At 44.3% G+C, this 51,791-nt stretch carries 52 protein-coding genes and 6 tRNA genes (1 of these 58 cut by a window edge); 41 read left to right on the top strand and 17 right to left on the bottom strand.

Features of this window, described 5'->3' with window-relative positions; translation table 11 throughout:
• Positions 1 to 92: 92 nt before the first annotated feature.
• The 15 genes from atpG to WC407_RS03045 all read left to right on the top strand — a co-directional run bounded on the left by atpG (position 93) and on the right by WC407_RS03045 (position 11,799).
• Positions 93 to 980: an ATP synthase F1 subunit gamma gene (atpG, locus tag WC407_RS03115; protein WP_373021085.1), complete on the top strand. Its 888-nt coding sequence runs from the start codon at positions 93 to 95 to the stop codon at positions 978 to 980.
• Between the two features lie 14 nt (positions 981 to 994).
• Entirely contained in the window at positions 995 to 2,395 is a 1,401-nt protein-coding gene (atpD, locus tag WC407_RS03110) for a F0F1 ATP synthase subunit beta (protein WP_373021084.1), read from the top strand.
• A gap of 26 nt (positions 2,396 to 2,421) precedes the next feature.
• Entirely contained in the window at positions 2,422 to 2,814 is a 393-nt protein-coding gene (gene atpC / locus WC407_RS03105) for an ATP synthase F1 subunit epsilon (RefSeq protein WP_373021083.1), read from the top strand.
• Entirely contained in the window at positions 2,814 to 3,380 is a 567-nt protein-coding gene (locus WC407_RS03100) for a MotA/TolQ/ExbB proton channel family protein (RefSeq protein WP_373021082.1), read from the top strand. The genes atpC and WC407_RS03100 overlap by 1 nt, the downstream gene beginning before the upstream one ends.
• 3 nt (positions 3,381 to 3,383) lie before the next feature.
• Positions 3,384 to 3,773, top strand: a complete 390-nt coding sequence (locus WC407_RS03095) for an ExbD/TolR family protein (protein ID WP_373021080.1) — start codon at positions 3,384 to 3,386, stop codon at positions 3,771 to 3,773.
• A gap of 35 nt (positions 3,774 to 3,808) precedes the next feature.
• Positions 3,809 to 4,570, top strand: coding sequence for a TonB C-terminal domain-containing protein (locus WC407_RS03090; protein ID WP_373021079.1), 762 nt, complete (start codon positions 3,809 to 3,811; stop codon positions 4,568 to 4,570).
• Positions 4,571 to 4,573: 3 nt separating this feature from the next.
• The gene (tolB, locus tag WC407_RS03085) at positions 4,574 to 5,821 is read left to right on the top strand and encodes a Tol-Pal system protein TolB (RefSeq protein WP_373021078.1); all 1,248 of its coding nucleotides are present in this window, start codon (positions 4,574 to 4,576) and stop codon (positions 5,819 to 5,821) included.
• A gap of 53 nt (positions 5,822 to 5,874) precedes the next feature.
• Complete coding sequence (locus tag WC407_RS03080; protein WP_373021077.1) at positions 5,875 to 6,414, top strand: OmpA family protein; 540 nt, start codon at positions 5,875 to 5,877, stop codon at positions 6,412 to 6,414.
• Positions 6,415 to 7,296 (top strand): tetratricopeptide repeat protein, encoded by an 882-nt coding sequence (locus WC407_RS03075; protein WP_373021076.1) that lies wholly within the window; start codon positions 6,415 to 6,417, stop codon positions 7,294 to 7,296.
• Between the two features lie 72 nt (positions 7,297 to 7,368).
• Complete coding sequence (locus WC407_RS03070; protein WP_373021075.1) at positions 7,369 to 7,890, top strand: peptidylprolyl isomerase; 522 nt, start codon at positions 7,369 to 7,371, stop codon at positions 7,888 to 7,890.
• Positions 7,859 to 8,647 (top strand): Fis family transcriptional regulator, encoded by a 789-nt coding sequence (locus tag WC407_RS03065; RefSeq protein ID WP_373021074.1) that lies wholly within the window; start codon positions 7,859 to 7,861, stop codon positions 8,645 to 8,647. The genes WC407_RS03070 and WC407_RS03065 overlap by 32 nt, the downstream gene beginning before the upstream one ends.
• Positions 8,647 to 9,582 (top strand): ACP S-malonyltransferase, encoded by a 936-nt coding sequence (gene fabD / locus WC407_RS03060; protein ID WP_373021073.1) that lies wholly within the window; start codon positions 8,647 to 8,649, stop codon positions 9,580 to 9,582. The genes WC407_RS03065 and fabD overlap by 1 nt, the downstream gene beginning before the upstream one ends.
• Positions 9,564 to 10,337 (top strand): nitrilase-related carbon-nitrogen hydrolase, encoded by a 774-nt coding sequence (locus WC407_RS03055; protein WP_373021072.1) that lies wholly within the window; start codon positions 9,564 to 9,566, stop codon positions 10,335 to 10,337. Before fabD ends, WC407_RS03055 begins: the two co-directional genes overlap by 19 nt.
• Positions 10,338 to 10,358: 21 nt before the next feature.
• Positions 10,359 to 11,051 (top strand): 5'-methylthioadenosine/adenosylhomocysteine nucleosidase, encoded by a 693-nt coding sequence (locus WC407_RS03050; protein ID WP_373021071.1) that lies wholly within the window; start codon positions 10,359 to 10,361, stop codon positions 11,049 to 11,051.
• Positions 11,052 to 11,067: 16 nt separating this feature from the next.
• Positions 11,068 to 11,799: an ATP-binding protein gene (locus WC407_RS03045; RefSeq protein ID WP_373021095.1), complete on the top strand. Its 732-nt coding sequence runs from the start codon at positions 11,068 to 11,070 to the stop codon at positions 11,797 to 11,799.
• Here WC407_RS03045 and mutY read toward each other — a convergent pair.
• Positions 11,756 to 12,730: an A/G-specific adenine glycosylase gene (mutY, locus tag WC407_RS03040; RefSeq protein WP_373021070.1), complete on the bottom strand. Its 975-nt coding sequence runs from the start codon at positions 12,728 to 12,730 to the stop codon at positions 11,756 to 11,758. The genes WC407_RS03045 and mutY overlap by 44 nt on opposite strands.
• A 38-nt stretch (positions 12,731 to 12,768) precedes the next feature.
• On the opposite strand from mutY, the gene WC407_RS03035 reads away from it, so the two are divergent.
• A complete protein-coding gene (locus tag WC407_RS03035) occupies positions 12,769 to 13,344 on the top strand; it encodes a YigZ family protein (RefSeq protein WP_373021069.1) in 576 nt (191 codons plus the stop codon).
• On the opposite strand, the gene WC407_RS03030 is transcribed toward WC407_RS03035, so the two are convergent.
• Both WC407_RS03030 and WC407_RS03025 read right to left on the bottom strand, forming a co-directional pair.
• Positions 13,345 to 14,310 carry a DUF3137 domain-containing protein gene (locus WC407_RS03030; protein ID WP_373021068.1) on the bottom strand — a complete coding sequence of 322 codons (966 nt, stop codon included), beginning with the start codon at positions 14,308 to 14,310 and terminating at the stop codon, positions 13,345 to 13,347. It abuts the gene before it with no gap.
• Positions 14,311 to 14,394: 84 nt separating this feature from the next.
• On the bottom strand, positions 14,395 to 14,952 hold the full coding sequence (locus tag WC407_RS03025) for a LemA family protein (RefSeq protein WP_373021067.1): 558 nt from the start codon (positions 14,950 to 14,952) through the stop codon (positions 14,395 to 14,397).
• 85 nt (positions 14,953 to 15,037) lie between these two features.
• On the opposite strand from WC407_RS03025, the gene WC407_RS03020 reads away from it, so the two are divergent.
• On the top strand, positions 15,038 to 15,322 hold the full coding sequence (locus WC407_RS03020; protein WP_373021065.1) for a hypothetical protein: 285 nt from the start codon (positions 15,038 to 15,040) through the stop codon (positions 15,320 to 15,322).
• Here the strand turns inward: WC407_RS03020 and WC407_RS03015 are convergent.
• Genes WC407_RS03015 through WC407_RS03005 form a run of 3 tightly spaced genes read right to left on the bottom strand, consistent with a single transcriptional unit; the run spans position 15,319 to position 20,937 of the window.
• On the bottom strand, positions 15,319 to 18,147 hold the full coding sequence (locus WC407_RS03015; RefSeq protein WP_373021064.1) for an EAL domain-containing protein: 2,829 nt from the start codon (positions 18,145 to 18,147) through the stop codon (positions 15,319 to 15,321). The genes WC407_RS03020 and WC407_RS03015 overlap by 4 nt on opposite strands.
• 10 nt (positions 18,148 to 18,157) lie before the next feature.
• On the bottom strand, positions 18,158 to 20,221 hold the full coding sequence (locus WC407_RS03010; protein ID WP_373021063.1) for an EAL domain-containing protein: 2,064 nt from the start codon (positions 20,219 to 20,221) through the stop codon (positions 18,158 to 18,160).
• A 14-nt stretch (positions 20,222 to 20,235) separates the two neighbouring features.
• Positions 20,236 to 20,937, bottom strand: a complete 702-nt coding sequence (locus WC407_RS03005; protein WP_373021062.1) for a response regulator transcription factor — start codon at positions 20,935 to 20,937, stop codon at positions 20,236 to 20,238.
• 196 nt (positions 20,938 to 21,133) lie between these two features.
• Here WC407_RS03005 and WC407_RS03000 point away from each other — a divergent pair, with 196 nt between their 5' ends.
• From WC407_RS03000 to WC407_RS02940, 13 genes are all read left to right on the top strand, one after another.
• Complete coding sequence (locus WC407_RS03000) at positions 21,134 to 21,499, top strand: response regulator (RefSeq protein WP_373021061.1); 366 nt, start codon at positions 21,134 to 21,136, stop codon at positions 21,497 to 21,499.
• A gap of 9 nt (positions 21,500 to 21,508) precedes the next feature.
• Positions 21,509 to 21,808, top strand: coding sequence for a lipid asymmetry maintenance protein MlaB (locus tag WC407_RS02995; protein WP_373021094.1), 300 nt, complete (start codon positions 21,509 to 21,511; stop codon positions 21,806 to 21,808).
• Positions 21,805 to 23,814, top strand: coding sequence for a chemotaxis protein CheA (locus WC407_RS02990; RefSeq protein WP_373021060.1), 2,010 nt, complete (start codon positions 21,805 to 21,807; stop codon positions 23,812 to 23,814). Before WC407_RS02995 ends, WC407_RS02990 begins: the two co-directional genes overlap by 4 nt.
• 99 nt (positions 23,815 to 23,913) lie before the next feature.
• Positions 23,914 to 26,493, top strand: a complete 2,580-nt coding sequence (locus WC407_RS02985) for a methyl-accepting chemotaxis protein (protein WP_373021058.1) — start codon at positions 23,914 to 23,916, stop codon at positions 26,491 to 26,493.
• Between the two features lie 13 nt (positions 26,494 to 26,506).
• On the top strand, positions 26,507 to 27,001 hold the full coding sequence (locus tag WC407_RS02980) for a chemotaxis protein CheW (protein ID WP_373021057.1): 495 nt from the start codon (positions 26,507 to 26,509) through the stop codon (positions 26,999 to 27,001).
• A 9-nt stretch (positions 27,002 to 27,010) separates the two neighbouring features.
• Positions 27,011 to 27,952, top strand: a complete 942-nt coding sequence (locus WC407_RS02975; protein ID WP_373021056.1) for a chemotaxis protein CheW — start codon at positions 27,011 to 27,013, stop codon at positions 27,950 to 27,952.
• A 15-nt stretch (positions 27,953 to 27,967) separates the two neighbouring features.
• Positions 27,968 to 28,768, top strand: coding sequence for a protein-glutamate O-methyltransferase CheR (locus WC407_RS02970; RefSeq protein WP_373021055.1), 801 nt, complete (start codon positions 27,968 to 27,970; stop codon positions 28,766 to 28,768).
• Positions 28,765 to 29,850, top strand: coding sequence for a chemotaxis response regulator protein-glutamate methylesterase (locus WC407_RS02965; RefSeq protein ID WP_373021054.1), 1,086 nt, complete (start codon positions 28,765 to 28,767; stop codon positions 29,848 to 29,850). The genes WC407_RS02970 and WC407_RS02965 overlap by 4 nt, the downstream gene beginning before the upstream one ends.
• A 3-nt stretch (positions 29,851 to 29,853) precedes the next feature.
• On the top strand, positions 29,854 to 30,924 hold the full coding sequence (locus tag WC407_RS02960) for a response regulator (protein WP_373021053.1): 1,071 nt from the start codon (positions 29,854 to 29,856) through the stop codon (positions 30,922 to 30,924).
• 52 nt (positions 30,925 to 30,976) lie between these two features.
• On the top strand, positions 30,977 to 31,387 hold the full coding sequence (locus WC407_RS02955) for a hypothetical protein (RefSeq protein ID WP_373021052.1): 411 nt from the start codon (positions 30,977 to 30,979) through the stop codon (positions 31,385 to 31,387).
• A gap of 22 nt (positions 31,388 to 31,409) precedes the next feature.
• Positions 31,410 to 31,616, top strand: coding sequence for a hypothetical protein (locus tag WC407_RS02950; protein WP_373021051.1), 207 nt, complete (start codon positions 31,410 to 31,412; stop codon positions 31,614 to 31,616).
• 123 nt (positions 31,617 to 31,739) lie between these two features.
• Complete coding sequence (locus WC407_RS02945) at positions 31,740 to 32,960, top strand: methyl-accepting chemotaxis protein (RefSeq protein WP_373021050.1); 1,221 nt, start codon at positions 31,740 to 31,742, stop codon at positions 32,958 to 32,960.
• Between the two features lie 33 nt (positions 32,961 to 32,993).
• A complete protein-coding gene (locus WC407_RS02940; RefSeq protein ID WP_373021049.1) occupies positions 32,994 to 33,377 on the top strand; it encodes a PAS domain-containing protein in 384 nt (127 codons plus the stop codon).
• Positions 33,378 to 33,456: 79 nt separating this feature from the next.
• On the opposite strand, the gene WC407_RS02935 is transcribed toward WC407_RS02940, so the two are convergent.
• The 7 genes from WC407_RS02935 to WC407_RS02905 form a co-directional block, all read right to left on the bottom strand.
• Positions 33,457 to 33,533: transfer RNA gene (locus WC407_RS02935), tRNA-Asp, on the bottom strand.
• Between the two features lie 12 nt (positions 33,534 to 33,545).
• A tRNA-Val gene (locus WC407_RS02930) sits at positions 33,546 to 33,621 on the bottom strand.
• A gap of 32 nt (positions 33,622 to 33,653) precedes the next feature.
• Positions 33,654 to 33,730 (bottom strand) — tRNA-Asp (locus WC407_RS02925).
• Between the two features lie 12 nt (positions 33,731 to 33,742).
• A tRNA-Val gene (locus tag WC407_RS02920) sits at positions 33,743 to 33,818 on the bottom strand.
• 27 nt (positions 33,819 to 33,845) lie between these two features.
• Positions 33,846 to 33,921: transfer RNA gene (locus WC407_RS02915), tRNA-Glu, on the bottom strand.
• Between the two features lie 16 nt (positions 33,922 to 33,937).
• Positions 33,938 to 34,013, bottom strand: a tRNA-Lys gene (locus tag WC407_RS02910).
• Between the two features lie 78 nt (positions 34,014 to 34,091).
• Complete coding sequence (locus WC407_RS02905; RefSeq protein ID WP_373021048.1) at positions 34,092 to 35,186, bottom strand: CinA family protein; 1,095 nt, start codon at positions 35,184 to 35,186, stop codon at positions 34,092 to 34,094.
• A gap of 110 nt (positions 35,187 to 35,296) precedes the next feature.
• Here WC407_RS02905 and ileS point away from each other — a divergent pair, with 110 nt between their 5' ends.
• The 10 genes from ileS to WC407_RS02855 all read left to right on the top strand — a co-directional run bounded on the left by ileS (position 35,297) and on the right by WC407_RS02855 (position 46,132).
• Positions 35,297 to 38,056 carry an isoleucine--tRNA ligase gene (gene ileS / locus WC407_RS02900; protein ID WP_373021047.1) on the top strand — a complete coding sequence of 920 codons (2,760 nt, stop codon included), beginning with the start codon at positions 35,297 to 35,299 and terminating at the stop codon, positions 38,054 to 38,056.
• Positions 38,053 to 38,178 (top strand): hypothetical protein, encoded by a 126-nt coding sequence (locus WC407_RS02895; protein ID WP_373021046.1) that lies wholly within the window; start codon positions 38,053 to 38,055, stop codon positions 38,176 to 38,178. Before ileS ends, WC407_RS02895 begins: the two co-directional genes overlap by 4 nt.
• Entirely contained in the window at positions 38,175 to 39,521 is a 1,347-nt protein-coding gene (gene gatA / locus WC407_RS02890) for an Asp-tRNA(Asn)/Glu-tRNA(Gln) amidotransferase subunit GatA (protein ID WP_373021045.1), read from the top strand. The genes WC407_RS02895 and gatA overlap by 4 nt, the downstream gene beginning before the upstream one ends.
• 3 nt (positions 39,522 to 39,524) lie before the next feature.
• Positions 39,525 to 40,970 carry an IMP dehydrogenase gene (gene guaB, locus WC407_RS02885; protein WP_373021044.1) on the top strand — a complete coding sequence of 482 codons (1,446 nt, stop codon included), beginning with the start codon at positions 39,525 to 39,527 and terminating at the stop codon, positions 40,968 to 40,970.
• Between the two features lie 103 nt (positions 40,971 to 41,073).
• Positions 41,074 to 42,339, top strand: coding sequence for an O-acetylhomoserine aminocarboxypropyltransferase/cysteine synthase family protein (locus tag WC407_RS02880; RefSeq protein ID WP_373021042.1), 1,266 nt, complete (start codon positions 41,074 to 41,076; stop codon positions 42,337 to 42,339).
• 8 nt (positions 42,340 to 42,347) lie between these two features.
• The gene (locus tag WC407_RS02875; RefSeq protein ID WP_373021041.1) at positions 42,348 to 43,445 is read left to right on the top strand and encodes a homoserine O-acetyltransferase; all 1,098 of its coding nucleotides are present in this window, start codon (positions 42,348 to 42,350) and stop codon (positions 43,443 to 43,445) included.
• Entirely contained in the window at positions 43,442 to 43,636 is a 195-nt protein-coding gene (xseB, locus tag WC407_RS02870; protein WP_373021040.1) for an exodeoxyribonuclease VII small subunit, read from the top strand. Before WC407_RS02875 ends, xseB begins: the two co-directional genes overlap by 4 nt.
• Positions 43,636 to 44,427: a carbon-nitrogen hydrolase family protein gene (locus WC407_RS02865; RefSeq protein WP_373021039.1), complete on the top strand. Its 792-nt coding sequence runs from the start codon at positions 43,636 to 43,638 to the stop codon at positions 44,425 to 44,427. The genes xseB and WC407_RS02865 overlap by 1 nt, the downstream gene beginning before the upstream one ends.
• A 2-nt stretch (positions 44,428 to 44,429) precedes the next feature.
• Positions 44,430 to 45,128, top strand: coding sequence for a ThiF family adenylyltransferase (locus WC407_RS02860; protein WP_373021038.1), 699 nt, complete (start codon positions 44,430 to 44,432; stop codon positions 45,126 to 45,128).
• Complete coding sequence (locus tag WC407_RS02855; protein WP_373021037.1) at positions 45,116 to 46,132, top strand: HD-GYP domain-containing protein; 1,017 nt, start codon at positions 45,116 to 45,118, stop codon at positions 46,130 to 46,132. The genes WC407_RS02860 and WC407_RS02855 overlap by 13 nt, the downstream gene beginning before the upstream one ends.
• Positions 46,133 to 46,160: 28 nt before the next feature.
• Here WC407_RS02855 and WC407_RS02850 read toward each other — a convergent pair whose 3' ends face one another.
• Both WC407_RS02850 and WC407_RS02845 read right to left on the bottom strand, forming a co-directional pair.
• The gene (locus WC407_RS02850; protein ID WP_373021036.1) at positions 46,161 to 46,586 is read right to left on the bottom strand and encodes a cytochrome c; all 426 of its coding nucleotides are present in this window, start codon (positions 46,584 to 46,586) and stop codon (positions 46,161 to 46,163) included.
• Between the two features lie 120 nt (positions 46,587 to 46,706).
• Positions 46,707 to 46,952 (bottom strand): hypothetical protein, encoded by a 246-nt coding sequence (locus WC407_RS02845; RefSeq protein ID WP_373021035.1) that lies wholly within the window; start codon positions 46,950 to 46,952, stop codon positions 46,707 to 46,709.
• A gap of 339 nt (positions 46,953 to 47,291) precedes the next feature.
• Between WC407_RS02845 and WC407_RS02840 the strand changes: the two genes are divergently transcribed.
• Positions 47,292 to 47,882, top strand: coding sequence for a TetR/AcrR family transcriptional regulator (locus WC407_RS02840; RefSeq protein WP_373021034.1), 591 nt, complete (start codon positions 47,292 to 47,294; stop codon positions 47,880 to 47,882).
• 7 nt (positions 47,883 to 47,889) lie between these two features.
• On the opposite strand, the gene WC407_RS02835 is transcribed toward WC407_RS02840, so the two are convergent.
• Both WC407_RS02835 and WC407_RS02830 read right to left on the bottom strand, forming a co-directional pair.
• A complete protein-coding gene (locus WC407_RS02835; protein ID WP_373021033.1) occupies positions 47,890 to 49,332 on the bottom strand; it encodes an efflux transporter outer membrane subunit in 1,443 nt (480 codons plus the stop codon).
• Positions 49,325 to 51,791, bottom strand: the 3' portion of a protein-coding gene (locus tag WC407_RS02830; protein ID WP_373021032.1) for an efflux RND transporter permease subunit. It continues 665 nt past the right edge of the window; 2,467 of the gene's 3,132 nt are visible here — the last part of the coding sequence; its start codon lies beyond the right edge, outside the window; the stop codon is at positions 49,325 to 49,327. The genes WC407_RS02835 and WC407_RS02830 overlap by 8 nt, the downstream gene beginning before the upstream one ends.

Below are 51,791 nucleotides of genomic sequence, written 5' to 3'. Positions count from 1 at the left end.
AAAACATCTAAAATTGATGATGAAACGATGGCAATGATGAAAAAAGCACTCGAAGAGTTTAAATCTACTTTCGTTGCTGAATAAGGATCTTTATGGCTAACTTGAAAGAGATTCAACGACAGATTAAGAGCGTCTCCAACACGCAAAAAACTACACGTGCAATGAAGCTTGTCTCTACGGCAAAGCTTCGCCGTGCGGAAGAGCTTGCAAAGCGCTCACGTCTGTTTGCACAAAAAACGAATCAAGTGATAGCTGAAATCGCAGGACGCATCAAGTGCAATAAAGTCGGCGGGATTGAAAACCGTTGTTTTATTGAGAATGATGCTCCTGAAATGATCGATATTATTTTTGTAACGGCGGATAAAGGTCTATGCGGCGGTTTCAACATGCAAACCATCAAAGCGGTTAAACGCCTTATGACTTCGTACAAAAATAAAAATGTCAAAATCCGTCTTCGCGGTATCGGGAAAAAAGGGATTGAATTTTTTAGCTACAATCAAGTAGAGATGCTTGACGAAGTTAAAAATCTCAGTTCTGCTCCAGACATGCAGCGCTCTAGCGAATTTATGACACGATCGATTGAAGATTTCAAAGAGGGTAAAACGGACGCTGTGTATCTTGTATACAACGGATATAAAAACGTCATTACCCAAGAGTTGCATATTAACCGTGTACTTCCGGTCAATGTAGATGATTATGATTGTGAAAAATCAAAAGAGACTATGCTTGAACTTGAAGCGCAAGATGAAGAGAAAATGCTCGATTCATTGGTTACTAAATACGCCGAGTACAATATGTATTATGCGTTAATCGATTCATTAGCAGCAGAGCACAGTGCGCGTATGCAAGCAATGGATGCGGCAACTAACAATGCGAAAGAGATGGTTAATTCGTTGAAAGTCAAGTTTAACAAAGCGCGACAAGAATCGATTACAACCGAACTTATCGAGATTATCAGCGGCGTCGAGTCGATGAAATAATTATGGAGGAAAGAATGATTGGTAAAATTGCTCAAGTAATTGGTCCGGTTGTTGACGTTGATTTTGAAGGGTACTTACCTGCTATCAACGATGCGATCGAAGTAAATGTAAGTGTTGAAGGGAATACGACTCGTCTTGTTCTTGAAGTAGCATCTCACCTCGGAAACGGTCGTGTACGTACGATCGCTATGGATATGTCTGAAGGGCTTGTTCGTGGAATGGCTGCTCGTGCAACCGGCGCTCCGATCAAAGTTCCTGTCGGGGAAAAAGTACTCGGACGTATTTTCAACGTTATTGGTGAAACTATCGACGGCGGAGATCAAGTCACTGATTGTGATACATGGTCTATCCACCGTGATCCTCCTCCATTGGTTGATCAAAGTACAAAAACGGAAATGTTCGAAACGGGTATCAAAGTTGTTGACCTTTTGGCTCCATACGCTAAAGGTGGTAAGGTTGGTCTTTTCGGTGGTGCCGGTGTCGGTAAAACCGTTATTATCATGGAACTTATCCACAACGTTGCACACGGGCATGACGGTCTTTCTGTTTTCGCCGGTGTCGGTGAGCGTACTCGTGAGGGTAATGACCTTTACCACGAGATGAAAGAATCGAGCGTTTTGGACAAAGTAGCACTGTGCTATGGTCAAATGTCTGAACCACCGGGAGCACGTAACCGTATCGCTCTTACCGGTCTTACCATGGCGGAATATTTCCGTGATGAGAAAGGTCTTGACGTATTGATGTTTATCGACAACATCTTCCGTTTTGCACAATCAGGTTCTGAGATGTCAGCGCTTCTTGGACGTATCCCATCAGCCGTTGGTTACCAACCGACATTGGCACGTGAAATGGGTGCACTTCAAGACCGTATTACCTCAACCAAAAAAGGTTCAATCACTTCAGTTCAAGCGGTATACGTACCTGCGGATGACTTGACTGACCCGGCTCCGGCTTCGGTTTTTGCCCACTTGGATGCGACAACGGTTCTTAACCGTAAAATCGCTGAAAAAGGGATCTATCCTGCGGTTGATCCATTGGATTCAACATCACGCTTGCTTGATCCGCAAATCATCGGTGAAGAGCACTACAATGTAGCTCGCGGTGTTCAAAAAACACTTCAAAAATACAAAGATTTGCAAGATATTATTGCGATTCTTGGTATGGATGAACTCTCAGAAGATGACAAATCTGTTGTTGAACGTGCACGTAAAATTGAGAAATTCCTTTCTCAACCGTTCTTCGTTGCAGAAGTATTTACCGGTTCTCCAGGAAAATACGTTTCTCTTGAAAACACTATCAAAGGATTCAAAGGAATTCTTGAGGGTGATTATGACCACTTGCCTGAAGGTGCCTTCTATATGGTTGGTGATATGAATGAGGCGATTGAGAAAGCTGCTAAAATGAAAAGCAAGTAATTGCTTCTCGCCTTAAAGGAAACAGTATGGAAACACTCCAATTAGAAGTGCTAACACCAAGCGGCCCGATTTTTAACGGGGCTGCAAAAAGTGTCACATTGCCGGGTGAAGAAGGGGAGTTCGGTGTTCTTCCGGAACACGTTGCTCTTACCACTTTACTTCAAGCGGGTGTCGTCGATATCCAAAAAGAGAACGGCACAACCGAATCGATCGTCGTTAACTGGGGCGTTGTCCAAATTACCAATAATAAAGTGGTAGTTTTGGTTGACGGTGCCGTTGCTATTCGCGGAGAGAATGAAGGGGATATTGCTAAAGCACTTGATGAAGCAAAATCACTTATCAACAGCATTGCTGACTCTAACGCTATGATAGCATCGGTCTCTGCACGAATCGAATCAGCTGCACACCATTTAGTATAATGTTAGAATCATTTGCTATTTTTTATGCAAAGAGTCATCCGGTAACACTTGGTGTGTTACTGGTCCTTTCACTCTATTTTATTGCAATCAACTGGATCTTCTTTTACCGTTTTTTCTCTCTTAATCAATGGGTCTCTCAAGAAAATCAATCTTTAGAATCACTTTTACTCGGTAATGCACGTGTCCCTGATTATGCTTATCTAAGTCATTTTACGAAATCTGTAACCGTACTTTCAAAAGAACTGTTTGACTTGGCTCATTATGCCGGAACCAAAGAAGCGACAAAAGGTTTGATGTTTCTTTCGGTTGTCGCATCAACTACGCCATTTATCGGTCTTTTTGGTACCGTTGTGTCGATTTTAGACACCTTTAAGCATATTGGAGGGGCCAATGGCACCATGAGTATTATTGCCGGTGGTGTTTCAGAAGCATTGGTCGCTACCGCGTCTGGTATTTTTGTTGCTATCTTTGCATATACCTATCATCAGGTATTGAAACGAAAAGCATCTGAGCTTTCCGGATTAATTCGGATGCAAAGTGACGCCTTGTTGTCTAAAGGGCTGTAACACGTGTTTGATTGGGATGAAAAACCGGAGTTAAACATCACACCGCTTGTCGATGTGATGTTAGTATTACTGGCTATTTTAATGGTTATTTCACCGAATATTGTTTACGAAGAGTTGATTCATTTGCCTAAAGGCTCAGCGCAAAAAGAACTCTCTAAAATTCCTCCGGTTGATATTAAAATTACCAAAGAAGGGCAAGTAACCGTTAATAAAGAATCTTTTGACCTTAGTACGTTTAGTGATAACTTTGCACTTTATGCGCAAACTTTAAATCAAGATGCCACGGTATTGATCAGCGCAGATCAGTCTTTGGATTATGGTAAAGTTATGGCTGTGCTTGGAGCTGTAAAACGGGCAGGTTTTAAAGAAGTTTCTCTCGCCTCTAATGGTTAAACCTATTTTAGAGTCTCTCAATAAGGTACTGTGAAATGAGTGTTAACGATGAACGTTATTTTTATCTGAGTGGTACCATTGCTTTTGGATTTTTTGCTTTTTTAGTAATGCTGATCGTTTATACGGGTATCTTGCCTTCTAAAATTGAACAGTTTGCCCTCACTAAAAGTGACTATGTATCGGTCTCAATCGATATAAGCACTTCCAAACCGGTCTCTAAGCCTATTGTGAAATCAGAAGTTGAACCTAAGCCGCAAGAAGAGAAGTCGGAGCCAGTGAAAGCGGTAAATCCGCCGAATGAGCAGAAACAATCTGTCCCTGATATATCGGATCTTTTTTCAAAGGTAAAACCTCAAAAAACTCCCCAAAAATCCGATGAGAATAATCAAAAGTTGGAAGCACTGAATGCACTTGAACGGCAATTGAATAATCATTCTAATACTCCTCAGCTTGCTGAAAAAGTAAAAAATACAACACTGGCGAAACCCTCGATACAAATCGTTTCCAAGAGTGGCTCTTCTGGACCGTTAGTTAACGAGTATCACGCTAAAATTCAAGCCTTGATTTATGCTAATTATTATCCACCTACCGGTTCACAGGGACAAAGCGCGCGAGTTCGGATTTATCTGAGTGCAACGGGAAAACTAAGCGGTTATCGTGTTATAGCATACTCGGCTAATCAACCGTTTAACAATGAAGTGGATTGGTTGAAAGATCGGTTAGGAAATATTATGTTTCCTCCTAATCCGGATGGAAAAGATAGTGTAATAGAAATTATTTTGACAGCGAAGGAATGATATATGAGAATATTGGTGCTTTTTGCATTACTGTACGGCTGGCTTTGGTCTGCTGATGCAACATTAGAAGTGGTAAAAGGGGTTCAGACTCTTCCTACTCTTGTAATTGAAGATGGTAGTACCGCCATGGGAGAGGTATCTCAAAAAATGTACGTGATGCTTAATGCGGATATGAATGTTGTATCTTTGTTTAATGTTGATAACAGCTATGCTGCTTCAGCTTATAGCGCATTAACTCCTAGTGCCAACCATGTGAATGCTCAGTATGTATTGCGTTACCGTCTTAGTAATGATGGAGCAGGAGGGCTAAAAGCCGATATCCGGCTACTCCAAAATTCTACAGAACTATTTTCAAAAACATATCTTCTTAAACAGAGTGAAATGATGGTATTTTTGTCCCATACCATTGCTTACGATATTAACAGTAAAATGGGTGGCGGACCGTTGGAATGGATGAAACGTAAAGTGTTGTTGGTACGTCTTACAAGTCCAAGACATTCTGATATTATTGCGGCTGATTATACCCTCTCATACCAAAAAACCATTCTAAGCGGTGGGATGTACGGATTTGCGAAATGGGCGAATAATGAGCAGACGGATTTGTATTACACTTCATTGAGTGATTTCAAACCAACGATTTACAAAATGAATCTGATGTCAGGGCAAAAAGAAAAAATTATCTCTTCAGATGGAATGGCGGTATGTTCGGATGTCAGTCAAGACGCTAAAAAACTTCTTTTGACCCTTGCACCGAGCGGTCAGCCCGATGTTTATCTGTATGATGTTGACACTCAGGCTAAAACGCGTATGACGGAGTTTCCAGGGATTGATGTTAACGGTCAGTTTATGAGTAATGATACTATCGCATTTGTCTCTAACCGTTATGGGTATCCTAATATTTTTTCAAAAAGCATTAACGGTACGGGGATCACACAGTTAGTGTATGAGGGGAAAAATAATTCAACTTTTACTGCATACAAAGATTATGTCGTTTACAAAGCACGAGACAGTTCCGGAAATTACGGCGGAACCGTTTTTAACTTGCACCTTATTTCTCTTCGTTCAAATGGGGTTAGACAACTTACCGCCGGAGGGGAAAACGATTTTCCGAGATTCTCAGCGGATGGGGAAGCGGTGTTGTTTACCAAGCAAGAAGGATCACGCAGTTCAGTGGGTATTATCCGCCTAGTGGTCAATAAAAGTTTTGCATTTCCCCTTAAAATTGGTCGAATTCAATCAATTGATTGGTAGTATTAACTTTTTTTCGGTAATATGACGTTAATTCTAAAATTTGAGGTGACAATATGGTAAGAAATGTAGCTTTTTTAAGCGCAACAGTGGCAATGTTGATGTTAAGCGGATGTAGTTCAAAAGCACCTGCAATTGACGCAACAGCAAATCAAGGAACGACAGCACAAGGTGCTTCTACTTCTTCAGCGACAACAGGTACAGATGCCAATGCCGTAATAGCTCCGGTGACTACTGCTACTGCACAAGATAGTGCTTCTGCCTCTAACGGTTCAGATAAATTGACAAGTGTATTGTTTGATTTCGACAAGTATAATATTCGTGCAGATATGGAAGCTCCATTGAAAGCGGATTCTGCTCTGTTAAAAAATAAAACGGTTAAACTTGAAGGTAACTGTGATGAATTCGGTAGTGACGAGTATAACTATGCTCTTGGTCTAAAGCGTGCAAATACGGTTAAAGCAGCATTGATCAATGAAGGTATGAATGCTGATTCTATCACTATGGTAAGTCTTGGCGAAGGTAATCCTGTATGTTTGGAAAAAACCCAAGAGTGCTGGGCAAAAAATCGTCGTGTTGATTTCAAACTCCCATAAATGCGTTCGTTAATCGCATTTTCGCTTCTACTCTCATTCGTCGTATCTGCATCAGAGCCTTCGGCTTTTGGTGCGGGCGATCTCAACAATCCTAATCCCTACGGTCTTACCAACGAAGAAAAATTGATTCTTGAAAATAAACAAGAGATTCAAGCAGTGGTTCAAAAGCATAATGCCCAAAATGCTAAAGTTGAGACAGTGACCGAGCGGCTTGATGGATTGCAGGCGATTGTCGAAGGACTTGCTCAAGCAAGTAATGAGCATAAATTTTCTCTACAAAAGCTTCAAGAGATTACTTCAACCGATACCAATGATACCCTTAGTATGGATGATTTAAAAAAACAAGTTGTGGCCAATACCGAGAACATCGGGCAGCTTAAAGGGTTACTCGAAGAACTTTCACATGTCGTCGACGGAATTAATGCAAACTACGTTACTAAAGAAGAGTTTAGCGCATTGATAAAACAGCTTAAGGTGACACTCCCGGTTGCAAGTACTTCTGCTTCTTCGACTAAAACAGACAATGCGAGCATCGAAAAAGAGGCTCGCAAGCAGTATGAACAAAAAAACTATATAGAAGCACAACATGGCTTCGAGCAGATGGTTCAAAAAAAATATAAAGTTCCCGAAGCCTATTTTATGATCGGTGAGAGCTACTTTGAGCGAAAAGCGTATAAAGAGGCTGTAACCTATTATAAACAGAGTGCTAGCGCTAATGAGAAAGCTCTTTATATGCCTACACTGTTACTTCATTCGGGATTGTCGATGGAAAAAACAGGGGATCATGCAACGGCAAAAGCATTCTATCAAGCTACCATTGCAAAATTCAGTGGCAGCGGAGCTGCTAAAGAGGCAAGTGAACATCTCTCTAAGTTAAAATAGCTATTTGACCATTTTCAGAATGGTTAGAGGTAAATGTGCTAAAATCGCACAATCTTAAATTAAGGCATTAAAATGGCAATTGAAAATAATCAAATCGTCTCCATTGAGTACGAGGTACGTGACGGTGGTACCGTAGTAGATAGTAACATCGGCGGTCATCCGTTGACGTTTATGTTTGGTAAAGGGCAAATCATTCCAGGGCTTGAATCCGGGATTGCTCACATGAACATGGGTGATAAAGGGGATGTATTGGTAAAAGCTGCCGATGCATATGGCGATTACAACGAAGAGGCACAACAAGAGCTTCCACGTGAGCAATTCGCAGGAATTGATTTGAATGTCGGTATGACGCTTTACGGTCAAGGAGAAGATGGCGGTACGGTTCAAGTTACCGTTAAAGAAGTTCAAGACGATACCGTTATTATCGATTTCAATCACCCTCTTGCAGGGAAAGATTTAATGTTTACTGTTAGTATCAGCAATGTTCGTGATGCTTCACCCGAAGAGGCGATGAGCGGTATTCCTGCTGAAAATGCGGTCGAAGAGAGCGGATGTTGTGGAAGTGGCGGTAATCACGGTTGTGGATGTCACTAATTTTTTAACTGCATCAAATGCCTCTATTGAGGCATTCAAAACCGCCAATTTACTCAAAGGTCTTGGTGTTAATGCCATGATTTTTGGGGAACGCGGGACGGGTAAATTAACACTTGCCCGTTATATACTTCCCCATGTACCCGTTCTCGATGCCAGTCGGTTTGAAGAGTTGCTCGATGCAATTGAAACGCATAATGAAGTGATTATTCACCGTCTTGATAATGTTGCTAATCTCAAACGTCTTATAGAAACCATTCAAAAAAATCGGACACGTGTTATCGCAACCGGAGGATTTCGGTATTCTCAAGATCAGTTGGATGAGATTTTTACAATTCGTCTTGCACTTCCGCCACTATCAGAGCGAAGTGAAGATGTGACGGTTTTGATTGATGCTTTTGTGCAAGAAGCACGTTCTACCCTGGGGAAATCTGAGCCATTTGATTTAAACGGATTTGTCCCTGATTTAAGTGAAAATGCCCTTTCGCTTCGACGTCAGGTTTACTTGCACTATTTGTTTGATAGTATCAACGAAAACGATTTAATGGGAATTATGGAACATTATATGATGGACAAGTTGGGTTCCAATAATGATTATAGGGCATTTTTACATTTATACGAAGTACCTTTGATCCGAGCGGGAATTAAAAGGTTCAAATCTCAGTTACAGCTTTCGGATAAGTTAGGTCTTAATCGCAATACATTGCGTAAAAAAATCGCGGAACACGCGGAGTATCAATTAGAAATCAAGGAGAGTTAATGTCAAAAAGAATCGCGATGATTTTTCCCGGACAGGGAAGTCAGAGTATCGGTATGGGTAAATCGTTTTATGAGAACAGTGCGGTTGCACGTGAAATGTTTGAAAAAGCGGGTGAACGTATCGGTGTCGATTTTTCTAAACTTCTGTTTGAACCTAATGAACAGCTTGACCAAACCGCGTATACTCAGCCGGCAATTTTATTGGTATCGATGATTGCTTATCGTCTTTTTCAAGAGGCTCATCCTACGGATGCCGTTATGTTTTTAGGTCATTCATTGGGTGAGTTCAGTGCCCTTTGTGCAAGTGGAGCAATTGATTATGTGGATGCGGTTGAACTGGTTCATAAGCGCGGAGCATTGATGCAGAGTGCCTGTGAAACCATCGAAGCAGGAATGATGGCCATTTTGGGGCTGGATGATGCGGTTGTTGAAGAAATCTGTTCAAAAGCCAATAGTGAGGGCAAACAAGTGTGGCCGGCTAATTTTAATCAAAACGGGCAATTGGTTATTGCAGGATTGAAAGCCGATTTGCAAGCTATGGAAAGTGTATTTAAAGAAGCAGGTGCAAAACGTGCATTGCTCCTGAATATGTCTATTGCAAGCCATTGTCCTCTCCTATCATCGGCGCAGGAACCTTTGGCGGAAGTCATGGAAGCAATGATTCAAGAGAACTTTAGTGCACCGGTGGTATCCAATGTAACGACACAAAAATATACCACTAAATCTGAAGCAGTAGCTCTTCTTAAAGATCAACTTGTCAAGCCGGTCAAATACAAACAATCGATCGAAGCAATCAGCGGTGACATTGATCTGATGATTGAATTCGGTAACGGTGCAGTGCTCAAAGGACTTAATAAGCGTAATGCACCTGATGTTGAAACGTACGGTGTATCAGACATGGAGTCGCTTCAAAAGGTATGCGAAGCACTAGTATGAAAGTCGCATTGATACAATCCTCACCCAAGCTTAATCGCTCTAATTTAACCGATGTATTAGCATTCATTGAGGAGAATCAAGACGCTGATGTGGTCGTTTTCCCTGAATTGGCGTTAAGCGGATATATGCTCCAAGATAAACTCTTTGAAGATGCCTGGAGAATTGAGGAATTGTCATCATTGGCTGATGCGAGCCAAAAATGCGATATTGTAGTTGGTGCGGCATTATGGGATGAAGGGCGTGTTTACAATAGCGCACTCTACTTCTCAAAAGGCTCATTGCTACATATCCATCATAAAAATCATCTCCCTACGTATGGGATGTTTGAAGAGGGGCGTTATTTTACGGCAGGTAATGAGCTCACTTCCTTTTCTACCCTTTATGGGGAAGCAATCATGGTGGTTTGTGAAGATCTGTGGCGTGCAGAAACAATGGCCGCGATCAGTGCGTCTGAAGCTCAAATTGTTTATGTTTTGGCTGCTTCTCCGGCTCGCGATTTTAGTGATGAGGGATTAGGTATCGAATCGCAGTGGGATGCCCTTTTAAAAACAACGGCATTGCTCAGTTGTAATTACGTTGTATTTGTCAATCGTGTCGGATTTGAAGATGGACTTGGTTTCTGGGGCGGAAGTCGAGTAATTACTCCGATGGGGGAGAATGAATTTATTATGCCACTTTTTGAAAGTGCACAAAAAATATGTTCATTGAACAGTCAATTAAAAAAATTAGGCCGTTATTTGGCAAAGCACATTTAAGAAGAACGACAAGGGGATAGAATGAAAATAGCAATTATGGGTGCGATGCGCGAAGAGATCGATCCGATTTTAGCCGCATTGGGTGAATATACCAGTGAAGAACATGCCGGAAATGTTTTTTATTCAGCACAGTATGCAGGGCATGAGCTTGTCATCGCCTATTCAAAAATCGGTAAAGTTTTTTCGGCGATTACGGCATCAGTGATGATTGAGCGTTTTGGTGCACAAGCGCTCCTTTTTAGCGGTGTTGCCGGAGGGATTGGTAAAGAGCTGAAAATCGGGGATTTGATTATGGCAAGTGCATTGTGTCAACACGATGTCGATATCACCGCATTCGGTCATCCTTACGGATTTATCCCGGAAGGTTCCGTCATGATTGAAACGGACAGTGACCTACGCTCTCTTGCGGCAGAAATCGCAGTTGATATGGGTGTTGAGCTGTATGAGGGGATTATTGCTACGGGAGATCAGTTCGTTGCATCCAGTGAGCGTAAAGCGTGGATTGAGAAGACTTTTAACGCCGATGCATTGGAGATGGAAGGGGCAAGTGTCGCTTGCGTGTGTCACAATTTCAGTATACCGTTTTTCGTATTGCGCGCTATCAGCGATACCGCAGATGGCGAAGCCGGAATCGATTTTGATGCCTTTCTTCAAAGTTCGGCACAAGTAAGTGCAAAATTTATTTTAGAGATGGTAAAACGTATTGGCGATTAAACTCAGCAAAAAGATTATGCGCCAAATCGGGCGTACCAATGGAGCATTCGGATTAATTGAAGAGGGCGATAGTATCCTCGTCGGATTGAGTGGCGGTAAAGATTCATTGACAATGGTTCATGCCTTAATGGAGCAGCAGCGCCGTGCTCCGTTTAAATTTGAGATACTTGCCGTGACCGTAACCTACGGTATGGGCGAAGATCTATCTGCCTTGATTGCTCATTGTGCCGAGCATGGAATTCCCCATAAAATCTATGAAACGAATACGTATGAGATTGCGGGTGAGAAGATTCGTCAAAACTCATCTTTCTGCAGTTTTTTCTCCCGGATGCGACGCGGCGCATTGTACTCTGCGGCAGAAAAATACGGGTGCAATAAAGTTGCATTGGGGCACCATCTTGATGATGCGGCAGAGAGCTTTTTTATGAATATGATTTACAACGGTCATATGCGAGCCCTTGCTCCCAAATACAAAGCCGGTAATGGATTGATCGTTATTCGTCCGTTGATTCAATTGCGGGAGCGTCAGCTTTCTGCGTGTGCCTTGGAAAACGAGATGCCTACCATCGGAGATGAAGCATGTCCGTCAATGCGATTTGATGTTAAAATGCCTCATGCACGAGCGAGTATGAAAGTGATGCTGGGAGAGATGGAGCAAAAATTTCCCGATTTGTTTGTTTCGATCAACTCTGCCTTCGGTCACATCAGTGATGAGACATTTTTTGATCCTGAACGATTTTCTCTATAACCTTATGATCGGCTCTACTGAGAGATAAGGTTTTTATCTCTTCTAGATTAAACCATTCAACTCCTTCGTCTTCAATATCCTCTTCGCAAAGATAGACATGAGCTTCGAGGGTAAAATGGCTGTAGCTTTGGGTGATTTCTCCTAAGCTTTTTATCTGAAAATCAGGTTGTTTTTCACTCTCATGAAATCCCCATAGCCCTGATAAAAATCGTGTTTGCCGCTGTATCAGTGCGTAGTGTTTTTCTTTTTGGTAGACGATAATATTACGATATCGGATAGGTTTGGTTTTTTTAGTTTTGGGTGTCGGATAGTGCAGGGGAGTCGATTTTCCCTGACAGCTTTGTTCAAACGGACAAAGGAGACACTGGGGATTTTTACGTAAACAAACGGATGAACCGACATCCATCATAGCCTGATTGTATTCGAACGGATGAGAGGGATCAAAGAGGGTATAGGCGTATTCCCAAAGCTTTCTCTCATCATGCGCTTCAAGTGCAAAATAGCGGTGTAATATCCTCTTTACGTTTGCATCCATGATAGGTAATGGTTCTTTATAAGCAAAAGCGGCGATTGCATGGGCAGTGGAGCGTCCGATACCGGGCAGGGAGATGAGCTCACGCGCCGTAGTCGGCAATTCTCCGTTGCAAAATCGTGCGGCAGCATGGAGATTGCGAGCGCGAGTGTAGTACCCTAATCCCTCCCACATCTTTAGCACATCATCCACATCGGCTCGGGCTATATCATCCAGTGTCGGGAACTTCTGCAAGAAGGGGAAGTAGAACCGTTCTAAAACTGTTTTGACTTGCGTTTGCTGGAGCATAATTTCGCTGAGGTAGATAGGATACGGATCATCGGTGCGGCGCCACGGCAGATCGTGACGACCATTTTTTTTGTACCATTGCAGCAGTGATTGTTGAGGGGTAAGTTTCATGGCGATATTATATAATTGCACTATTAAGAAGGGGTTTTATGGTAACGGTAAGTGCGATCAGTTCAGATACAATCGAGATTAAAGGGTCGAAATTCATCGCTTTTTTAATGCCTATTGCTGTGTATGAAGAACAGATGGATTATCTTCGCTCTACTCATCCGAAAGCCGTCCATTTCGTCAGTGCTACCCGAAGCCTCAATGAATATGATCAGATCGTCGAATACAGCGGGGATGACGGCGAACCTAAAGGGACATCAGGGAAACCGACATTAAGCGTGTTGCAGGGGCATGAACTTATCAATACGGCGATTATTACCGTGCGTTATTTCGGAGGGACGAAATTAGGCCCCGGAGGATTGGTACGTGCCTATGCTGAAGCGGCGAATGGAGCGTACGCACAAGCGGAGTTATTGCCCTATGAAAAACTCATAATCGAAAAAATCGAATGCAACTATTCGAATGTCTCGATGGTTGAATATGAATGTACACAGCAATATATCCGTATAACAGCTAAAGAATTTGGGGAAAAAGGGGCGATTTTTACACTCGAAGGGACAACGGAGAATTTAGAACGATTTTACATGACACTTGGTCGAACCGTGCAAAAAATATAATTACTCTTTGCTCCATAACTTCTCATTCAATTTTAACTCTTCGATAATCCCTATCGTATTGCGTAAGGTATGGATATATTCCATGGCTTGCTTGTAATCCAAAAGTGACTTGAATACGGTCGGTTCAAATAAATCTTTTCCTGCTCCGATAGCCACATGGATATGGTTGTGGACAAATGAGATAAACAGGGGATAGGAGACCTTTTTTTGAAATTCCACAATACGTTTCATCATAGAGTGGCTCAGAATGTAGCGAGCTTCGATAGGGTCGTCACCATAAACGACAAACTTTTTTTCAAATTCAGGATCATCCAATTGGATCACTTTACCGCGTGATATATTGATGGATTGAAGCCATCCCCCTATTAAGTTTCCAAAAGTTTTTTCGGCAAGATCGGGGAGGATAACAGTTTTGCTTTTGAAGTATTTGTTAAATTCGGCGACAAGAAAGAGTCCGCGAAAGAGGGTGTGCCACTCGGTGCGACCTTTGGAATCTTTGGTTTGGTATTCGGCATGGACATCCGAAAATTCTATAGGGACACCGTCGATAGAACCTTTGACGTAGTCGTTTCCACTGTAACGGTCTATGGAGTGCTGAAAGAGATTTGAACGTTCAAAAAGACGTTGCGAAATCATAAAATCGGGGTTGTAGAGGAGATGAGGGTCAATTGCTCCGATAAGAGGGGTAATAATACGCTCTTTAAAATCTTTTGCGTACCCTTGGGTCATGTAGCGGTACGTCAAAGAGGCAATAGCGATACCGGCGATAAATAACCCTATCATGAGTGGATGGAGGAGACCGAAATTTTTCCCCATCCATAGAGCCGCTATGAGAAAAACAACCCCTCCCATCCCTCCGTACCATTTGAGCTGAGAAACGATAGTTATACGAGTTTTTTCTAACTCTTCGAGAGTAGGATAGAGCTCTTTGTAATAAAAGTCGGTGAGTTCGGACGTCGATTTCATTTTTTTCCTAACGCCGAAGGAGCAAAAGCCCCTTCAGCTACGCTAGCCGCTATGGCACTAAAGCTAGCCCTGAGCGGGCAGATATTAACGATTAAACAACTCTTGAACATTGACGTTTTGACGCTCTGGAACGGTGATTTCAAATACGGCTCGACGTTGCAGATTCATCCATCCGGCGATAAGGTTGGTCGGGAACATTTCAATGGCGTTATTGAGGTCGGTAACCGCTTGGTTGTAGGCACGGCGGGCGGCAGAAATTTGCTCTTCGATTTCATTGAGGGTACGCATCAAGTGCATCACATTTTCATTGGCTTTAAGATCGGGATAGGCTTCCATCGCGACGGTGATCGATCCGAGGGCGGCAGAGAGTTTGGCATCCAGTGCAATTTTTTGATCGTCACTGATCCCCGGTTTCATTGCTTGAGCCCGAAGTTCGGTCACTTTTTCAAGGGTTGATTTTTCATGCTCCATATATCGCTCTACGGAGGCTATGAGGTTGGGGATGAGGTCGAACCGTTTTTTTAAGACGGTATCGACTCCGGCGAAGATATTATCGACTTGATTTTTCTTACCGATAAGGGAGTTGTACATTAGAATAGCTATTAGGGTGATTACGCCGATAATGATGAGCAGAGTGGTCATTGAAATTCCTTAGTTAAAGTAATACTCTATTTTAAGGAAAGTTTTCTAAAAGTGGGATTATAGTTATATAAAGAGGAGGTGTATTATGCAAGTCAGTTCCTATATCTTTCAATCCCCTTATTCGCAAGCGGTTCAAGTCGGTCAGCCCGATCCGGCGAGTGTTAAAAAAGAGGAGAAACCTTCGGTTGCTCCTCTCGTGAGTGACACGTCGAAGAGCGTAGCTTCCCAAGGTAAAATCAGTTCATTGGTCGGTTCTAGTGTTTCGATTCCCCTCACTACAGTACAATCGGCGAGTACCCAAAGCAGTGTATCGGAATTTAAATCACTCATTAGCGTGACGCAGGCTCAAAAAGTTTATACGCAAAGTTAAAAACTTTCATAGTAGAGTTCAAACATTTTAGCTTCCATGGGTTTGGCAAAATGGTACCCTTGCACTTCATCGCATCCGTAGGAGTCTACAACAGCAAGAACTTGTGCGTCTTCGACCCCTTCTGCAATGGTTTTGAGGTTTAGACTTTTTGCCATTTGAATGATTGTTTTTACAATGGCTGCATCTTCTTGGTCTGTAAGAATCTCGCGAACAAACGATTGGTCTATTTTGAGTTTATCGACGGCGAATCGTTTAAGATAGGCGAGACTCGAATAGCCTGTGCCGAAATCGTCAATGGAGAGCTGAATCCCTAATCCTTTTAGTATTTGAACCGTTTTAAGAATATTTTCTACATCGTTTATCAAGATGGATTCGGTGAGTTCTAACTCTAGTAGCTTTGGATTCAATCCGGAAGATTCAAGGGCATTTTTTACAATGGCTTCGAGATTTCCCCGTTTGAACTGTACTGCTGATATATTGACGGCAACCGTAATTTCTTTTCCCTCTTTTTCCCATTGAGCGGCTTGATGACATGCTTCGTGTATAACCCATTCTCCGATTTGTACGATTATGCCGCTTGATTCGGCCAAGGGGATAAAACTCATTGGCGGTATCATCCCCATTTGCGGGTGTTGCCAACGAATCAATGCCTCAGCACCCGTAATACGATTTTCAGCCAAATCGATTTGAGGTTGGTAAAATAACACGAACTCAGTATTTTGGAGTGCACTTCTGAGATCATTTTGGAGTTTGAATTGCCCGATGAGATTATGGTTCATTTGCTGGGTGTAGAAGCAATAGGTATTTTTACCGGATTCTTTGGCTTGGTACATCGCTGTATCGGCACTTTGGAGGAGTGCTTCGAAGCTCTCTCCGTTTTCGGGGTAGAGGGCGATACCGATAGAAGCGGAGATACTCAGAGCCTGCCCTGCGATAGTAAAAGGTTTGTCGAATTCTTGGAGAAGCTTTTCGGCGATGGTGATGATATTATTGGCTTCCTCGATATCCGATAGGATGAGGAGAAACTCATCCCCCCCTTGTCGGCTGATTGTATCGCTGGCTCTGATCCCTTCCATTAGCCGCGAAGCAATGTTTTTTAGTACCGCATCGCCTACGGAGTGCCCCATGGAATCGTTGATACTTTTAAACCCGTCAAGATCGATAAAGAGGATGGCGGCTTTTGACCCGGTACGTTTAGCATGCGCTATGATTTGCTCGGTTCGGTCTTTGGCAAGAATGCGATTAGGCAGTCCGGTGAGGGCATCGTGATGCGCTAGAAATTCCACTTTTTTCTCGATAGCTTTGCGTTCGGAAATATCCTGTGTTACGATAATGGTTTGGATAGGATCGGTATTGGGGATGACAATCACCGAAACACTGTGTTCTCTTCTTGTACCGTCTGTTTGTACAACCCCTAATTCATAGGTGGAGGGAACATCTTCTCCTCGTAGGCGACGTGTGTACATATCCAGCGCTTTGGCCCGATCATCGGGATGAATCGTATCCAAAAAGTTCGGTTTGACCTCAACAATCGTTTCATCATAGCCGTATTTTTTCGCTTTTTGAATATCGTTGGTATAAATATATTTTCCATCCTCGATAACATGTACCCCAAGTCCCGCTTCTGCTATGCTGAGTAACAGAGTATTTTGAAATTCTTTTTGTTTAATAATTTCGGATTCCATCTGTTTACGTTCGGTGATATCCCGTCCGATCCCGAGTATCCCCATAAACTCATCGCCGTTGTAGACGGGGATTTTTCTGATCTCCCAAGTGCTATCGATCCCGTTATTGGGATTGATAAACGTTTCGTAGTTTAGGGTGAGGGTGCCAGCGGTGATGGCTTCGAGATCGGATAGTTTGCAAACGTCTGCCGCATCCGGTTTGAAAAAGTCATAGTCTGTTTTACCGATGATCTCATCTTCAGAGGCACCGAAAAAGTTCACAAATGAGGGATTGCACATTATATAAGTCCCCTCCGCATCTTTGACCCATATCAGATCGGGGATCGTGGTGATGACGGCTGCGAGTTTGGCTTTGGTCTTATGGAGGCGTTCTTCTTGCTGTTTACGCTCGGTGATATCGCGACCGATTCCCAAAATACTGACGATCTCCCCTTCGGTATTCTTCTCTGCGAGTAGTTTAACTTCGTGTATCTCCATTTCACCGTTTTCGCCGGGGACAGGTTGTATTACGGTGATTTCCTCTTCACCCGTTTCGACGATTTGCTCTACGGCGTCCAGTACGGCCGTATGTTCCGGAAAAAGTTCTTCTTTGGGTCTGCCGATGATTTCACAAGCCGGCATACCAAGGGTACGCTCATGGATAGGATTGAGATAAAGATAGCGCCCTTGGGTATCTAAGCGGATGATATGATCGGGGGAATTAGTCGTTAGGGTACGGTATTCTTCTTCTCTTGCGGCAAGTTCATCTTGCAGCCGATAGAGCTGTGTCATGTTTCGTCCCACACCCAAGATACTGATTATGTTTCCGGATGCGTCCCGCTCAGGGACGAGATTGACGTTATGATACTCGATCTCTCCGTTCTCCGTTGCTATCACTTGTCGTACCAATACCGATTCGCCCGTTTCACTTACCCGTTTAATAGCCGAGATTACTTCGGTATGGGTGTTTGGAATATGGGTGCCTACTGCCTCGTCAACTGACATGCCCAATGTCTTCTCATGTACAGGATTGATATAGAGATAGCGTCCTTCCGTGTCCCATCGGGCAATGTTGTCGGGGGTGTTTTCCGCTAAAGAGCGAAAGTCTTGTTGTTGTGAGGCTAAGTTTGATTTTTCCGTATGCGGTTCTAACGTTGACATTGCGACTCTCTCATAGCATTGTTGCATTATAGAAGTTATCATGATATTTCTCAAAGTCATGCGCCTCCATCGGTTTGGCGAAATGGTATCCTTGGACTTCGTCGCATCCGTAGGCATTGACAGCTGCGAGAACATGGGCATCTTCGACCCCTTCGGCAATCGTTTTGAGATTAAGGTTTTTCGCCATTTGGATGATGGTTTTAACGATCGTTGCATCTTCTCGGTCTCTTAGTAGGTCTCGGAGGAACGATTGATCGATTTTGAGCTTATCGACATCGAAGCGCTTAAGGTATGCCAGACTCGAATATCCCGTACCGAAATCGTCGATGGAGAGCTGAACTCCTAATGCTTTGAGTGCTTGGACGGTTTGAAGGGTACTTTCGACATTGTGCATCATGGTCGATTCGGTGAGCTCCAGTTCCAAGCATTTAGGATTCAAACCGGATACTTGGAGGGCATTATTCACGATGCTCTCCAGATCTCCCCGTTTGAATTGCACGGCAGAAATGTTGACGGCAACGGTGATCTTTATTCCGTTTTTGTGCCAGATAGATGCTTGTCGGCATGCTTCTTCTATAACCCATTGACCGATTTGGACGATCAATCCGCTGCTCTCGGCAATAGGGATAAAATTCATCGGCGGGATCATCCCAAGCTGTGGATGTTTCCATCGGATCAATGCTTCCGATCCTGTAATAGTATTGCTGGAAAGTTCAATCTGCGGTTGATAAAATAGAACGAATTCATTGTTTTGGAGGGCTGTTTTGAGATCGTTTTGAATCTTGAATTGTCCTATGATGTTATGGTTCATTTGTCGAGTAAAAAAGCGATAGGTATTTTTGCCGGATTCTTTGGCTTTGTACATGGCAGTATCGGCATTTTGTAGGAGGGCTTCAAACGTTTCTCCCTGCTCTGGATAGATGGATATCCCGATGGATGCTGATAGAGAGAGGAGTTGATCTTCGACACTAAACGACTGTTCAAATTCATGGAGGAGTTTTTCGGCAATGGTGATGACATCGGTTATTTCCTCGATATCCGATAGAATCAATAGAAACTCATCTCCTCCCTGTCGGCTTATGGTGTCGCTTGCTCTTATTGTCTTTTTGAGACGCGAAGCGACTAGTTTGAGTACCGCATCGCCGGTGGTATGTCCCATAGAGTCATTGATCGTTTTGAATCCATCCAAATCGATAAATAGCAGTGCCGCTTTGGTATCGGTCTCTTTGGCATAGGAAATGGCTTTTTCCATTTTAGCGTTGGCAAACGTACGATTCGGTAACCCCGTAAGAGCATCGTGATGCGCCATAAATTCGATCTGTTTTTCAATTAATCGGCGTTCCGTGATGTCGCGGGCTATCCCGATGATTCGATCTATCCGTCCCTTTTCATCCCGCATCGGGGTAAGAGCTGAATGAAATATTTTATGACCTGTCGGAAGATCAAATTCACTGATATAGTCTATTTTGCTCCCCGCATCCAAACATGCTTGAAATTTTTTCATCAACGTTTCTCGTATGGTTCTATCTTCGAGCTCATCAACATAGCGGCCGACAATCATCTCTTTGTCCATGCCGCTTACGTTTAGGTATGCCGGATTGATTTCCAGGTGGATGAAGCGCTTATCGGGGGTTACTTCTAAAAGATAGATCGGATCGATGCTGTTGTCGAAGATTTGGGTGTAGCGTTCATTGGTTACGGTGAGTTCCGATTCGGCTTTTTTACGATCGCTGATATCTTGGATGTTGGCGATACGTTGTTTGACGGTTCCGGTTTCGTCTTTAAGCACGGTGATATGAACCGATACGGCGACAGGGGCGCCGTCTTTTTTATAATGCGTTGTTTCAAACGTAACGTCATTGATGGCACACGATGGGACAGACTCATGTTCTTCGAGGCGCAGCATGCACTCAGGGGCAAATACCTCTCCGGGTGAAACGCCGATCAGTTCATGAGGCTCATAACCGTGAATGTGGGCAAAGGCGGGATTGACCATCTCTAAACGATTATCAACAGCATTGCAGATTGCGATACCGACTTTGGCGTTATCGAAAATGTATTTTAATTTTTCCATAGGGGATTCTTGCATTAAGTTCTCAAAGTTTCGCGGGTATCAAGCCGATAACCGATTCCTCGGACAGAGATGATGATGTCCAGTTCCAGTTTTTTTCGTACCCGTAGAACGATATTTTTGATGGCCGAATCGCATATAGGATCAAGCGGCCAGAGGGCTTTGCCAATCTCTTCTTTGGTGACGGTTTTATGTCGATTTTCAATGAGCAATGCCAAAAGATCTTGTTCTTTTACCCCTAAGGATATGACCGTTCCGTTGAGATATAGCTCTCGTGTGGCCGAATTGTAATAGAGCCGTTTTCCTAGGGGGATCAACCCCATGTCTTTATCGGTTCGTTGTATTGCTTTACAGATGGTTCGGGTGAGTTTATCAAGGTCTACGGGTTTGACAAGATAGCCATCAATAGAAAGATTTGCCGCATGTAAGAGTAATTCTTGTTCGGCAAAACTGGTAAGGATAATAATCGGGGTGTCATAATCATTTTGGCGTATTTGTTTCACCAGACTTAATCCGTCTCTTTTTGGCATTTTAATATCGGTGATAATAACGTGAGGCGCTTCGTCTTCATAGAGTCGATAGGCTTCTTCACCATCTTCTGCGGTGTGAACTCGATGGAATATCATCTTCAATACGTCGCCCATCTGATGACGGGTAATGCTGTCATCTTCCGCGAAAAGAACCGTTTTGTCTTTGAGAAGCAACATATTACGAATCATTTTTAAAATTCCTAAAACCAGTTAATTTACACAATCTCTCTCATGTATTTCTCATTTGTCGGTGTAACTTTACCATCATAATAGTCACGTAACGGTCATATGAGCAGCGCTTATATGAGACTGATCTGTCGCCGAGCAAAAGGTATCATGCCAACTCCGATTAAAAATCACAAAATGTAATATAAGGGGAAAACTGATGTCAAAAAGACTCTTAATCGTCGATGACTCTACCGTTATGCGAATGACGGTGAGCACCATTTTAAAAGAGGGCGGATACGAAGTTATCGAGGCGGAAAACGGTCAGGTGGCTTTTGATAAAGCGATGGCAACTTCCGTCGATCTCATTATCTGCGACGTCAATATGCCGGTAATGGACGGTCTCACGTTCGCCCGTTTGATTAAAGAACAACCCTCATACCGTTTTGTCCCCATCATTATGCTCACGACGGTTACCGGGCAATCGGAGATGGAAGCGGGGAAAGCCGCAGGGGTCAAAGCGTGGATGGTGAAGCCGTTTGACAAGGTCAAACTGCTCGGTGCCGTTGCGAAACTGTTAGGATAGGTGGAAAGTATGGTAACCATGGACGGTTCATCTTTGCGGTTTGATCCATCGGGCGAACTGAGTATCTATCAGGTCGAAGAGGCACGTAAACAGATCCTCGGATCCTTCGCACAGGCGAAGGAGATTCTGATTGACTTGACCCGTAACGACAAAATAGACACGGCCGGATTTCAACTGCTCCTTTCGCTCATCAAGAGCTGTAAAACCTTCGGTAAAACATGGACGATCGAAGGAATGGGCGGTTCGGCTGAAAATTTTATGGCGCTCTTCGGATACGAATGGGACGCTCCACACAAAGGTGAAGTATGAGCTCGGGTATGAATTTTAGCGATATCGCCAAAGAGTTCCGTGAAGAGTCCCTCGAACTCCTCGAAGCGATGGAGACGTCGCTTATGAGTATCCGTGAAAACGGGATGGACGATGAGATGATCAACGCCGTATTCCGTGCCGCCCACACGATCAAAGGGGCGGCGGGGATGTACAAACTCGACTTTGTCGTCGAGTTTACCCACATCGCCGAAAATCTCCTTGATCAGGTGCGCAACGGGAAAATCAGTATGACCGACGAGCTGGGGGAACTTTTGCTGGAGTGCAAAGACCACATGCAAAATCTTGTCGAGTTTGCCGTTGCTACCAACAACGAAGAAGCACCGACGAGTGAGCTCTCCGAGACGACTGCGCGGCTCGGGGAGGCGTTGTGTGAAACGCTCGGCGAAGAGATGCATTCTCACGGTGCGGAAGTATCTGCGGCTGCAAACGAAGTATGCGGTGAGAAAAACTGGACGATGAAGCTCTCTTTCGGACGGGAGGTGATGGAACAGGGGTTTGAACCGGCGAGCTTTTTGGCCTACCTGCGTCGCAACTCCCGTCTATTTGAATGTCGTGTCGATACGTCAGCCGTCCCCCTTATCGAGGAACTGGAGCCGACGGCGTGTTACGTTTCGTTTACGATCCGTTTTACGACGGCGATAAGCCGTGAAGATATTCTCGATGTGTTCGAGTTTGTCCGCGACGATACGACGATCGATTTGGCAGAAGAGGCTCCGGCGGTTAAAGCCGAAGTCGTTACGTCGTCGGTTGTCAAAGAGGAACCTAAAAAAATCTCTGCTCAGAGTGCCAACACCCAGGTACAGGCGCAGAACGCCTACACGATCCGAGTCGATGCCGAAAAAATCGATCAGCTCATCAACCAAATCGGTGAGATGGTGATCGCCAACGCCAATGTCGTGCAGCAGTCGATCGATCTGAAAAACGGTGAATTGATCGAGTCGGTCTCGATCGTATCACGGATGTTGGAGGATATCCGAGAGAGTGCGATGCAGATACGGATGGTGCAGATCGGAGAGACCTTCAACCGTTTCAAACGGATCGTCATGGATCTCTCCAAAAAACTGGGTAAAGATATCGAACTCATCATCAAAGGGGGCGAAACCGAGTTGGACAAAACGGTGACGGAGAAAATCACCGATCCTCTCGTACATATTATCCGTAACGCGATTGATCACGGGATCGAAATGCCGATGGATCGCGGAACGAAACCCTCTCGCGGTACGTTGATCCTTAACGCCTACCATGATGCGGGGACGGTAGTCATTGAGATCACCGATGACGGTAAAGGGCTGGACGAAGAGGTAATTTACCGTAAAGGGATCGAAAAAGGGATCATAGAAGAGGGTGCACACCTTTCGCAGCAGGAGATTTTCAAACTCATTTTAGAGCCGGGCTTCTCGACGGCACCTGCTGTTACCGACCTATCGGGTCGCGGTGTCGGGATGGATGTTGTTAAGCGGAACATTGAAGCGCTGCGCGGAAACATCGAGATTAAAAGCCGTGTGGGGGAGGGGACGAGTTTCATTATCCGTCTCCCTCTGACTTTGGCAATTATAGACGGATTCTTGGTCAAAGTGGGGGAGACGTTCTATGTCATCCCTCTGGATATGGTCGTTGAGTGTATCGAACTCAGTGATCGCGAAAAAGAGGAGATGCACGGAAACAACTACATCAACCTTCGTGGCACGATCCTCCCCCTCCTTAACGTCGGCGATCTGTTCGATGAGAAAAAAACGGCCGATGCGCGGGCGAATATCGTCGTTGTCCATTATGCGGGGAGACGGTACGGGTTTATTGTGGACGAGCTGTTCGGGGAGTTTCAGACGGTCATAAAACCGCTCGGGAAAATCTTCGCCGACCTCCACGGTATCAGCGGATCGACGATTCTGGGAAGCGGAAAGGTCGCCCTGATTCTCGATGTCCCGATGCTGGTGAACTACATCCTAAGCTTCAAGGGGGGCTCGGATGAAATGAAGAGTGCCTAAACTCTGCCGCGTATGCGGCAAGCTTCAGTGCCATAGCGGCTAGCGTAGCCCAAGGGGCTTTGCCCTTTCGGCGTTTAAATTAATAAAACAGGAGAAACCATGTCTTTAGCAAGTATGGGAGTGAAAAAACAGCTTACGGTGCTGATTACCTCGGCGGTTATCGGTCTTTTTGTGATACTGGGATTGAGTATCGTGCAGATGGGGAGAGTTTACGAGTCGGCCAATTTCAACACGATCAACACCATTCCAAGTCTCGTTGTGATAAACAAGGCCCTTGCTGAAGCCTCTACTCTGCGTGTTTTGACGTGGCAGCACATTGCACAGACAGACCCAGCGGGAATGGCGGCTGGCGAGAAAAAAATCGCTGATGCTAGAACAAAGCTTGAAGCGGCATTTAAAGAGTATGAGCCGCTGATTGCCGATGATAAAGATAGAAAAGGGTTGGAAGCGGACAAAGCGGCATTGGCGGAATACACGGCGTTGCAAGATAAAATCGTAGCTCTTTCCCGCGCAAACCAATCGGAAGAGGCGCTGAAGTTGATGTTGGCCAATCAGGGGATAATAGCAAAATTTACTGAGGCGTTCGATGATCACGCTCAATACAATGTCGATATCGGGAAAAAAGCTGCGGATGATGCTGCATCGATGAAAAGCAGTGCTCTGGTGATACAGGTATTGATCGCTCTGGGTGTTTTGATCACGTTGGTCGTGATTGGGATGATGATCGTTAAAAATATTATGAGTCGCCTCGGTGCCGAGCCTGCCGAAGTAAGTGATATTGCCGATCAAATCGCGGCAGGGAATACAAAGGTTACAATCGACGTTAAAGCCGGAGATACCCTCAGTTTGATGGTATCTATGAAAAAAATGGCGGACACGATCATAGCGATGCAGGCTCAGCTTAATATGTTGATCAACAGTGCCAAAGAGGGTAAACTCAGTGCAAAAGCGTCCACGGATCAATTTAGTGGGGATTGGAAAGCGATTGTAGGGGGCGTTAATGAGATGTTAGCGGTCATCAATGCAGCGGTTGTTGATGACGGTGTCGGCGCATTGGTACGTCTTGCTGAGGGTAACTTTAAACAGCCGATTACGACGGCGTACAAAAACGATTACGATGTGTTTAAACGTGCGGTTAATGATGTTATGTCAGCATTGAACAACATGGGTAATGAGACACAAACTCTTATCGGAAATGCGGCTGAGGGTAAATTGACCTTCCGTGCGGACGATTCACAGTTCAAAGGGGGATACAAAGAGGTCGTTAGCGGTGTCAACAACATGCTCGACATCATCTATGCGGCAGTCGTCACCGACGGTGTAAGTGCTCTTGTCCGTCTTGCGGACGGTAACTTCAAACAGCCGATTACGACCGATTACAAAAACGATTACGATGTGTTTAAACGTGCGGTTAATGACGTTATGTCAGCATTGAACAACATGGGTAATGAGACACAAACGCTTATCAACAATGCGGCAGAGGGTAAATTGACTTTCCGTGCAGAAGATAAAAACTTCAAAGGGGGATACAAAGAGGTCGTTAGCGGTGTCAATAACATGCTCGACATTATCTATGCGGCGGTAGTGACCGATGGTGTTAATGCATTGGTCAAAATCTCCGATGGGGATTTCTCTACCCGAATCACGACGGAGTACAAAAACGATTACGATGTGTTCAAACAAGCGGTCAACGATATGGCTTCAGCTGTACAAGCGGCAATCGGCGAAGCGGGCGAAGTACTTGGAAAAATGGCAGATGGTGATTTACGTGCCCGTATCCGCAGCGATTTCAAAGGCGATCTCGTAGCGATAAAAACGGCGACCAATGATATGGGATCAAAACTCCAAGATATCATTATCGAAGCACAAAACGCCGCGCTCCAAATCACCTCTGCGTCGGAGCAAGTGAGCGGAACGGCACAAAGTCTCAGCAACGGTGCAACGGAACAAGCGAGCAACCTCGAAGAGACAGCTGCCGCCATCGAAGAGATGACGGGAAGCATCAACCTAAACGCCGAAAACGCAAAACGTACCGATGAGATGGCATCCAACGCCTCTAAAATGGCGGAAGACGGCGGAGCGGCAGTCGATATGACGGTCGATGCGATGAAAGAGATCGCGGGCAAAATCAGTATTATCGAAGATATCGCGTATCAAACCAATCTCCTAGCCCTCAATGCGGCAATCGAAGCGGCGCGTGCGGGTGAACACGGTAAAGGGTTCGCCGTGGTCGCGGTCGAAGTACGTAAACTGGCAGAGCGCAGCCAAGTAGCGGCGCAAGAGATCGGAAAAATCACGGGAGACAGTGTCAAAGTTTCCGAGCGTGCTGGGGAACTTATCAAAGAGATCATCCCGAATATCCGTAAAACCGCCGAACTTGTCCAAGAGATCGCGGCAGCATCGGCGGAGCAAAACGCGGGAATCGAACAAATCAACGGTTCTATGACACAGCTGGATAGCGTAACACAGCAAAATGCGGCAGGAAGTGAAGAGTTGGCATCGGCGTCTGAAGAGATGACGGCTCAGGCCGAAGGGCTGCGTTCTATGATGTCGTTCTTTATCGTCGATGATAGCAGCGCAAAATTAGGCTCAAAGGTGATGGCTCCGGTTAAAAAATTGACCGAAACCAAACTTGCCGAAACCAAAGCGGTAGACAAGAAAGATTTCAAGACATTCTGAAAACGGGGCACCTATGGCTGAACTTACGCAAAAAAACGCAGAGGGACATCAGTACCTCTCGTTCTACCTTAAAAACGAGATGTTTGCAATCAACGTCGGCTATGTCCGCGAAATCATCGAGTACACGCAGATCACCCGTGTACCAATGATGCAGAGCTTTATCGCCGGAGTTACCAATATTCGCGGAAACGTCATCCCCGTACTCGATCTCTCCGGCAGACTGGGATTGGGGATTAGTGATATCAGCAAAAAAAGCTGCATCATTACGATCGAAACACTTATAGGGGACGAAGAGACCGAAGTGGGGATCATCGTCGATATGGTCGATCAGGTCTACGATATCTCCCCCTCCCACAAGATGGAAGCGCCCGAATTCGGCTCCAAAATCCGAAAAGATTTTATGCAGATGATGGCAAAAGTAGATGAACGCTTTATCACTCTGCTCGACATGGAGGGGATTCTCGATATCGTTGAACTCTCCCGCGTTACCCGAAAACGAAACGTATAAGGAGCTAGGATGGATATCCAAGAACATGACAACAGAGCCAGTCAAATCGACAGCGCCGATGAACTGATCCGGCTGGTCACGTCCAATGCCGACGTGACGAGCCAGTACGTTATATTTCGCAACGGTTATGATGAACTTTTCGCTATCAATGTTGCCAAAGTCGAAGAGCTGATCGTCAATAAAGAGCTGAATATCGCAATCAACTCCGAAAACAGCGGAACCCTTTTAGGGACGGCAAAAATCCGCGACGAGATGTGTTCGATCATCCATTTCGACCGATGGCTGGGACACGGTGAAAACGGTGAGTGCGAGTATGAACTCATTATAGTTTGTAATTTCGGACATCAGCGGGTCGGTATCATCATCAAAAACGTCATCGGTATCCAAAATATTGAGGCGGAAAAACTGATCGATAACTCGTCGCGCGATCCGAAAAGTGCGCAGATTACCGAAATGAATATCGCAGGGGAAAATAAGCTCTGTATTGTTTTCAACTCCGATGCGCTCCTCACCGAGGTGTTCCCTGAATCGCACGCCCATGAGATGAATAAGATCAGTTCACTGGATAACCTCGCCATTACGAAAAAGATCCTTTTTTGCGATGACAGTAAAATCATTCAAAAAGCGGTCGAAATGGCGATGTCCCAAATGAAACTTGATTTTGAGGTGTTTGATAACGGCAAAGCGTTATGGGATCGACTGAATGCTCTGAATGCGGACGACATCGCCCTTATCCTCAGTGACATCGAAATGCCGGTGATGGACGGTATGGCATTGCTGCGCGAGGTGAAAAACAATGCCGCAACACGGACGATTCCGTTTGTGATGAATACCAATATGGCAAATCCCTCGATCATCGATCAGGCGAAACGGCACGGTGTCGATCATGTCATCCATAAACTCGATGTGGAAGATTTGCAGCAAAAAATTCAACAATATGCCCGTGTCTAATAAAGGCTCCTCCTTATGATTAGTAACCGCGCATTTGAAAAACTGACCTCTTTGGTGAAACACCACAGCGGAATTCACCTCGCCGAATCGAAAAAACAGCTTGTGGTCGGACGTCTCTCTAAGAGACTCCGACACCTTAATCTTGAGGATTACGAAGCCTATCATGATCATTGTATCGCCTCTCCAGAAGAGCTAGAAACGATGATTAACACCATCACAACCAATGAAACCAGCTTTTTTAGAGAGTCGCATCATTTTGACTTTATGGGTGAGACCATCTTGCCGCGTGTTACCAACGGACCGTTTCGGGTATGGAGTGCGGCAGCGAGTATCGGTGCGGAGGGGTACAGCATCGCGATGGAACTGGACAATGGTCTTACGAGCAGGGGAATCGAGTGGGAGGTGATCGGAACCGATATCAACACTGAAGTGCTTAAACAAGCCTCAGAAGGGCTCTATCCGATCCGTTTTGCTGATCAGATCGACGAAACGTACCTTAAACGCTATTGTCTCAAAGGGACGGGACGGCATGAGGGGGAATTTCTGATTGATGATTATTTGCGACACAAAGTGAGCTTTCAAAGTGCGAATCTGATGGTTCCGATTTCGAGCGATTTGGGGAAATTCGATGTGATCTTTTTGCGTAATATGCTGATTTATTTTGATAATGAAAACAAGAAAAAAATTGTCGAAAACGTCTTAAAAGTCTTAAAACCAAACGGCTATCTTTTTATCGGTCATGCCGAAACGATAGGACATATTACCACCTCCGTCCGGCAAATCCGCCCCACAATTTATAAAAACGAGAAAAAATGAGCGAAAAAATAGCCCTGTTTATCGTGGATGATTCGGCAATTGCCCGTACAACGATCACTGCCATGTTGGAGAATGAGACCGATATCGCTCTGCACGGCAGCGCATCCGATCCGATTCTAGCCGAAGCGAAATTCAATCGTATCGGTTGGCCGGATGTGATTATCCTCGATATCGAGATGCCCCGTATGGACGGGCTCACTTTTTTGCGTAAAATCATGAAAGAGCATCCTACCCCCGTTATTATCTGCTCATCCGTCGCTCAAAGCGGAAGCCGAAATGCGATGGAAGCTCTCTCTCTGGGAGCGGTAGAGGTGATTGCCAAGCCCGAAGTGGGATTAAAAAGCTTTTTGGAAGAGTCGCACTACACCCTCATCCATGCAATCAAAGCGGCATACGCTGCAAAAGAGGGGATGAAACGGCGTTCTTCTCCGCCGCCGCTCAAGCGAGTTGTCTCAAAGGAGAGCGCAAAACTAAACGCCGATTCGGTGCTCATTCTCAAACCGAATGTGACACATATGCGTACTCACAGTGTAATCGCAATAGGTTCTTCGACGGGAGGGGTGCAAACATTGGAAAAAATACTCCCCAATTTACCGGAAAAAATACCGCCGATCTTGATCACTCAGCATATGCCGGTGGGATTTACTAAATCACTTGCAGATCGGCTCAATCGCCTCTGCACCATCAGTGTCAAAGAAGCAGAAAACGGGGATAAATTGCTAAATGGGCGTGCTTTGATTGCACCGGGAGACAAGCATATGACCCTTAAACGCTCCGGCAATTCGTATATCGTAGAGATCAAAGACGGTCCGAAAGTAAGCCGTCACAAACCGAGTGTCGATGTCCTTTTTCGCTCCTGTGCCAACGAAGCGGGGGCTAATGCCGTGGGATTTTTGCTGACGGGGATGGGGGATGATGGCGCCAAAGGGCTCAAAGAGATGCTTGAACGCGGTGCCAAAACCTATTCGCAGGACGAAGAGAGCTGTATCGTATACGGTATGCCTAAAGCGGCGGTAGAGATTGGGGCTTCAATGGGGATTTTAACCCCGGAACAAATCATAGAGACCATCAAAAAAGGGTAATGTATGTACGCAAAGATACTCAAAGAATCGGCGAAGCAGCTCACACTTCTAGCGGTAGAAAATTGTCCGACGAGTCGCGATGCCATCGGGAAACATCTTGGCCATTTTTTTAAAAGTATCACGTATGTCTCAAATGCAGAAGAGGCGTTATGGCTTTATAAGAGCGAAAAGTTTGATTTGATATTGGTAGATATAGATACCTTTAGCGGCGATGCGTATCGCTTCATCGACAACGTCCATCGACATGATCTTTTTCAGGCAATGGCGGTGTGCAGTTCGCGCAGTGATGATGCGGAGTTGATGTTGAAACTCCTAAACTCTCAAATCGCCTGTTTTATCCCTAAACCTGCTGAATCCAATACGATGTACCAACTTCTATCGAAAGTGTGTGGAAAGATTCAAGATCGTGCCGTACTGATGCATTACCTAGAGACGCTTGAAAATCAAAACGAAACAGCGCTCTCAAAATCGTGTCGATCAGAATGTCCGATGAAAGTTGAACTCAAACCGATACAGGAGATCAAACCTGCTCCTCAATCGACACCAGTGGATGAGGAAGAGGATTTCCTGTTTTTTCCTGAACCCTCTAGCAGTATCCCAACACTCAGTGAAGATACCTCGATCTATCAAGACTATTTTAGCTTTTTGGATTTTGATGACCGAGAAGAGCTCCATGATCAGCTCAGTGACATCGATTCGTCACTGCTGAACGCCTTTTCGGATAGAGGAGCTGACCCTCAGTTTATCAGCCGTTTAGGGAACTCTTTGATGCGGTATGGGAATGTACTCCTTCACTATCAGTTTTTCAGCGATATGGGGACGTCAATCTTGGAATTCGGTAAAACGATCAGCGATGAGTCCCAGATGATTGCGGAGCGCTCAAACGAGTTTCAGATGCTGATCGGCGGGTTTTGTTCGGGGCTTCAAACGTATATGGCTGAAGTGTGGGATAGTGAGTCGGCGAATCCCAAATTTTTTAACGATTCGATTATCAATGATGCGCAGACAATTATAGGGATGATGGCTCCGGCTCCAGCTTCAAGCGGTGATGATGACGACTTATTCTTTTTTTGATAGCTGAGTTCGCCCTGCGCGGAAATAAAATAAAAAACACTAAAGGTACTCAATGGAATACGGCAAAACAGAAGATATCTTATCTTCTATCGTAGATATATTAAAACACATCGAAAGTGTTCAAAAAGATGTCTTGGAACTTTCGGAACGCTCGGTAATGACATTTCACACCTTTATCGAAGAGAACCATCTTACCCCCGATGCAAAAACGCTCGAAGGATTCCAATACCAAGATATTATCACGCAGCAGCTCAGTGCGGTGAGCGAAGCGATCGGTATGATCGAAGCCAATATCAACGTCTATCTTCATGCCGTTAAACATGACCAAAATACCCTGGGGGCGAGTATCGAAAAACTCTCCTCCAAATTAATGAAATCTCTTCAAACGGCAAAAGAGAAACAAGAAGCGTTCAGCGGCAATGCCATTGATCCGAATCACGGAGAATCAATCGAGTTTTTTTAAACTATAAATCAAGGAGAACACAATGGAGCAAATGAAAGATATTGCAGCTTTTAAAGCAATCAATGAGGATATCAAAGCAATTTTAGGGGAGTTGGATAAACATATTTCGGATTATCCTTATTTTGATTATAGGGATGTGAGTAAAAACAACAAAGCCTTTGTAGAGTTGCTGGATAAATTACTTGAAGCACGGTGCACGATCGAAGAGCTCAAAAAATACCATTTTTAACCCGATATAGGTCACATTACGGTCATATTTTTCTCTTTTTTCATGACCGTTATAGCCGCATCAATTTGCTACTATTCTGCACAACAAATAAGTTAATATAATTCAACGTAAAGGAAAAGAGTAATGAGCGATTTTCAAATACTTCAGACCTTTATCAAAGATTACAATCGTCTGGTATGTCAAGAAATCAATGAAATCCCGACGCTCCCCTCTCTATCCCCTAATTCGGAATACCAAGAGTTTTATACGCTCTTATACGAGGGTGTAAACGCCTATAAAGGGAGACGAAACACCGAAAATATCATGTTCGGTCAGTTGGGATTAGGGCTGTTCGCGCTGCAACAGGGGAATTTTATACCGATTCATATCGAACAGGGAAGTACGAGTATGGTTGCAGAAACGATTGAATATTTCAACCGTTTTGTCGTTGCCATGCAAAAAACCGCTGAGGATATTCGTATCCTCTCTGAAGCCGTTCGCAAGGGGGATTTTACCGTGACCGTAGGTGAGAGCCAATGGGAGGGAAATATGCTGAATCTGGTGGAGGGGATTAACCGTCTGCTCGCTGAAATCAACCTCATGCTCAGCGAATCGTATACCAACGGAGTGAAGCTCTCCCAGTCGGCGGATAATCTCAAACAATCGACCGAATCGCTCAGCTCTGCGACGACACAGCAAGCGGCCGCGCTCGATCAAACCGTCGCTTCGCTCGAAGAACTGAGCGAACAGGTTCAAACGAATACGGAACACACGGTGCGTATGAGTATCATTGCCAATGAGGCAAAATCGGCAGTTGAAGAGGGGAACGTACTGGTAAAGCATACGGTAGATGCAGTTACTGAAATTAACCGTGCGACCGAAGAGATGCATGATGCTCTCAAAATCATCGACAATATTGCTTCTCAAACCAATATCCTCAGTTTGAATGCCGCGATCGAAGCGACCCGTGCCGGAACGGCAGGCAGAGGGTTTGCCGTAGTGGCTGTCGAAGTGCGCAAGCTGGCAGCACGGAGTGCCGAAGCGGCTAAAAATATCCGTAATCTGAGTGATATTGCTTATACAAAGTCGGATGAAGCGTTAAAAATCTCCGATAGGATGATTCGGGGTTTTAAGACGATCAATACAAAAATTTCGGAAACGGCAACGATTGTAGGTCAAGTAGCGCTTGCCTCTAATGAGCAGATGTTGGGGATTACTCAGATAAACCGAGCCGTTCATGAACTTGAAACAGTAACGGAGAGCAACTCTCAAATTGCGGAAGATACAGATTGTGTAGCCCAAGAAGTGTCGGTATTGGCAACGCAGATTGTCGAAGATACATCATCAAAAAAATTTATAAGTTAATCCAAAGAAACTGAACAGATAAGGAGGGTGTTTATGGCTGAAATTCATATGACCGAACGGATGCTCATTATATCCGAGACCGACGAGCGGGGAATTATCACCTTTGCCAATGAAGATTTTGTGAGGATGAGCGGATACAGCTACCCTGAGCTTATAGGAAAACCGCATAATATTTTGCGCCACCCCGATATGCCCTCATCCGCATTCGGTGATTTATGGAAAACGGTCAAAAATAACCAAATTTGGAACGGTTTTGTCTGCAACCGATGTAAAAACGGCGACTATTACTGGGTCTATGCGACAGTAGCAGCACTCAAAGCGTCTGATGGATCCCGACATTATCTTTCGATACGACGTCGTCCTACAAGAGAAGAAGTGGAATATTATTCAGCACTGTACAAAACGATGAAAGAATAGGGGAATAGTATAACATAGCGCGATAAAACAAGGTTTATGGGCGGATAATAGTAGAAAGAGGGAGTGTTCTAAAAGTATATGGCGCAGCGGACGGGACTCGAACCCGCGACCTCCTGCGTGACAGGCAGGCATTCTAACCAACTGAACTACCGCTGCAGCCAAAAATAATGGTGGGAATTACAAGACTCGAACTTGTGACATCTACCTTGTAAGGGTAGCGCTCTACCAACTGAGCTAAACTCCCGAGAGTTTTAAAATATAAATCGAAATAACATATGGCGCAGCGGACGGGACTCGAACCCGCGACCTCCTGCGTGACAGGCAGGCATTCTAACCAACTGAACTACCGCTGCAGCCAAAAATAATGGTGGGAATTACAAGACTCGAACTTGTGACATCTACCTTGTAAGGGTAGCGCTCTACCAACTGAGCTAAACTCCCGAAAATCGAAAATAACGTTTGAACAAATGGCGACCCCTAAAGGATTTGAACCTCTGTTCCTACCATGAAGTGATAGTGTCCTTGGCCACTAGACGAAAGGGTCACTGAAATCAACAATATGGTGTCCCGTGATGGATTCGAACCATCGACCCCTTCATTAAAAGTGAAATGCTCTACCAGCTGAGCTAACGGGACCTCTTCAACCATCAAACTAGCACGATTGTGAGGGCGAAATTATAGGGGAAAGATCTCGTTTTGTCAAGCTAATTTTGCTTATGCACTAAAAAACAGTTCTCGGTCTATGTTTACAAGCATTTTAACGGCCATTAAGACACTTTGTTCTTGAATGTAGTTTCGATCTCCCTCGAAATGAAACCGCTCGGTATGTACCGATGTTTTGGAGCGTGCACTGATATAGACGGTTCCGACCGGCTTTGCATCGCTTCCGCCGCTGGGACCTGCCACTCCGCTGATGGAGAGTGCATAATCCGAGAAACTGACGTTCATAGCCCCCTCCGACATTTGGAGGACCACTTCGGCACTCACCGCTCCAAATGCCTCTAATGAGTCATCATCAACTGCAAGCCAGTTGGCTTTGAGGGTATTAGAATAGGTAATCAAAGAACCCTCATAGATAGTGGAAGCGCCCCCCTGCGAGGTGAAAAAGTGGGCCAGTAACCCGCCGCTGCAACTTTCGGCGAAGGAGAGCTTTTTGTGGTGTTTGGATAAACGTTCGATAATAAAGGCGGCAATATTACCGGCACTGATTACTTTGTGGTGCATCAATCCTCTGGCTGAAGCGATGAATTGGGCAAGATTACCGTGTTTGCGGGTGTGAACTTTGATTTTGAGCCACCCCTCGATCAATTCACTAAACTCCAGCCGTACATCAAAATTTTGCGCCAATGGGTCGAGAAGGGTCTGTGCACTGCTGAGATCTTCATTAAAAAGGTGGATGATGGCATTGCGCTGTTCATCGTCAATCAAAATAGGAGGGAGTGCTTTACCTTCTGTGGCAAGGATAACGTTAATGTCGGAGCTGTTATGGCTGAGTAGATAGCTTCCTTCTTCGAGAATACTCGCACGGGAAGGGATAAGCATGTGATCTTTTAAAATCTGATTATCGGCGGTAACGGTGCTGAGGAGCTTCCCTACAATGGTAAACGTATTTTTGGTTGTGATGATAATGAGTTTGGATTCATTTTTTAGGAGCAATTCGAGATGTAAAAAAAGTCCTTTGTCTGACTCATCAAAATAGCTGATGGTGTCAATGGTGGAGAGTTTTGCTTTGATGTTTCGGAGAATGTAACGCTCGAATGCCTCATTGAGAATGAGACGACTTCCTACAAAAATAACGTCACGTTTCATGAACACAATCTCCAATATAAATTTGGGATAGTATAGCACAGTGACAGCAAATTTTAATCACCTTAAAGCTATAATGCAGCACTTTTACTATGAAAAATTTAAGGGATCCGATGGATTACAAAGAGACCCTCCTTTTACCTCAGACTGAGTTTCCGATGCGCGGAAATCTTGTTGCAAATGAGCCTGCACGCTACAGTGCATGGATTGCCAAAGATGTGTACAGCCGGATGAAAACCAACCGTAAAGGTGCACAAACTTTTACGTTGCACGACGGGCCGCCGTATGCCAACGGCCATACCCATATCGGTCATGCACTCAATAAAATCCTCAAAGATATTATTGTCAAATACCATTATTTTAACGGTAAATCGGTCCGTTTTACCCCCGGCTGGGACTGTCACGGTTTGCCGATCGAACAGCAAGTTGAGAAAAAACTCGGCGGAAAACAGAAAAAAGAGCTTCTTAACACCGCTGAAGTACGACAAATGTGCCGTGCCCATGCGGCCGAATTTGTTGATATTCAACGTGAAGAGTTTAAAAAACTGGGTGTCATTGCCGATTGGGATCATCCGTATTTGACGATGGATTCCAAGTTTGAGGCGAACATTTACCGTACTTTGTGTTCCGTTGCCAAAAAAGGGCTATTGATCGAGCGCTCAAAACCGGTTTATTGGAGCTGGGCAGAGCGAACGGCACTTGCCGAAGCGGAAGTGGAGTACGAAGACAAAGAGGACTATTCGATCTATGTCGCGTTTGAATTAAACGATGACGCTAAAATCCGTGCAGGGATCGAAGGTAACGCTGCAATCGTTATCTGGACGACGACTCCGTGGACCCTTCCCGCCAATACCGGGATTTCACTTAACCCTGAAGAGGTGTATGTTCGTACGAGTGACGGATACATCGTGGCTGAAAAACGGTATGAGGCATTGATCGAAGAGGGTGTCTTTAGCGGAACGGTTGTTCAAAAAATCGATGCTAAAAAGTTTGAGAATCTTTATGCGATTAACCCGTTGAACGGACGCGGTTCTCATTTGGTTCTGGGCGAGCACGTTTTGATGGAAAACGGTTCGGGATGTGTTCATACCGCACCGGGACACGGAGAAGATGACTACCGTATCGGGTTGCGCTATAACCTCGAAGTGGTGATGCCGGTCGATGAGACGGGATGCTACGATAATACGGTGGTAAAAGAAAAACTTCTCCCAACTCCGGAAGAGTTTGTCGGAATGCATATTTTTAAAGCAAATGAGCCGATTATTGCATTATTAGGCGAGAGTGCATTGAAAGTCTCTAAATTCCGTCACTCCTATCCCCACTGCTGGCGTTCTCATACCCCGCTTATTTATCGTGCAACAAAGCAATGGTTTATCAGTGTGGACGGCACCCCTGAGGGTGAGAGTAAAACCCTTCGCGAAATCGCGCAAGCCGAAGTGGCCAAAACAGCCTTTTACCCTGAGAGTGGACGCAACCGTTTAGGCTCAATGGTCGAAAATCGTCCTGACTGGTGTATTTCACGCCAGCGAGACTGGGGAGTTCCTATTGCATTTTTCCGTGTCAAAGCGACCGGAGAGGTGATTCTTGAGGAAAAAGTGCTTAATTTCATCGCGATGATATTTGAAATGCACAGTACCGATGCGTGGTATTCGATGTCTATCGAAGAGCTTCTTTATCCTGGGTGTCCGTATAAAGCGGATGAACTCGAAAAAGTTTCGGATATTCTCGATGTCTGGTTTGACAGCGGTTCAACGTGGAATGCCGTTCTTAAATCACGTAACTACGATGCCGGAACCTATCCTGCCGATTTGTACATCGAAGGGTCCGACCAGCATCGCGGATGGTTCCAATCTTCCCTCTTTTTGAGTACGGCAGTGGAACATATCGCTCCGTACAAAGCACTTCTTACACACGGATTTACCGTCGATGAGAAGGGCGAGAAGATGTCAAAATCCAAAGGGAACGTGGTCGCTCCCGATACGGTGCTCAAAGAGTACGGTTCAGAGATTTTACGTCTATGGGTAGCGATGAGCGATTATCAGGGGGATTTGAAAATCTCCGGCAATATTCTCAAACAAACGGCAGAGCAGTATCGTAAACTGCGTAATACGTTCCGCATTATGTTGGCCAATCTTGACGGATTAGAAGCAATTCTTCCCTACAGTGAAATGGGTGAGATTGACCGATGGATCGTGGCCAAAGCCAAAGAGGTATTTGACGAGACGGATCGCTTGTTCAGTGAATACAATTTCGTTCACGGTATGAGTGCGTTGAACTATTTTATCGTCAATGAACTCAGCGGTGTCTATATCGATATCAGCAAAGACCGCATGTACTGTGACGGTGCGGATTCGATCACTCGCCGCTCATCTCAAAGTGCGATGGCGATTATTGCCCGCTCTATGCTCGGACTGATCGCACCGATTTTAACCTATACCGCCGATGAGATTTTTGAAAATGCTCCTGCAATCATCAAAGGGAGTGCTTCAGATATTTTCGATGTAACGTATCAATCGATTGATCCGGTTGAGAGTACCTGGAATGATGAATATATGAAAGCGGTTCGCGTGGGATTGAATGAAATTGTTGATGGTTTGAAAAAAGAGAAAGTGATCAAGAATACTCTTGAACTTGTTGTCTCCACCACAGCCCCTCAAGCTAAAACACTAAAAAAAGAGGATGCCGAAGAGTATCTGGTTATTTCGAAATGGTGCGCATGCTCTTTAAATGACATTTTGGGTGAATTTGAACTCGAAGGGGAGAAATATTCCATTGCCTTAGCTACCAAAGCTAAATGCCCGCGATGTTGGAAATACCATAGTGTGGATGAAGAGAGTGTGTGTCCACGTTGTGCTTCGGTGGTCGGAAAATGATCGATGTCACACAACCCGTTCCAATGAGTTTTATCATCGAAACGGTAGGGATTATTTTCGCTGTGATCGCTATAGGCATTGTCATGGTAAAACAAGCAAAACGACAAAAGGAACGTGCATGATAACACTCAAAGAGGCGTTAAAACTCTCTCCTGATGAGCTATCAAAGTTCAAAGAAGAGCTAAAAGTAAAAATTTCCGCTTATCCTGAATTGAACGGCTATATTGATGTAGAAAACGTCGGTGAGGGGATCCCCATCGCGATCAAAGACAATATTCAAGTGAACGGATGGTCGGTGACGTCGGGTTCTAATATCCTCAAAGGGTATGTGGCTCCGTACAATGCGACGGTAATTGAGAAACTTTTGGCAAACGGCCTCAGCCCGTTTGGACGTACCAATATGGATGAGTTTGCGATGGGCTCTACGACGGAGAGCAGCTGCTACGGTAAAACTCTCAATCCTCTCAATCATAATTGTGTTCCCGGCGGCAGTTCAGGCGGTTCGGCGGCAGTCGTTGCAGCAGGGCTTGCGATTGCGGCTTTGGGAAGCGATACCGGCGGTTCAATCCGTCAGCCTGCGGCATTTTGCGGTATCGTAGGGATGAAACCGACCTACGGGCGAGTCAGCCGTTACGGACTGGGCGCGTATGCAAGCTCCCTGGATCAAATCGGTCCGATGACTCAAAACGTCGAAGATGCGGCGATTTTATATGACATTATCCAAGGACACGATCCAAAAGACTCAACGAGTGCAGAGCTGGGGGAGGGTAAGGTGAGCGATAAGCTTAACGCTGCGCGTCCTTTGAAAATTGCCATTGTTCCTGAATACGTTAAAGATGCTTCATTGGAAGTGCGCAATGCGTATACTAAAGCAGTTACAGCACTGGAAAATGCGGGACATACCATCATCGAGAAAACCTTGATGGACCCCAAATACGATATTTCGGCCTATTACATCACGGCAACTGCCGAAGCGACAACCAACCTTGCCCGCTATGACGGTATTCGCTACGGGAACCGCGTCGAGGGAGAGAACCTTAAAGATACATTCTTGCAAACACGTTCTCAAGGATTCGGTCCCGAAGTTCAACGCCGTATTATGTTGGGTAACTTTGTCCTCTCCTCGGGATACTATGATGCTTATTATGTTAAGGCACAAAAAGTACGCTCGTTGATTCAAGCGGAGTATAATAAGATTTTCGAAGAGGTGGATCTGATCCTGACTCCCGTTGCTCCTCGAACAGCGTATGAATTCGGTGCATTGAGCGACCCGCTTGAGATGTATTTGAGTGACATATATACGATTTCGGTGAATCTTGCCGGTTTGCCTGCGATTTCACTACCGGTGGATATCGCTGATAACGGAATGCCTGTGGGGCTACAATTGATAGCCAAAGCGTATGATGAACAAGCCCTTTTTGACGGTGCTTTAAGTCTCGAAAACCAACTAAAAATCAAAGGATAATTCATGAATATTCGTAAACGCGCCCTCACTTTTGAAGATGTACTCCTCATCCCAAAATACTCTGAAGTGCTTCCGAAAGAGGTAAGCCTTAAAACGATGTTGACCCGTAATATTCCTCTCAATATTCCGATGGTTTCTGCGGCAATGGATACGGTTACCGAATATCGTGCGGCGATTGCAATGGCACATTTAGGCGGTATCGGGATTATCCACAAAAATATGGATATCGAAACCCAAGTGAAACAGATCAAAAAAGTGAAAAAATCCGAAAGCGGTATCATCATTGACCCAATTTTTGTTCATCCAACCGCTACATTGGAAGATGCTGAAGCATTGATGAACGAATTTAAAATTTCGGGTGTTCCGGTGGTGGATGAGCATAACAAACTCCTTGGAATTTTGACCAACCGTGATATGCGTTTTGAGAAAGACTTAACAAAATTGGCTATCGATGCAATGACCCCAATGCCGCTTATTACCGCAAAAGCGGGGATTACATTGGCGGATGCAGAGCAAATGATGCACGTTAACAAAATTGAAAAGCTCCCGATCATCGACGATAACGGGTTGCTAAAAGGTTTGGTAACGATTAAAGATATTAAAAAGCGTATCGAATATCCACACGCTAACAAAGATGATTTCGGCCGTCTTCGTGTCGGAGCGGCGATCGGTGTCGGTCAGCTTGACCGAGCTCGTGCTCTTGTGGATGCGGGTGTCGATGTTTTGGTTCTTGATTCTGCTCACGGGCACTCCAAAGGGATTTTGGATACCGTTAAGGCGATCAAAAAAGAGATGGTCGTTGATATCATTGCCGGAAATGTTGCAACGGGTGAAGCAACCTTAGCCTTAATCGAAGCGGGTGCTGATGGTGTCAAAGTCGGTATCGGACCGGGCTCGATCTGTACAACTCGTATTGTAGCCGGTGTCGGTGTCCCCCAAATTTCGGCTATTGATGAGTGTGCAGCAGTCGGACGCAAACATGGAGTACCAATCATTGCGGATGGAGGCATCCGCTATTCGGGTGACATCGCAAAAGCCCTTGCCGTAGGTGCAAGTGTTATTATGGCGGGATCACTCTTAGCGGGTACCGAAGAATCGCCGGGGGATACGATCATGTATCAAGGGCGTCAATACAAATCGTATCGCGGTATGGGTTCGATCGGTGCGATGACCAAAGGGTCAACTGACCGTTATTTCCAAGAAGGGACAGCCGCTGATAAATTGGTTCCTGAGGGGATCGAGGGGCGTGTACCGTTCCGTGGAAGTATTGCGGCGGTAGTCCATCAAATGATGGGCGGTTTACGCTCCTCTATGGGGTATTGCGGATCAGAGAGTATTGAAGCATTCTGGGACAAAGCGGAATTCGTTGAGATCACAAGTGCGGGTCTTAAAGAATCCCATGTTCATGATGTTATCATTACGCAAGAGGCACCGAACTACCACGTATAAATTTCATTTCTGCGAGGATAATCCCTATTAAATCGGTAGGGATACTTGGGGAAAAAAGTGGGATGACGATACAATAATTTACACTATACTGTAAAGGATGACTATGCAACTCCAAACCGAAGCGTTACACGCCGGATACGATAAAGATTCTCAGAGTACGATGGCAGTCCCCATCTATCAAACGACTGCGTATGAGTTTCGCGATGTCGAACATGCGGCAAACTTGTTTGCCCTTAAAGAGCTAGGCAATATCTATACCCGTTTGAACAATCCGACAACGGACGTATTTGAAAAACGTTTTGCTACTCTAGAAGGGGGAGCTGCTGCTTTAGCCGGAGCAAGTGGCATGGCCTCTATTTTTTATGCGATCGCCAACGCGGCTGAAGCGGGAGATAATATCATCTGTGCCCGTCAGCTTTACGGCGGAACATTGACTCAAGCATCGTACACGTTAAAACGCTTTGGAATTCACGCCCGTTTTTTTGATGTTCATAATCCCGGTGCAATCGAAGCGTTGGTGGATGACAAGACCAAAGCAATCTTTTTTGAAACTTTGACCAATCCGAGTATCGATGTAGCTGATATCTCCGCAATTACCGCTATCGCGAAAAAGCATGGTATTCTCACGATTGTCGATAATACGGTAGCGACTCCGGTATTATGCCGACCGTTGGAGCACGGAGTAGATGTGGTCGTTCACAGTGCCAGTAAATACACGACGGGGCAGGGGCTTGCCATCGGCGGAATTATGGTTGAACGCCATGGTTTGGTCGATTTTATCAAAGGAAACGCTCGCTATCCGCAGTTTAATGAGCCCGATGAGAGTTATCACGGATTGACGTACGTGGATGTGCCATTGCCGCTTTTTTGTTTACGTGCGCGATTATCCCTTTTACGCGATTTGGGGGCGGTTGTATCACCGTTTAACTCATGGCTTTTTATCCAAGGGATTGAAACTCTCTCATTGCGTATGCGTGAACACTCTCGCAATGCTCAGGCGGTTGCAGAGTTCTTAGAATCTCATCCAAAAGTGAAAAAAGTAAACTATCCGGGGCTAAAAAGTAATCCTAACTATGCCAATGCACAGCGTTATTTCGAGAAGGGGATGTCGAGCGGACTTCTGAGTTTTGAAGTAGAGAGTTTTGAAACTGCGAAAAAAATCGTAGACGCAACGAACCTTTTCTCTCTCGTAGTGAACATCGGGGATTCAAAATCGATTATTACCCATCCGGCATCAACAACGCACCAACAGCTCTCCAATGAAGAATTGATTGCCTGTGGTGTCCCCGCAGGGCTTATTCGTCTGAGCATCGGTTTGGAAGCTCATGAAGATTTAATCGCTGATTTGAAAGCGGCGTTCGACGCGTAAAGGGCATTATGTTAAACCTGCAGCTTCACAGTGAACATTTTACCAATCCGCTCTATTTAGAGAGCGGACGTATTCTAGAACCGTATGATATTGTTTACGAGACCTATGGCGAGCTCAATGAAGCGAAAGATAATGTGATCGTGATATGTCACGCATTGACCGGTTCTCATCATGCGGCAGGTACGTATGAAGGGGACAATAAAAGCGGTTGGTGGGATGGTTTGATAGGGCAGGGAAAAGCGGTCGATACCGACAAATTTTTCGTGATCTGTACCAATGTTATCGGGAGCTGTTTCGGCTCGACCGGTCCTATGTCTCCACGATACCCCTATAATGAGCCGTATCGTTATAAATTTCCGGTGGTGACGATTTTAGATATGGTCAAAGCACAGCGAATCTTGTTTGACCGTTTGGGAATTCATCAGGTCCATGCGGTAATCGGAGGATCAATGGGGGGGATGCAAGCGCTGGCATTTGGTGTCTTTTTTCCGAACTTTGCCAAAAAAATCATCGCTATGGCGACCACAGCGGCAACGCAGCCGTGGGCGATTGCCTTTAACAAGGTTGCACAAGAAGCGATCCTTAAAGATCCTGATTTTAAGAACGGCTATTACGATCCCGAAGTCATTCGTGAAAAGGGTCTCAGCGGTATGGCAATCGGCCGTATGGCAGGGCATATCAGCTTTTTGTCGCATCAGTCCATGACGAAAAAATTTGGGCGTGAATACAAACGGACGGATGGGCTGTATGAGCTGTTCGGAAAATTTCAGATCGAATCGTATCTGGAATATAACGGCTATAATTTTACCAAATGGTTTGATCCTTTGTCCTATTTGTATATTACGAAAGCGATTAATATTTATGACCTTTCCAGAGGGTTTGATTCGATGGAAGAGGCTTTTTCTAAAATTAACAGCGAGTTGTATTTAGTCGGATTTGAAAAAGATATCTTATTCTTGCCGTCAGAAATGGAGAGCATCTACACTTCAATGCGTTCATTAGGGAAAGAAAATGTTGATTATCTTGAAGTAAAAAGCGATTACGGGCATGATGCATTTTTAGTAGAGATCGATAAAATTGATACGTATGTAAGGGAAGCATTATGAGTGAAGAAGAGAGCTTTGAAGTAAAAATTGCAAATGCAAAAACAATTTTGGAAAGATTAATGGATCCTGCATTGCCGATGAATGAAAGTGTCAAAGCGTATGAAGAGGGGATGAAAGAGCTCCAAATCGCCGAAAAAATGTTAGAACAGGCTCAATTACAAATTCAAATACTTAAGAATCAGGAGCAATGATGCGCATCGCTATTTTACAACTCCCCTCAATCGGTATGGGAAGCAACAAGCTTGATAATTATGCCCGTGTTGCACACCAAAAAGGGGTAAAGCTTATTTTACTCGGAGAGTATCTTCTCAACCCTTTCTTTAAAGAGTTAGTGCAAACACCTATCTCAATGATTCAAGAGCAAAGCAATCACCAAATAGAGACGCTTAAAGCACTGGCCCTCAAATACGATCTTATTTTCGTGGCTCCTATCGTAACGGTAAAGAAAAAAGAGTGTACTAAAATGATTGTCAAGGTAAATGCACGAAGTGTCACTTATTATCCACAGCAATTTTTGATCAATTATCCCCATTGGAATGAAGAGAAATTCTTTGCCAATCCGATAGAAGCGGTAAAAGCACCGATGATTTTTGCTGCCGGCGGATTTAAATTTGCTGTGATGGGGGGATTTGAACTCCATTTTGATCCATTGTGGGAGGCGATCAGTACCAAAGGGGTTGATGTTGTACTTGTGCCGAGTGCTTCGACATTTGAATCGCACAATCGTTGGCGTGAATTGGTAAAAATGCGTGCTTTTACCCACAGTTGTTATATTCTTAGAGCGAATCGCATTGGTGAGTACAATGATGAAAAATACGCATGGAAATTTTACGGCGATTCTATGCTTGTTTCGCCTGATGGAGAAATTGAAGCCGATCTCGGTAATACGGAAGAGCTTTTGATTGTTGATTTGGATCGGAAATCTCTGAGCGATTCAAGGAAAGGGTGGGGGTTCAAAGAGGCTCTCCGCAAGCGTAAATAACAATGATGCAGTATTTCCACCGACAAGTACAATTATGGGGTGAAGAGACGCAGCAGTCGCTTCAAAACAAACGTATAGCAATTATTGGGAGTGGAGGGCTTGGAAGTTCGTTAGCATTCGCATTGGGTGCATCAGGGATCGGCGAGATTCATATGGTGGACTTCGATACGGTAAGCTTACACAATATCCATCGTCAAATTTCTTTTAAAATGGGAGATGAGGGGAAATACAAAGCCGAGGTTTGTTCGATATTAATTGAAGATCGATGTCCTTATGTTAAAGCCTATGCCCATGTGTGTACTTTTGAAGAATTTACCCATAAAAATATTGAGGTTGATCTGATCATCGATGCTACCGATAATCTCCCCTCACGCGGCGCAATTAACACCTATGCGGTGTCTAAAGCGTTGCCATGGATTTATGGATCGGTGGAGGCGTTTAACGGACAAGTCTGTTTTTTCGAAAAGGCTTCCTTTACGGAACTCTTTAAAATTACATCAAAAACACCTGCCGGTATAGCGGCACCGATTGTTATGCATATCGCGTCATTGCAAGCCAATTTGGCATTGCGTTATTTAGCAGGATTGAGTGTCAAAAAAGACTATTTATACTACCTTTTTTTTAATGAAGAAGGGGAATTGGTAACGCAAAAATTTCTACTTCCTGTCGCAGATGTGCATGAGGTTATATGCCAAAAGTAGTACGTCGAGTTATTAATCACAAATATTTTTCTGTAAAGCCTGAAATAATCGTTCAGGGGGCTGTAATCCCCTTTGATTGTTATATAAAGCGATTTGAAGACTTTGTAATTATCATTGAAGCCGGTACGCTTATTATTAAAGATCTGTATGAAAAATTACATCAACATCAGGTTATTTATATACTTAAAACGGATTCTGAAAAATTTTATGAATATCGTGCATCATATACTATAGATACGAATACAGCCGTCTTGAGTCTATCAAAACGAGGGAGTATTGAAGCCGCGTTAACGTTAAAAGAGCGCCTGGTATCGGTAAGTATTTTTGAAGAACAATTGCTTATGATTTATACAACAATGGCAGCATTGATGGAAGCAATTTTTGAAACGACGAATGAAGAGTTGCCTGTACAAGCGCTTCAACGTTGTATTTTTGAATTGGTTGAATGTGTAAATTCCAGTGGTAATGCAATGCCATATATATTAAAGATAATGCATAAAGAGTATTCTACACATCATCACAGTGCAAATGTTGCAATGTTGAGCGCTGTTTTAAGTAAAGTACAAAAAAGCTCAAAAGAGGATATGGCAGATTATACGTTTGCGGCCTTATTGCATGATATAGGTAAATTGCGGATTGATGAATCTATATTGCTCAAACCAGGTCCATTGGATCAGGATGAATATAAAATTATGATGCAACATAGTGATTACGGGTGTGATATTTTAGAAGCCAATGGGATTACCAGTCATAAAATACTCAACGGCGTCCGATATCATCATGAAAAACTGGATGGGAGTGGATATCCCAAACAGCTGCGAGGGAAAATGATTCCAAAATCCGCCCGTATTATCGGAATGTGCGATGTTTTTGATGCATTAACGACTAAACGGACATTTAGGACAAGCTACACAAGTTTTGAAGCATTGCTATTGATTAAACAAGAGATGAATAACCATTTTGATGAGAGCTTTACGGATTCTTTTATACGACTGCTTCAATAGAAGAGAAGCGTGAATGGCTTCTCCTTCCTTAAAGAGCAGAAATATACTTTGCTAATACGCCGATTTGTTCGTCACTTAACGGTTTCACCTGTCCTTGCATTAATGCTTTCAGCTCTTTTCCATACGTTCCGGACTGATATCCATGTAATGCATCTTTAATTTGTTGTTCACTAAAGGTTGCAATGATTTGAGATTTTCCAAGTGCCGATTTTTCAGCTTTTGTACCATGACAAGAAGCGCATTTTTGCGCGAATAGTGCTCCGCCATCGATTGCAGCAGTCATGGGTGCTACCGTTGTAGTAGAGGAGATATTCGGTTTCTCTGCTACTGTCGTCGGGGTGGGTACTGTGGCTGTTTCTGAACCTCCAGTGGTATTTTCAGCTGCAGACGTTTTAGCCGTGTCATTGCATCCGATTAATAGAAGAGAACAAAGGATGGGAATAAAGATTTTCATAGAAATACTCCTAAAAGGTTTAGGCTATTTTAGTAGAAGTTAGTTTGATTTTATGTTAATGAAGAAAAAGAGGAAAAATATTTCGTGCCGAAGCACGAAACGAAGTTGCAAAAGCTAAAATTATTTAGCAGGTGCAGCTTCTGCAGCAGGTGCAGCAGCGTCAGTTGCAGCAGGTGCAGCAGCGTCAGTAGCAGCATCAGCAGCAGGTGCAGCAGCGTCAGTTGCAGTAGCAGCGTCAGCAGCAGGTGCAGCTTCAGCAGCAGGTGCAGCTACTTCTTCAGTAGCAGGTGCAGTTTCAGTTTTAGCAGAATCACTGCATCCGATAAACATTGCGGCAAGCAATAAAGCAGAAACGATTTTCATCATGGTAAGGCTCCTTAAAAAATATGGCGGAAGTATAGCACTTCTCCCCCTCCCTTTGTCAAGAGATTTCATAAAATTTCTAAATATTTTTTAAGAACCGCCTATTTCAGGGCTTTTTGGAGATTTTATTTTTTTATTTATGTCGTAAAATGTCATAAAATAGTGATATTGATTGAAGTAAAAAAATAGGTTTTTTCCATTTTTTTACTTGATTTACTTTTTGTTATCTTTTTCGAGTATCCTTAGACAGGAAAAAATGTTCTTTAAAATGGTATTATTCGCATACAATAAAACATTATTCTACTCCGTATGGGGATATAAAATAAGATAAAAAGGGATAATTTGGCACGTCCATCCAAAGAAGAACGAAAAATAAATATTATGTCCAAAGCGTTAGAACTTTTTTCAAAAGAGGGGTTCTACCAAACAACTATGCCCTCTATTGCTGCAAAAGTTGGAATGAGTGTTGGAAATTTCTATAATTATTTTGCTTCCAAAGAGACTTTGGCAAAAGAATTGATTTTATATATTGCTGAGTTGTTAGGCGATGAGATACGGCTTATCAATGAAAGTAATGTTAGTGTGAATGAAAAAATTACTGCCATTGTACGGATGTATTTTCGTATAGCACGTGAGCGACCTGAAACAATAGAGTATTTTTTGCGGGTTTATCTTTCAAACCGCGAAGTTTTTAAAGCGGGATGCGAAGGGATGATTTGTGTTAGTCCGTTTGTTACGGAGATGATGATTTTTTTCGAAGAAGGTGTTCGTTCTAAAGAGCTGAGAGATCAAGACTTTTTTAGTGCATTTGGATTGTTTATGGGATATTTGGGGGGAATGGTTTTCTTGTATGGAGAAAATATCCTCCCCAAAGGGATTGAAGAGTATGAATCGTCAATCTCTGAAAATATTTATCGAGCGCTTAAAAGCTAAAACTGCCTCATCTGCCCGCAGGGAGCAAATTAGGCTCAGGCAGCTTGGCTTTGTTGTCCCAACCCCCTCCCAGTGCTTTATAGAGTGATATTGTAGCTATTAAGGTGTTTTGTTTGGCAATTAAGTAGCTTTGCTTTGCTTGAAGCCATTGTTGTTGAACAAGCAGCATATCGCTGTAAGCGATTGTTCCGACTTTATATTGCAGTTTAGATTGCTCGAACGCTTTTTGAATAGCTTGAGTACGTGCGGTTTGGTAGAGGAGCTGCTCTTTGGCTTTGCTGTTTTGGCCTATTGCATTATCCGCATCGTTGAATGCGGTGACAATCGCTTTTTGATATTGTATAAGTGTACGGTTATGATCGGCTTCAGCTGTTTTAATTTGCCCTGCGATAAGTCCTGCTGAAAAGATTGGGAGAGTGACTGACGGGGTTACTTCCCATATTTTAGCCGGATTAGAGATGAAATTAGTGAGTTCCAGACTTTGCACCCCTAACATCCCTGTTAGTTTGATGCTGGGGTAATAGGCAGCACGAGCAATCCCGATTTGGGCGTTTGCAGCGATAAGATTTTGTTCAGCCACTGCGATATCCGGGCGATTGGCTAACAAGCTGCTGGGAAGGGCAGCGGGAACTTCAGGGATATAAATGGCGTCGATGTTGGTTGTGTTAACGGTTTGCGGATTGCGACCCAAAAGGAGATTGAACGTTGCTTCTTCAGCGATTTTTGCAGCTTGAAGCTGCGAAAGGGTTGCTTTGGAACTCTCTAATTCTGATTTTGATTGTAGATAAATACTCTCGGCAATCGAACCGTATCGATATTTAAGGGCCGTTTGTTGTTCGATATCGCTGGAAGCTTTAAGATTCTCTTCGGCTAAAGCAATTTGCTCATTTAAAGAAGAGAGTTTGACGTAGGAAGCCGCTACGTTTGTCGCGGTAGAAACGCGTAAGGTTTGTTTGGCATATTCACTCGAGAGCAATAAAGCGCGCGCCGCTTCATTAGCACGGCGTACTTTGCCAAAGAGATCAATCTCATAGCTGGCGAGAGAGAGTGATGCCGCATAGGTGGATATATCTCCTTCTTGAAGCATATATCCCCCTCTCGTAGCGTTTGAGACTCCTTTTTTATCTGCAGAACCATTACCGTTAATTTGGGGATAAAGATAGGATTTAGCCTGATCAAATTTTCCTAATAGTGAATCAACGGAAGCTTGTGAGGCTTGAAGGTCTTGATTGTTTGTGAGAGCACGTTCTATATTCTCAGAAAGAAGAGGATCTTCAAAGTTTTTCCACCATAGTGTATTGACTGCGTTCTTGCTACTCTCATTGGCATCGGTATATCGAAAACTTTCGGGAGTTATGGTATCGGGTTTAGTATAATCAGGACCGATGGCGGCACACCCTCCAAGTAAAAGGGTGAGGACTATTGATCCAGAGATAGAATACTTATTCATGTGTAACTCCTTTTTCAGGGGCGATTTTCTCTTTGACAGTTGAAACCCAGTAATACAAGAATGGGATGAAATAACGCTCAATAAACGTTGCGGCTAACATCCCTCCAAACATGGCTACTCCGATTGAAAATCGTCCCATTGCACCCGCACCGGAACTGAAGATAAGCGGTAACATTCCTGCCAAAAAGGCAAAAGAGGTCATCATCATCGGACGGTAACGTAAACGTGCTGCTTCCATAGCGGCATCATAGATACTTTTACCGGCATGTCGCTGCTCCTCGGCAAACTCGACAACAAGAATTGCATTTTTCGCCGAGAGGGCAATGAGGGTTAGGAGTCCGATTTGGAAAAAGACGTTGTTATTTAAGAATGGAATCAACCATACGACCGTATATGCTCCCATAATACCGTAAGGGACGGCTAACATAATCGAGATTGGAAGGGTCCAACGTTCATACAGCGCTGCAAGAATCAAATAAACCATGATGAGGGCAAAAGCCATAATAATCAGCGCTTTGGAGCCGACAAGTTTTTCTTGCAGATACAGGCCGTCCCAATCGTAGTTGATAGAACTTGGCAGAATCGTATCTGCTGAATCTTCCAGTATTTTTATAATCTCTCCTGAACTGCGTCCCGGAGCGGGAGAACCCATGACGGTAGTACTTAAAACACCATTAAAGTGCTCAATGCTCGAAGGTGCGCTTGACATCGACACTTTTATAACACTGGAAAGAGGTACCAACTTGCCGCTGGATGAGCGTACCCACCCTCTTCCAATGTCTTCGGGTGTAGTTCGATAGGGAGAATCTGATTGCATTTGTACCCAGTACGTTTTACCGTTTTTATCAAACTGATTGATATTCATATACCCGATGGTTGCTTGGAGCGTTTGGAAAACTTCTGCTATGGAGAGACCGAGCATTTTAGCTTTTTCGCGATCCACTTCGACAGAGAGCGTAGGGGTCGTAATATTCATTGTCGTAAACGGATTTTTAAAATTTGGATTATTCCGTAATTCACCTACAAATGCATTGGTTGCATCTGCGAGCTTAGTTACATTGTTGTCTCCCGGTTGGAGAAGACGGAAGCTGAACATATCGGATGGTCCCATTCCTCGGATGGGAGGTGGAGGCATCGCAAACACTTTAGCCTCTTTAATGCCGGCCAATTTGGGTCCGATAGAATTCAGAATACCGAAAACAGCAAGATCTTTGCTTGGACGTTCGCTCCATGGTTTTAAACGGGTAAAAACAACCGCAGAATTCGGTTCTTGAGAGAAGGTAAGAATATTTATACCGGTAATGGCCGTGTATTTTGAAACACCGTCTTGTTTACTCAAAATGGCTTCCACTTGTTTTACGACCTCTAACGTACGGTTGGAGGTCGCCCCTTCCGGAAGGTTGATACTGGTGATGAAGTATCCTTGATCTTCCATCGGTAAAAAGGCACTTGGTAGAGTTTTATGGAAAAAGGCGATAAAGCCGTATGTCGAAAGATAAATGACTAAAAAAATGAACGATTTACGAATCATAAAACCGGATCGTCGAACATAATTGTCGGTCATTTTTCCGAATGCACGGTTGAACCAGCGGAAAAATGCGAGAGGTTCTTTCTCATGGTGTTTGAGAATAAGGGCTCCGATTGCAGGGGCAAAGGTAAGTGCCATAAAACCTGAGAAGACAACAGAAATTGCAATGGTTGCGGCAAATTGTTTATAAAGCTGTCCCGTCATCCCCCCTAAGAACGTTGCCGGAATGAAAACGGCACACATGACCAAGACGATCGCAACCACGGGGCCGGAGATTTGCGTCATTGCTTTGATTGCCGCTTCGCGCGGTGAAAGTTTTTCGCTCTGAAGTATTCTTTCCATATTCTCAATAACGACTATGGCATCATCCACGACAATACCGATGGCAAGAACCAGCCCAAAGAGGGTAAGGGTATTGATGGAATATCCCAAAAGGAACATCCCGATAAAGGCTCCGGTAAGAGAGATCGGGATTGAGAGGATAGGGATCATTGCTGCACGAGAGCTTTGCAAAAAGAGATAGATAACCAAGCTGACCAAAACGATGGAGGCAAGAAGGGTAAAAACAACTTCTTCAATCGAAATTTTGACAAAATCGGTTGTATCATAAGGGATATTATATTCGATCCCTTTCGGAAATTTTTTGGAGAGTTTTGCCATTTTATCTGCAACGGCGGCAGAGGTATCCAACGCATTGGCATTGGTATCGGCAAAAATCCCGATCATAGCAGCCGGTTTTCCGTTGACCCGTCCGAAGAATTCATAGTTTTGGCTTCCGAGTTCTACACGGGCAACATCTTTAAGTCGTAATGCTGAACCGTCAGGTTGAGAACGGATAATGATGTTCTGAAACTCTTCAGGTGTACTAAAGCGTCCTTTGGAAGTAAGCTGCATCGTCCACATTTGAGCATCATTCGTAGGCCCCTGTCCT

This window comes from Sulfuricurvum sp. (genome assembly GCF_041651515.1).
Lineage (GTDB): Bacteria > Campylobacterota > Campylobacteria > Campylobacterales > Sulfurimonadaceae > Sulfuricurvum.
The sequence above is the reverse complement of the archived record's forward strand: the minus strand, read 5'-3'. Positions and strand labels throughout refer to the sequence as shown.

Coding starts and splice junctions, on each gene's coding strand:
- atpG (WP_373021085.1), top strand. CDS start 93: ATGGCTAACTTGAAAGAGATTCAACGACAGATTAAGAGCGTCTCCAAC.
- atpD (WP_373021084.1), top strand. CDS start 995: ATGATTGGTAAAATTGCTCAAGTAATTGGTCCGGTTGTTGACGTTGAT.
- atpC (WP_373021083.1), top strand. CDS start 2,422: ATGGAAACACTCCAATTAGAAGTGCTAACACCAAGCGGCCCGATTTTT.
- WC407_RS03100 (WP_373021082.1), top strand. CDS start 2,814: ATGTTAGAATCATTTGCTATTTTTTATGCAAAGAGTCATCCGGTAACA.
- WC407_RS03090 (WP_373021079.1), top strand. CDS start 3,809: ATGAGTGTTAACGATGAACGTTATTTTTATCTGAGTGGTACCATTGCT.
- tolB (WP_373021078.1), top strand. CDS start 4,574: ATGAGAATATTGGTGCTTTTTGCATTACTGTACGGCTGGCTTTGGTCT.
- WC407_RS03080 (WP_373021077.1), top strand. CDS start 5,875: ATGGTAAGAAATGTAGCTTTTTTAAGCGCAACAGTGGCAATGTTGATG.
- WC407_RS03075 (WP_373021076.1), top strand. CDS start 6,415: ATGCGTTCGTTAATCGCATTTTCGCTTCTACTCTCATTCGTCGTATCT.
- WC407_RS03070 (WP_373021075.1), top strand. CDS start 7,369: ATGGCAATTGAAAATAATCAAATCGTCTCCATTGAGTACGAGGTACGT.
- fabD (WP_373021073.1), top strand. CDS start 8,647: ATGTCAAAAAGAATCGCGATGATTTTTCCCGGACAGGGAAGTCAGAGT.
- WC407_RS03055 (WP_373021072.1), top strand. CDS start 9,564: ATGCGAAGCACTAGTATGAAAGTCGCATTGATACAATCCTCACCCAAG.
- WC407_RS03050 (WP_373021071.1), top strand. CDS start 10,359: ATGAAAATAGCAATTATGGGTGCGATGCGCGAAGAGATCGATCCGATT.
- WC407_RS03045 (WP_373021095.1), top strand. CDS start 11,068: ATGCGCCAAATCGGGCGTACCAATGGAGCATTCGGATTAATTGAAGAG.
- mutY (WP_373021070.1), bottom strand. CDS start 12,730: ATGAAACTTACCCCTCAACAATCACTGCTGCAATGGTACAAAAAAAAT.
- WC407_RS03035 (WP_373021069.1), top strand. CDS start 12,769: ATGGTAACGGTAAGTGCGATCAGTTCAGATACAATCGAGATTAAAGGG.
- WC407_RS03030 (WP_373021068.1), bottom strand. CDS start 14,310: ATGAAATCGACGTCCGAACTCACCGACTTTTATTACAAAGAGCTCTAT.
- WC407_RS03025 (WP_373021067.1), bottom strand. CDS start 14,952: ATGACCACTCTGCTCATCATTATCGGCGTAATCACCCTAATAGCTATT.
- WC407_RS03020 (WP_373021065.1), top strand. CDS start 15,038: ATGCAAGTCAGTTCCTATATCTTTCAATCCCCTTATTCGCAAGCGGTT.
- WC407_RS03015 (WP_373021064.1), bottom strand. CDS start 18,147: ATGTCAACGTTAGAACCGCATACGGAAAAATCAAACTTAGCCTCACAA.
- WC407_RS03010 (WP_373021063.1), bottom strand. CDS start 20,221: ATGGAAAAATTAAAATACATTTTCGATAACGCCAAAGTCGGTATCGCA.
- WC407_RS03005 (WP_373021062.1), bottom strand. CDS start 20,937: ATGATTCGTAATATGTTGCTTCTCAAAGACAAAACGGTTCTTTTCGCG.
- WC407_RS03000 (WP_373021061.1), top strand. CDS start 21,134: ATGTCAAAAAGACTCTTAATCGTCGATGACTCTACCGTTATGCGAATG.
- WC407_RS02995 (WP_373021094.1), top strand. CDS start 21,509: ATGGTAACCATGGACGGTTCATCTTTGCGGTTTGATCCATCGGGCGAA.
- WC407_RS02990 (WP_373021060.1), top strand. CDS start 21,805: ATGAGCTCGGGTATGAATTTTAGCGATATCGCCAAAGAGTTCCGTGAA.
- WC407_RS02985 (WP_373021058.1), top strand. CDS start 23,914: ATGTCTTTAGCAAGTATGGGAGTGAAAAAACAGCTTACGGTGCTGATT.
- WC407_RS02980 (WP_373021057.1), top strand. CDS start 26,507: ATGGCTGAACTTACGCAAAAAAACGCAGAGGGACATCAGTACCTCTCG.
- WC407_RS02975 (WP_373021056.1), top strand. CDS start 27,011: ATGGATATCCAAGAACATGACAACAGAGCCAGTCAAATCGACAGCGCC.
- WC407_RS02970 (WP_373021055.1), top strand. CDS start 27,968: ATGATTAGTAACCGCGCATTTGAAAAACTGACCTCTTTGGTGAAACAC.
- WC407_RS02965 (WP_373021054.1), top strand. CDS start 28,765: ATGAGCGAAAAAATAGCCCTGTTTATCGTGGATGATTCGGCAATTGCC.
- WC407_RS02960 (WP_373021053.1), top strand. CDS start 29,854: ATGTACGCAAAGATACTCAAAGAATCGGCGAAGCAGCTCACACTTCTA.
- WC407_RS02955 (WP_373021052.1), top strand. CDS start 30,977: ATGGAATACGGCAAAACAGAAGATATCTTATCTTCTATCGTAGATATA.
- WC407_RS02950 (WP_373021051.1), top strand. CDS start 31,410: ATGGAGCAAATGAAAGATATTGCAGCTTTTAAAGCAATCAATGAGGAT.
- WC407_RS02945 (WP_373021050.1), top strand. CDS start 31,740: ATGAGCGATTTTCAAATACTTCAGACCTTTATCAAAGATTACAATCGT.
- WC407_RS02940 (WP_373021049.1), top strand. CDS start 32,994: ATGGCTGAAATTCATATGACCGAACGGATGCTCATTATATCCGAGACC.
- WC407_RS02905 (WP_373021048.1), bottom strand. CDS start 35,186: ATGAAACGTGACGTTATTTTTGTAGGAAGTCGTCTCATTCTCAATGAG.
- ileS (WP_373021047.1), top strand. CDS start 35,297: ATGGATTACAAAGAGACCCTCCTTTTACCTCAGACTGAGTTTCCGATG.
- WC407_RS02895 (WP_373021046.1), top strand. CDS start 38,053: ATGATCGATGTCACACAACCCGTTCCAATGAGTTTTATCATCGAAACG.
- gatA (WP_373021045.1), top strand. CDS start 38,175: ATGATAACACTCAAAGAGGCGTTAAAACTCTCTCCTGATGAGCTATCA.
- guaB (WP_373021044.1), top strand. CDS start 39,525: ATGAATATTCGTAAACGCGCCCTCACTTTTGAAGATGTACTCCTCATC.
- WC407_RS02880 (WP_373021042.1), top strand. CDS start 41,074: ATGCAACTCCAAACCGAAGCGTTACACGCCGGATACGATAAAGATTCT.
- WC407_RS02875 (WP_373021041.1), top strand. CDS start 42,348: ATGTTAAACCTGCAGCTTCACAGTGAACATTTTACCAATCCGCTCTAT.
- xseB (WP_373021040.1), top strand. CDS start 43,442: ATGAGTGAAGAAGAGAGCTTTGAAGTAAAAATTGCAAATGCAAAAACA.
- WC407_RS02865 (WP_373021039.1), top strand. CDS start 43,636: ATGCGCATCGCTATTTTACAACTCCCCTCAATCGGTATGGGAAGCAAC.
- WC407_RS02860 (WP_373021038.1), top strand. CDS start 44,430: ATGATGCAGTATTTCCACCGACAAGTACAATTATGGGGTGAAGAGACG.
- WC407_RS02855 (WP_373021037.1), top strand. CDS start 45,116: ATGCCAAAAGTAGTACGTCGAGTTATTAATCACAAATATTTTTCTGTA.
- WC407_RS02850 (WP_373021036.1), bottom strand. CDS start 46,586: ATGAAAATCTTTATTCCCATCCTTTGTTCTCTTCTATTAATCGGATGC.
- WC407_RS02845 (WP_373021035.1), bottom strand. CDS start 46,952: ATGATGAAAATCGTTTCTGCTTTATTGCTTGCCGCAATGTTTATCGGA.
- WC407_RS02835 (WP_373021033.1), bottom strand. CDS start 49,332: ATGAATAAGTATTCTATCTCTGGATCAATAGTCCTCACCCTTTTACTT.